Annotated in this window: 49 protein-coding genes; 31 read left to right on the forward strand and 18 right to left on the reverse strand. The window is 72.8% G+C overall.

Annotation, left to right across the window (positions count from 1 at the left end):
- The 6 genes from DN069_RS12215 to DN069_RS12240 form a co-directional block, all read right to left on the reverse strand.
- Positions 1-1,179 (reverse strand): isochorismate synthase (locus DN069_RS12215; RefSeq protein WP_111500959.1); only part of this gene is annotated, 1,179 nt, incomplete at its 3' end.
- The gene (locus tag DN069_RS12220) at positions 1,172-2,275 is read right to left on the reverse strand and encodes an oxidoreductase (RefSeq protein ID WP_111500960.1); all 1,104 of its coding nucleotides are present in this window, start codon (positions 2,273-2,275) and stop codon (positions 1,172-1,174) included. The genes DN069_RS12220 and DN069_RS12215, both read right to left, overlap by 8 nt.
- A gap of 9 nt (positions 2,276-2,284) precedes the next feature.
- Positions 2,285-3,448 carry an AMP-binding protein gene (locus DN069_RS12225; RefSeq protein WP_111500961.1) on the reverse strand — a complete coding sequence of 388 codons (1,164 nt, stop codon included), beginning with the start codon at positions 3,446-3,448 and terminating at the stop codon, positions 2,285-2,287.
- An 11-nt stretch (positions 3,449-3,459) separates the two neighbouring features.
- A complete protein-coding gene (locus DN069_RS12230; protein WP_111500962.1) occupies positions 3,460-4,443 on the reverse strand; it encodes a 1,4-dihydroxy-2-naphthoyl-CoA synthase in 984 nt (327 codons plus the stop codon).
- 67 nt (positions 4,444-4,510) lie between these two features.
- Positions 4,511-6,259 (reverse strand): 2-succinyl-5-enolpyruvyl-6-hydroxy-3-cyclohexene-1-carboxylic-acid synthase, encoded by a 1,749-nt coding sequence (menD, locus tag DN069_RS12235; protein ID WP_111500963.1) that lies wholly within the window; start codon positions 6,257-6,259, stop codon positions 4,511-4,513.
- Positions 6,249-7,811: an AMP-binding protein gene (locus tag DN069_RS12240; RefSeq protein ID WP_111500964.1), complete on the reverse strand. Its 1,563-nt coding sequence runs from the start codon at positions 7,809-7,811 to the stop codon at positions 6,249-6,251. Before DN069_RS12240 ends, menD begins: the two co-directional genes overlap by 11 nt.
- Positions 7,812-8,477: 666 nt before the next feature.
- Here DN069_RS12240 and DN069_RS12250 point away from each other — a divergent pair.
- Both DN069_RS12250 and DN069_RS12255 read left to right on the forward strand, forming a co-directional pair.
- The gene (locus tag DN069_RS12250; RefSeq protein WP_111500966.1) at positions 8,478-10,460 is read left to right on the forward strand and encodes an FAD/NAD(P)-binding protein; all 1,983 of its coding nucleotides are present in this window, start codon (positions 8,478-8,480) and stop codon (positions 10,458-10,460) included.
- Positions 10,457-11,851 (forward strand): nitrosuccinate lyase, encoded by a 1,395-nt coding sequence (locus DN069_RS12255; RefSeq protein WP_111500967.1) that lies wholly within the window; start codon positions 10,457-10,459, stop codon positions 11,849-11,851. The genes DN069_RS12250 and DN069_RS12255 overlap by 4 nt, the downstream gene beginning before the upstream one ends.
- Positions 11,852-11,904: 53 nt before the next feature.
- On the opposite strand, the gene DN069_RS12260 is transcribed toward DN069_RS12255, so the two are convergent.
- Positions 11,905-12,330, reverse strand: coding sequence for a winged helix-turn-helix transcriptional regulator (locus DN069_RS12260; protein ID WP_111500968.1), 426 nt, complete (start codon positions 12,328-12,330; stop codon positions 11,905-11,907).
- A gap of 371 nt (positions 12,331-12,701) precedes the next feature.
- Between DN069_RS12260 and DN069_RS12265 the strand changes: the two genes are divergently transcribed.
- The 14 genes from DN069_RS12265 (at position 12,702) to DN069_RS12330 (ending at position 28,848) form a co-directional block, all read left to right on the forward strand.
- Positions 12,702-13,199 (forward strand): DUF6879 family protein, encoded by a 498-nt coding sequence (locus tag DN069_RS12265; protein ID WP_111500969.1) that lies wholly within the window; start codon positions 12,702-12,704, stop codon positions 13,197-13,199.
- 204 nt (positions 13,200-13,403) lie between these two features.
- Complete coding sequence (locus tag DN069_RS12270; RefSeq protein WP_111500970.1) at positions 13,404-15,356, forward strand: AfsR/SARP family transcriptional regulator; 1,953 nt, start codon at positions 13,404-13,406, stop codon at positions 15,354-15,356.
- Positions 15,357-15,477: 121 nt separating this feature from the next.
- On the forward strand, positions 15,478-17,115 hold the full coding sequence (locus tag DN069_RS12275) for an acyl-CoA carboxylase subunit beta (RefSeq protein WP_111500971.1): 1,638 nt from the start codon (positions 15,478-15,480) through the stop codon (positions 17,113-17,115).
- Positions 17,112-17,363 (forward strand): acyl-CoA carboxylase subunit epsilon, encoded by a 252-nt coding sequence (locus tag DN069_RS12280; RefSeq protein WP_111500972.1) that lies wholly within the window; start codon positions 17,112-17,114, stop codon positions 17,361-17,363. Before DN069_RS12275 ends, DN069_RS12280 begins: the two co-directional genes overlap by 4 nt.
- On the forward strand, positions 17,360-18,352 hold the full coding sequence (fabD, locus tag DN069_RS12285; RefSeq protein ID WP_207892127.1) for an ACP S-malonyltransferase: 993 nt from the start codon (positions 17,360-17,362) through the stop codon (positions 18,350-18,352). The genes DN069_RS12280 and fabD overlap by 4 nt, the downstream gene beginning before the upstream one ends.
- Positions 18,353-18,444: 92 nt before the next feature.
- The gene (locus tag DN069_RS12290) at positions 18,445-18,861 is read left to right on the forward strand and encodes an acyl carrier protein (protein ID WP_111500973.1); all 417 of its coding nucleotides are present in this window, start codon (positions 18,445-18,447) and stop codon (positions 18,859-18,861) included.
- Positions 18,830-19,354, forward strand: a complete 525-nt coding sequence (gene acpS / locus DN069_RS12295; protein ID WP_111500974.1) for a holo-ACP synthase — start codon at positions 18,830-18,832, stop codon at positions 19,352-19,354. The genes DN069_RS12290 and acpS overlap by 32 nt, the downstream gene beginning before the upstream one ends.
- Before the next feature lie 18 nt (positions 19,355-19,372).
- The gene (locus DN069_RS12300; RefSeq protein ID WP_111500975.1) at positions 19,373-20,644 is read left to right on the forward strand and encodes a beta-ketoacyl-[acyl-carrier-protein] synthase family protein; all 1,272 of its coding nucleotides are present in this window, start codon (positions 19,373-19,375) and stop codon (positions 20,642-20,644) included.
- A 29-nt stretch (positions 20,645-20,673) separates the two neighbouring features.
- Positions 20,674-21,978: a beta-ketoacyl-[acyl-carrier-protein] synthase family protein gene (locus tag DN069_RS12305; RefSeq protein WP_111500976.1), complete on the forward strand. Its 1,305-nt coding sequence runs from the start codon at positions 20,674-20,676 to the stop codon at positions 21,976-21,978.
- A gap of 39 nt (positions 21,979-22,017) precedes the next feature.
- Entirely contained in the window at positions 22,018-24,381 is a 2,364-nt protein-coding gene (locus DN069_RS12310) for a beta-ketoacyl-[acyl-carrier-protein] synthase family protein (protein ID WP_111500977.1), read from the forward strand.
- Positions 24,382-24,386: 5 nt separating this feature from the next.
- Positions 24,387-25,487 carry a 3-oxoacyl-ACP synthase III family protein gene (locus tag DN069_RS12315; protein WP_243639130.1) on the forward strand — a complete coding sequence of 367 codons (1,101 nt, stop codon included), beginning with the start codon at positions 24,387-24,389 and terminating at the stop codon, positions 25,485-25,487.
- A 119-nt stretch (positions 25,488-25,606) separates the two neighbouring features.
- Positions 25,607-26,602, forward strand: coding sequence for an aldo/keto reductase (locus DN069_RS12320; RefSeq protein ID WP_111501002.1), 996 nt, complete (start codon positions 25,607-25,609; stop codon positions 26,600-26,602).
- 50 nt (positions 26,603-26,652) lie between these two features.
- Complete coding sequence (locus tag DN069_RS12325) at positions 26,653-27,897, forward strand: FAD-dependent oxidoreductase (protein ID WP_111500978.1); 1,245 nt, start codon at positions 26,653-26,655, stop codon at positions 27,895-27,897.
- A gap of 39 nt (positions 27,898-27,936) precedes the next feature.
- Positions 27,937-28,848 (forward strand): ester cyclase, encoded by a 912-nt coding sequence (locus tag DN069_RS12330; RefSeq protein WP_243639131.1) that lies wholly within the window; start codon positions 27,937-27,939, stop codon positions 28,846-28,848.
- Positions 28,849-28,957: 109 nt separating this feature from the next.
- On the opposite strand, the gene DN069_RS12335 is transcribed toward DN069_RS12330, so the two are convergent.
- The 9 genes from DN069_RS12335 to DN069_RS12375 all read right to left on the reverse strand — a co-directional run bounded on the left by DN069_RS12335 (position 28,958) and on the right by DN069_RS12375 (position 38,633).
- The gene (locus DN069_RS12335; protein WP_133259898.1) at positions 28,958-29,866 is read right to left on the reverse strand and encodes a glycosyltransferase; all 909 of its coding nucleotides are present in this window, start codon (positions 29,864-29,866) and stop codon (positions 28,958-28,960) included.
- A gap of 16 nt (positions 29,867-29,882) precedes the next feature.
- Positions 29,883-30,695: an AfsR/SARP family transcriptional regulator gene (locus tag DN069_RS12340; protein ID WP_111500980.1), complete on the reverse strand. Its 813-nt coding sequence runs from the start codon at positions 30,693-30,695 to the stop codon at positions 29,883-29,885.
- 267 nt (positions 30,696-30,962) lie between these two features.
- Positions 30,963-31,568, reverse strand: a complete 606-nt coding sequence (locus DN069_RS12345) for a dTDP-4-dehydrorhamnose 3,5-epimerase family protein (protein WP_111500981.1) — start codon at positions 31,566-31,568, stop codon at positions 30,963-30,965.
- Positions 31,569-31,765: 197 nt separating this feature from the next.
- Complete coding sequence (locus DN069_RS12350; RefSeq protein WP_111500982.1) at positions 31,766-32,185, reverse strand: ester cyclase; 420 nt, start codon at positions 32,183-32,185, stop codon at positions 31,766-31,768.
- Between the two features lie 71 nt (positions 32,186-32,256).
- Positions 32,257-33,243 carry an aldo/keto reductase gene (locus tag DN069_RS12355; RefSeq protein ID WP_207892128.1) on the reverse strand — a complete coding sequence of 329 codons (987 nt, stop codon included), beginning with the start codon at positions 33,241-33,243 and terminating at the stop codon, positions 32,257-32,259.
- 43 nt (positions 33,244-33,286) lie between these two features.
- Entirely contained in the window at positions 33,287-34,291 is a 1,005-nt protein-coding gene (locus tag DN069_RS12360; protein WP_111500983.1) for an NAD-dependent epimerase/dehydratase family protein, read from the reverse strand.
- Between the two features lie 29 nt (positions 34,292-34,320).
- On the reverse strand, positions 34,321-35,715 hold the full coding sequence (locus tag DN069_RS12365; RefSeq protein ID WP_111500984.1) for an NDP-hexose 2,3-dehydratase family protein: 1,395 nt from the start codon (positions 35,713-35,715) through the stop codon (positions 34,321-34,323).
- 199 nt (positions 35,716-35,914) lie between these two features.
- Positions 35,915-37,096 carry a glycosyltransferase gene (locus DN069_RS12370; RefSeq protein ID WP_111500985.1) on the reverse strand — a complete coding sequence of 394 codons (1,182 nt, stop codon included), beginning with the start codon at positions 37,094-37,096 and terminating at the stop codon, positions 35,915-35,917.
- 130 nt (positions 37,097-37,226) lie between these two features.
- Positions 37,227-38,633, reverse strand: coding sequence for a DHA2 family efflux MFS transporter permease subunit (locus DN069_RS12375; RefSeq protein WP_111501005.1), 1,407 nt, complete (start codon positions 38,631-38,633; stop codon positions 37,227-37,229).
- A 371-nt stretch (positions 38,634-39,004) separates the two neighbouring features.
- Between DN069_RS12375 and rfbA the strand changes: the two genes are divergently transcribed.
- From rfbA to DN069_RS12405, 6 genes are all read left to right on the forward strand, one after another.
- Entirely contained in the window at positions 39,005-39,901 is an 897-nt protein-coding gene (rfbA, locus tag DN069_RS12380) for a glucose-1-phosphate thymidylyltransferase RfbA (RefSeq protein WP_111500986.1), read from the forward strand.
- Between the two features lie 17 nt (positions 39,902-39,918).
- The gene (rfbB, locus tag DN069_RS12385; RefSeq protein WP_111500987.1) at positions 39,919-40,908 is read left to right on the forward strand and encodes a dTDP-glucose 4,6-dehydratase; all 990 of its coding nucleotides are present in this window, start codon (positions 39,919-39,921) and stop codon (positions 40,906-40,908) included.
- Between the two features lie 151 nt (positions 40,909-41,059).
- Positions 41,060-41,296: a hypothetical protein gene (locus tag DN069_RS12390; protein ID WP_111500988.1), complete on the forward strand. Its 237-nt coding sequence runs from the start codon at positions 41,060-41,062 to the stop codon at positions 41,294-41,296.
- On the forward strand, positions 41,293-43,590 hold the full coding sequence (locus DN069_RS12395; protein ID WP_111500989.1) for a TOMM precursor leader peptide-binding protein: 2,298 nt from the start codon (positions 41,293-41,295) through the stop codon (positions 43,588-43,590). Before DN069_RS12390 ends, DN069_RS12395 begins: the two co-directional genes overlap by 4 nt.
- Positions 43,591-43,899: 309 nt before the next feature.
- Entirely contained in the window at positions 43,900-45,108 is a 1,209-nt protein-coding gene (locus DN069_RS12400) for a sensor histidine kinase (protein ID WP_165845476.1), read from the forward strand.
- A gap of 106 nt (positions 45,109-45,214) precedes the next feature.
- Entirely contained in the window at positions 45,215-45,823 is a 609-nt protein-coding gene (locus tag DN069_RS12405; protein WP_111500991.1) for a response regulator transcription factor, read from the forward strand.
- Between the two features lie 154 nt (positions 45,824-45,977).
- Here DN069_RS12405 and DN069_RS12410 read toward each other — a convergent pair whose 3' ends face one another.
- A complete protein-coding gene (locus DN069_RS12410) occupies positions 45,978-46,610 on the reverse strand; it encodes a hypothetical protein (protein WP_111500992.1) in 633 nt (210 codons plus the stop codon).
- A 139-nt stretch (positions 46,611-46,749) separates the two neighbouring features.
- Positions 46,750-46,872, reverse strand: coding sequence for a hypothetical protein (locus DN069_RS42360; protein ID WP_279387891.1), 123 nt, complete (start codon positions 46,870-46,872; stop codon positions 46,750-46,752).
- Between the two features lie 244 nt (positions 46,873-47,116).
- Between DN069_RS42360 and DN069_RS12415 the strand changes: the two genes are divergently transcribed.
- From DN069_RS12415 to DN069_RS12455, 9 genes are all read left to right on the forward strand, one after another.
- Entirely contained in the window at positions 47,117-47,587 is a 471-nt protein-coding gene (locus tag DN069_RS12415; RefSeq protein WP_111500993.1) for an ester cyclase, read from the forward strand.
- A gap of 94 nt (positions 47,588-47,681) precedes the next feature.
- Positions 47,682-48,623 (forward strand): alpha/beta hydrolase family protein, encoded by a 942-nt coding sequence (locus DN069_RS12420; protein ID WP_111500994.1) that lies wholly within the window; start codon positions 47,682-47,684, stop codon positions 48,621-48,623.
- 424 nt (positions 48,624-49,047) lie between these two features.
- The gene (locus tag DN069_RS12425; RefSeq protein WP_111500995.1) at positions 49,048-50,661 is read left to right on the forward strand and encodes an AMP-binding protein; all 1,614 of its coding nucleotides are present in this window, start codon (positions 49,048-49,050) and stop codon (positions 50,659-50,661) included.
- 9 nt (positions 50,662-50,670) lie between these two features.
- Positions 50,671-52,224, forward strand: coding sequence for a phenylalanine aminomutase (D-beta-phenylalanine forming) (locus DN069_RS12430; RefSeq protein WP_111500996.1), 1,554 nt, complete (start codon positions 50,671-50,673; stop codon positions 52,222-52,224).
- 19 nt (positions 52,225-52,243) lie between these two features.
- On the forward strand, positions 52,244-52,648 hold the full coding sequence (locus tag DN069_RS12435; RefSeq protein WP_133259899.1) for a 3-hydroxyacyl-ACP dehydratase FabZ family protein: 405 nt from the start codon (positions 52,244-52,246) through the stop codon (positions 52,646-52,648).
- The gene (locus DN069_RS12440; RefSeq protein ID WP_111500998.1) at positions 52,641-53,138 is read left to right on the forward strand and encodes a 3-hydroxyacyl-ACP dehydratase FabZ family protein; all 498 of its coding nucleotides are present in this window, start codon (positions 52,641-52,643) and stop codon (positions 53,136-53,138) included. The genes DN069_RS12435 and DN069_RS12440 overlap by 8 nt, the downstream gene beginning before the upstream one ends.
- A gap of 59 nt (positions 53,139-53,197) precedes the next feature.
- A complete protein-coding gene (locus DN069_RS12445) occupies positions 53,198-53,443 on the forward strand; it encodes an acyl carrier protein (protein WP_111500999.1) in 246 nt (81 codons plus the stop codon).
- A gap of 102 nt (positions 53,444-53,545) precedes the next feature.
- Complete coding sequence (aroH, locus tag DN069_RS12450; RefSeq protein ID WP_243639132.1) at positions 53,546-53,986, forward strand: chorismate mutase; 441 nt, start codon at positions 53,546-53,548, stop codon at positions 53,984-53,986.
- A gap of 2 nt (positions 53,987-53,988) precedes the next feature.
- On the forward strand, positions 53,989-54,960 hold a 972-nt coding region (locus tag DN069_RS12455; protein WP_243639133.1), incomplete at its 3' end, for a 3-deoxy-7-phosphoheptulonate synthase.

Below are 54,960 nucleotides of genomic sequence, written 5' to 3' on the forward strand. Positions count from 1 at the left end.
GTGCGCGAGCTGCCTGGGGCGGGGGGCGGGGGCGCCGGCGGGGGGTTCTATCCCGAGGACTTGACGCATGGTGGAGAGCTTCGCGGCGGTCTCGGTGTATTCGGTCTGCGGACGGCTGTCGGCGACGATGCCGCCTCCGGCTCGCAGGGTGAGGTGGCGCTGTCGGGCGTCGAGCTCGAAGCCGCGCAGGGCCATGTAGAACTCGCAGTCGCCGCGGCCGTCCAGCCAGCCGACCAGTCCGCCGTAGTAGCCGCGGGGTGACTCGTGGTCCGCGATCAGTCCGCGTGCCTGCTCCTGCGGCACCCCGCACACGGCCGGGGACGGGTGCAGGGCCGTGACGAGGTCGGCTGTCCGGTAGCGGTGGTCGGCGAGTCGGCCGTGGATCGGCGTGCCCAGGTGCCAGACCCCGGGTGCGCCCACGAGTTGGGGCTGGTCGGGGTGCAGGAGCTCGGAGCAGAACGGGGCCAGGTGCTTGACCATGAAGTCGACCAGGTGGCGGTGCTCGTCGAGGTACTTCGGGGTCAGGAGTGCGGCCTGGGCGCGGGCCCGGTCCTGTCCGGCCGGGAGGTGCGGGTCCCGGGGGAAGGTGCCGGCCAGTGGGGTCAGGGAGATCCTTTCCCCGGTCTTCTTGAGGAAGAGCTCGGGGCTGGCACCCATCGTGTACAGGCCCGGTGTCGTGGCGTGCTCGACGAAGTAGCTGTGCACCTGGGGGTAGGCGGTCGCGATCTGCTCGTAGACCTGCCGGGCGTCCAGGACCCCGGTGTAGGTGAACCGTTCGGCCCGGGCCACGACGATCTTCTCCAGCGCGTGGTGGGGTGAGCGCAGAATCGGGAGGACCCGGTCGAGCTGCTCGATGTAGCCGGCCACCTCGGCGTCGTTGAAGCCGACATCGGGCAGGAAGCGGCCGGGCCGGGCGCCGCCTGCGGTAGCGCTCGAGGGGCGGGCGGTCCCGCGGGTACCGAGGTAGAGCGAGGGCTTGGCGTGCTCGGAGTCGAAGGGGATGGCGCCGGTGACGACGGCGCTGTGCCCGGCGCCGCGGACGGCGCTTTCCGCCGCGGCCAGATCGGTGAACCGGGTGAGGGGGCCGACCGGTTCGACGGAGGTGGCCGGGCCGCGCAGTCGGAAGACGGCGGGGCCCACGCCGGCTCGCTCGCGGCGGTGCAGGACGGGCTCAGACACGAGTCGTCTCCCTGTCTGTCTGGTAGTCCCAGGGGGTGTAGTCGGTGTAGCCGGTGGCGTCGCCGCCGTAGAAGGAGGCGGGGTCCGGCGTGGTCAGCGGGGCGCGGCGCAGCAGGCGGTCCGGGAGGTCGGGGTTGGAGATGAACAGTCGTCCGACCGAGACCGCGGAGGGTCCGGAGCCCAGGTGGGTGGTCAGTTGGTTCAGGACCTGGGTGCTGTTCTGGTCGGGGGCGGTTCCCATGTTGTCGACCCATCCGCCGGGCCAGGACGAGCGGATCCAGTCCAGGACGTCGGGGTGGCTGCCGGCGACCGTGTGCACGTAGGCGGCGCGCTGGACGCCGGGGTGTGCCAGCAGTGCCAGGTGGGTCTGGGCGGTGTCGTCCTCGTGGATGCGGTTGGCCGACTGTCCGGGCGAGATTCTCAGTGCGGTGCGCTGGTGGCCGACTTCGCCGGCGACGGCCTCGAAGACCTGTGCGGGGAACCGGGCGCGGTTGGGTGCCGATCCGCCGTAGGTGTCGTCGCGGGTGTTGGTGCCCGACGCGAGGAACTGGTGGAGGAGGTAGCCGTTGCCGGCGTGGATCTCCACGCCGTCGAAGCCCGCGTCGACGGCCATGCGGGCGGCGTGCGCGAACTGCTCGACGGTGAGATCGATCTCGGTGGGGGTCATCGCCCGGGGCATCGGATGGTCGACCAGGCGGCCGTCGAGCAGGGTCTGCGGGCGTGGGACGACCGCGGACGGGGCCAGGGGTTGCCGGCCTCCGTTCACGGCGGGATGGGCGGCGCTGCCGGAGTGCATGAGCTGCATCACGATGGTGCCGCCGCGGGTGTGTACGGCGTCGACGATGCGGGCCCACTCGGTGCGGTCGCGGGAGTCGGTCAGGTGGGGGCTGTTGGGCTGTCCTTTCCCGATCAGCGCGGGGTGGGTGCTCTCGGTGATGATGAGGCCCGCGCCGGCCCGTTGTCGGTAGTACTCGTGCATCAGGGCGCTGGGTGTTCCGTCGAGGTGGGCTCGGCGGCGTGTCATCGGGCTCATGACGATGCGGCTGCTCGCGGTGATGTCGCCGAGGGTCACCGGCGTGAAGGGGTCGACGGACATGCGTTCTCCTCAGGGCCGGGCCGAGACGGCGGCGTCCATCAGCCGTGCCCGGACCGCGAGTCGATCGATCTTGGAATTGGGGAGCAGCGGCACGCTGTCGGCGAACACGAACCGCTTCGGTACGGCCGCTCGTCCCATCTGCCGGCGCACCCGGTCCTTGAGGTCGTCGAGGGTGGGGGCGGAGGCACCGGGCTTGAGGTGCAGGTAGGCGCTGACGAGTTCGCCCCATTCGGGATCGGGGAGGCCCATGACGACGGCGGTGTCGATCTCCGGCACGCCGGCGAGGGCGCGCTCGACGGCGGTGGCGGGGATCTTGACCCCGCCGGTGTTGATGAGATCGTCGGTGCGGCCGAGCACGCGCAGGCGCCCGAACTCCCAGCGGCCGCGGTCCGCGGTGCGGAACCAGCGCGTGTTACCGCGGGTGTAGAAGCGGCCCGTCTCGGTTTCGTCCGCGCCGAGGTAGCCGTCGGACAGGACCGGTCCGCCGATGTGGATCTGATCGTCGACCAGGCGCACCTGGACGCCGTCGAGCGGGATGCCGTCGTAGACGCATCCGCCGCCGGTCTCGGTCATGCCGTAGGTCTCGACGGTGTCGACGACGGTCTCCAGCCGTGCCCTGGTGTCGGGGTCCAGTGGGGCGCCGCCGACGAGCACCGTGTCGAAGCCGGCCAGGGCGGCGCGTGCTCCGGTGTCGTCGAGCAGTCGCCGGACCTGGGTGGGGACCAGTGCGGTGTAGCGCCTGCCCGCCGGCATCGTGCGGGCGGAGGCGGTGAACGCGGCCGGGTCGAACCGGTGGCTGTCGAGGGTGTGGACGACGGTGCCGGCGGCGAAGGCGCGGTGGACGACCTGGAAGCCGGCGACGAAGGAGGCGGGCAGGCACAGGAGCCAGTCGCCCGGGCCGCCGAGTCGGGCTGAGGTCGCCGCGGCCGAGGCGCGCAGGGCGGTGTGGGTCAAGGCGGTCCGTTTGGGGGTTCCTGTCGAGCCGGAGGTGGACAGCACGACCGCGGTCCGGCCCTCGACGTGCCGCGGGAGTGCGGCGGCCTGGGCCTGGTCGGTGACCGGTGCGATCGCGTGGCCGGTGTTGTTGGCGGTGCGCAGTTCGTGCAGGAGGAGGTCGACGGCACGGCCGGGCTCGGCGGGCAGGAGGAGCGGGCGGAGCGGTATCGGGGGCATCGTCGCTCCGCTCAGAAGTAGTAGGGATAGGCGGACCAGTCGGGCGACCGCTTCTCCAGGAAGGCGTTGCGCCCTTCCACCGCCTCGTCGGTCATGTAGGCCAGGCGCGTCGACTCGCCGGCGAAGACCTGCTGTCCGAGCAGTCCGTCGTCGGGGAGGTTGAAGGCGAACTTCAGCATCCGGATCGCCTGGGGCGACTGCTGGGTGATGTCCCGGCAGTAGGCGATGGCGGTGGTTTCCAGGTCCTTGTGCGGGACGACCTCGTTGACGGCGCCGAGCGCCTGCATCCGGTCGGCGTCGATCTCGCGGGCCAGGAAGAAGATCTCGCGGGCGAACTTCTGGCCCACCTGGCGGGCGAGCAGCGCCGAGCCGTAGCCGGCGTCGAACGATCCGACGGTGGCGTCGGTCTGCTTGAACTTGCCGTGCTCGCGCGAGGCGATGGTGAGGTCGCAGACCACGTGCAGCGAGTGGCCGCCGCCGGCGGCCCATCCGGAGACGGCCGCGATGACGACCTTGGGCATGGTGCGGATCAGCCGTTGGACCTCGAGGATGTGCAGGCGGCCGGCGCGGGCCGGGTCGATGGTCTCCGCGGTCTCGCCCTCGGCGTAGTGGTAGCCGTCACGGCCGCGGATGCGCTGGTCGCCGCCCGAGCAGAAGGCCCATCCGCCGTCCTTGGGTGAGGGACCGTTGCCGGTGATGATCACCGCGCCGACGTCGGCGGACATCCTGGCGTGGTCCAGGGTGCGGTAGAGCTCGTCGACCGTGCGCGGCCGGAAGGCGTTGCGCACCTGGGGACGGTCGAAGGCGATGCGGACCCACGGGAGGTCGCGGACGACCTGGCCGTCGGCGTCACGCTCCACACCTCGGTGGTAGGTCAGGTCCGTGAGGTCGGTGAAGCCGTCGACGTTCCGCCAGGCTGACGGGTCGAACGGGTTGGCCGAAGGGGCCGGCGTGCTGGGCGCGGAGAGGGTGTCGTGCACCGTCGCAGTCGTCATGATCTTCCTTGTGTCTGCTCGCTTCGGGGGCCGCCGCGGGTGGGCTGGGCGGTGCGCTGGTGGTGGTTCAGGCGCGGGAGGGTTCCAGTGACCGGGCCGCGGCCGGAGCGGCGTCCCAGGTCGCGTCGATGCTGTGGCGTACGGCCGTGTGGACGTCGCGGAGCGTGGTCCGGGCGACCGGGACCTCGACGACGGCGATGCGGTTCTCCGCGCGGGCCTTGTCGAGGCTGTCGGGGAGCGCTTCGAGGTGGGCTTTTCGATGTGAGACCCCGTAGGCCTGGCACAGCGGCGCGATGTCGATGTGCTGGGGCGTGCCGTAGATCCGTTCGAAGGTGTCGCCGAACTCGTGGTGCCGGTACGCGGGATGCCCTTGTTCGAGCAGTTCGAAGATGCCGCCGCCCGCGTCGTTGGAGACGACGACGACCAGGTTGTCGGGCACTTGTTCCAGGTGACCGGACATCAGGCCCGAGGCGTCGTGGGCGAAGGTCAGGTCGCCGATCAGGGCGATCACCGTGGCGCTCGGTGAGGCCAGGGCGGCTCCGACGGCGGAGCTGATGTTCCCGTCGATGCCGGCGACTCCGCGGCTGGAGAGCACCTGGACCCCGTGCGGGACCGTGCCGGTCAAGGAGACGTCCCTGATCGGGTTGGATGCTCCCAGCCACAGGATGTCGCCGGGGCGCAGGGCGGAGAGCAGCGTGGCCGCGACGTCGGCGCCGGTGAGCGGACGGGCCCGGTGGTGCAGGGCGCGGGACCAGTGGTCGCGTATCACCTCGTCGAGGTGGGTGAGTTCCCCGGTCCACGAGCGCGGAGTCTCGCCGGTGAACACCGGCTGCGCGGTCACGGTGTCGATGCTGGGGGCGGCGTAGACCCAGTCGTCGTCGCCGTCGCTGACCAGGACCGTGGTCGTGTCCGGGCGGGCGAGTGCCCGCGAGACGTTGCGGTGGAGGGTGGGGCGGCCCAGGACCACGAGCTGCTCGGGGCGCGCGTAGTCCAGTACCCAGGGGTGCAGGACGGTCCGGCCGCCGGTCGGCACGGTGGGCTCGGCGATGCAGGGGACCTGCTCGGGGATGCGGGTGAGGTCGGCGCCGTCTCCGGCGACGACCAGGGTGCGGCGCGTCAGGTCGATCCGGTGCGCGGTGGTGCGTCGCGGTGTGCGGGCCGGGATGCGGGTCCACGGCCCGCCTTGGGGGCGGCCCTTGGGGAAGCGGATCCGGCGGGCCGAGGGCGGGAGCCCGGAGGGCAGCGGTACGTCGATCTGGACCGGGCCGGGCGCGCCCATGAGGCGCCCGGCCGCGATGGCCAGGGCGCGGCAGACCTGGGAGCGGAGCGTGGCGTTGGCCTGCTCGGGCGGTTCGCCGCCGCCGCCCAGGACCTGGACGTGGCGTACCTGGCCGAGGAGGTACCGGGTCTGGTCGACGGTCTGCGACGCGCCGGTGCCAAGGACCTGCGGCGGGCGGTTCGCGGTGACCAGGACCAGGGGGATGCGGGCGTAGTCGGCTTCGGCGGCGGCGGGTGCGAGGTTGGCGACCGCGCTGCCCGAGGTGGTGACCACGGCCACCGGGGCGCCGGTGGACTTGGCCATGCCGAGGGCCACGAACGCGGCCGAGCGCTCGTCCAGGCGGACGTGCAGGCGCAGTTCGCCGGCTTCGGCGCGGCGGGACAGTTCGAAGCCGAGGGGCCCGTTGCGCGATCCGGGGCAGTACAGGAAGGTACGGACGCCGCCGCGGACGAGCTCGTCGACGACGACGGCCGCCACGAGGGCCGCCTGGTCGGTGGTCGGGCCGGCTTCGGGCCGGATGCCGCCTTCAGGCCGCATCGCTGATCCCGTCGCGCAGCAGGTGCTCCAGGCGATTGCGCTGGACCTTCATGGTGGCCGTGCGGGGGAACCGGTCGTAGGGCAGGATGACGGGGCGCTCCAGGCGGGGCATTTCCGCCACGCAGGCCCACCAGGCGTCCCAGTCCATGGTGCGGCGGTCGGTGAGGGAGATGACCGGCTGGGGGTCCCCGGCCGGGGTCCGCACCATGATGACCTCGTTGAGGAACGGCAGCTTGTCCAGCAGGGCGTCTTCGAGGGCGAGTGTGCTCTTGACCTCGTCGATCAGGTCGACCTGACGGTCGTGCAGGGCGAGCTGCCCGAAGTGGCCGATCTCGCCCTGGTCCCCGCTGTTCCACCACGGTCCGCGCAGGTTCTGCTCGAAGCGGTCCTGCTCGCCGTAGTAGGTGACGGCGCGTCCCCGGGAGAACATCTCGATGGCGCCCTGCTGTCCCCGGGCCACCGGGTTGCCGGACTCGTCGACCACCCGGGCGCGGGTCAGCTTCGGCATGCCGACGCCCATCCAGCGGGCGTTGCTGAACCGCAGGGACAGACGGGTGTGTGCCCGCAGCACCATGGGGCCGCACTCGCTTTGGCCGTAGACCTGGAGGTAGACCGGCATGCGGTGCTTCGACGCGCGCAGGTACTTGAGCATGGTGCCCTTGTTGACGGCGTCGAAGGTCGAGTGCAGGTAGCGGACGCTTGCGAAGACCGAGGGGTCCCGGTCCAGGATCGAGGCCCAGCGGACCAGGTGGTTGGGGTGCGACTCGATCGCGAGGGGACGGTGGCGTCGCATCATCTGTTCGACGTTGTCCTCCCCCGGGTCCCCGATGTTGAGCAGGGGGAAGCCGTAGGACATCAGGGAGGCGATGCCGATGTTGAAGCGGCTGTGCACCGGCGAGATGTGGAAGGCCACCAGGCCGGAGGTGTCCAGGAACGAGAGCACGCGCCGCTGCCAGGTGACGCGCCAGCCCATGGAGGTCGGTGAGTGGGCGATCAGCTTCGGGATGCCGGTCGTCCCGGAGGTGTGGGTCATGTAGACGATGTCGTGCACGTCCGGCCGGCGGGCCGGGCCGGTGGCAGCGTGCACCTGGTGCGCCCGCACGGTGTCGGTGTGGGCCTTGCGGGAGGCGTCGACCGAGGCGATGGCGTCGGCCTTGGCGGCGGTCGCGTCGTCGAACAGCAGCCAGGGGTTCTTGAGCCGGGCGGCCATGACGGTGACGGTCTCGGCGTCCAGGTGCGGCGAGATCATGACGGGAACGCCGCCCGCGTAGGAGACGGCGACGGCGAGCAGGTAGCTGTCGAACAGCGCCGACTTGTAGATCACGACGTGGTCGCCGGGCTTGATGCCGAGAAGGATCGCCTGCTCGCCGAGGTGGCCGACGGCGGCGGCCGCGGCGGCGTAGGTGGTCTGCGTGCCGAGCTCGGGGAACACGCGCAGCGGGATGTCGAGGTGGATCTTGGAGTTCGGGAAGGTGTCGGCCGCAGTGCGGAAGTTGTCGTAGAGGTGCAGCGGTGCGGACACCGGGCGGAAAAGATCTTTGAGCGGAAACATCGGCTTTCCCTTCAGGCCACGGCGACGGGCCGGTCCACGAGGTAGCGCATGGCTGCCCGGTTCTCCTCCGGGCGGTGGACTCGAATGTGGGCATGAACGTGTTTGTCCGCGGCGGCCGGGTCCTGAAGGGCCGACGCGTGGACGAGGGCGGTCCCAGCGCGGACCTGGGATGCGAATTCCTGGGAAATGCCACTTTCTTCACCGCCCGCGGAGTACGTCATTTCCGGCGTACTCCTGGGGCCGTATCGGATCTCCCGGCCAACAGGATCACCTGATCTCCAAATGGCCGACAAGTAGGCACTTCAAGGTGCCTAGGACACGGTGTTCCTTGGGAACTTGAGAGTTCCTACTTGTTTTCCGCTCCATCCGCGGCGACTGTTGTCGGAGCAAATCCCGAGGAAACCGGATCCGGTGCTCAGCATTCGGCAACGATGCCGGGAATTGTCGACGGCAACCCGGTCAGACGGAGCGGCCCGAGGCGCGAGGCGCGCGGGCGCCGGCTCAAGCGCTTGAACTCGCCTTCCACACAGCCGAGCTGGTCGCCGGTCACGTGCCGGCGCACGGACGCCCGTCAGCGTCCGCCGTCGGCGTCCCGTCCCTCGACCTTCCCTTTCCCGCCTGCGGCTGCAGCGCAGCACGGCCGGCGATCCTCCCGGGAGATCTCTCATGCCCAAGTTCCGCATCGAAGTGTGCATCATCGGGGCCGGTCCGCGCGGCCTGTCGGTTCTGGAACGTCTGTGTGCCAATGAGCGCGCGGCGCCTTCGTGCGACCTGCTGACCGTGCACCTGGTGGACCCACATCCCGCCGGGGCCGGGTCCGTGTGGCGGACCGACCAGCCGGAGCAGCTGCTGACCAACACGGTCGCCTCGCAGATCACGGTGTTCACCGACGACAGCGTGCGGATCGCGGGGCCGGTGGAGCCCGGACCGAGCCTGTACGAGTGGGCGCAGAGTCTGGCGTTGCTCGGCGAGCCGGGCGACTACGGCGCCCAGACGCTGGCCGAGGCCCGCCGGCTGGGACCCGACTCCTACCCCAGCCGCGGGTTCTACGGGCACTATCTGCGCGACTGCTACCGCACCATCGTCGCCAAGGCCCCGGCCCACCTCACCGTGCGCGAGCACCGCTCGCGGGCCGTCGCGGTCGCCGACACCCTCGGGACGCCGGGCGGCCCGCAGACGGTGAACCTGGAGGACGGCACCCGGCTGGGCGGACTGTCCGCCCTGGTCCTGGCCCAGGGCCACGTGGGCGCGCATCTGACCGCCCGCCAGGTGCGCACCGCCGACCTCGCCCGCATCCACGGCCTGGTGTACCTGCCCCCGGCCAACCCGGCCGATGTGCCGCTCACCTCGATCGGAGCCGAGGAGAACGTGCTGCTGCGCGGCCTCGGGCTGAACTTCTTCGACTACATGGCCCTGTTCACCAGCGGCCGCGGCGGCTCGTTCGTGCAGGGGGAGGCGGGGCTCACCTACCACAGGTCCGGAGGTGAGCCGCGGCTGTTCGCGTTCTCCCGACGCGGCATCCCGTACCACGCCCGCGGCGAGAACGAGAAGGGGCCGTTCGGCCGGTACCGGCCGCGCCTGCTCACCCCGGAGTACGTCGCCGGGCTGCGCCACCGCGCAGCGCACGGGGAGCGCATCGGCTTCCGCACCCACCTGTGGCCTCTGATCGCCCGTGAGGTGGAGAGTGTCTTCTACGCCACCACGTTGAGTGCGCGGGGAGCCGCCGCCTCCTCGGTCGAGGAGTTCATCGACCGCTACCTGGCGCTGCCGCTGGACGCGGACGGCTCCCAGCTGCTCTCCTCCCGCGAGATAGCGCCGGCGGACCGGTTCGGCTGGGAGCGGCTCGTCGATCCCGTCGCCTCGCGCCGCTTCGCCGGCCGCAAGGACTACCAGGACTGGCTGGTCCGCTATCTGCGAGGCGACGTCGCCGCCGCACGAGCCGGCAACATCAGCGGTCCGCTCAAGGCGGCCCTCGACATCCTGCGGGACCTGCGCAACGAGATCCGGCTCGCGGTCGACCACGGCGGACTGGACGGGGACTCCCACCGCGACGAGCTGGAGGGCTGGTACACACCGCTCAACGCGTTCTTGTCGATCGGCCCCCCGGTGCGACGCGTCGAGGAGATGATCGCCCTGATCGAGGCGGGTGTACTGACCGTGACCGGACCGGGCACCGAGGTGCGGCTGGACACCTCGGTCCCCGCCTTCACCGCCGTCAGCCCGCGGGTGCCCGGTCCGCCCGTCGTCGCCCGGGCGCTGATCGAGGCGCGGCTGCCGGAGCCGGACATCCGGCGCACGCGCGATCCGCTGATCGGGCACATGCTCGCCACCGACCAGGCCCGGCCCTACACCATCACCACGCAGGGTGCCGGCGACTACGAGACCGGCGGCCTGGCGGTGACCGAACGGCCCTACCGCGTCGTGGACCGGGCCGGCCGGCCGCATCCGCGGCGCTTCGCCTACGGCGTGCCGACCGAGTCCGTGCACTGGGTGACCGCCGCCGGTGTCCGGCCGGGCGTGGACTCGGTCACCCTCGGGGACTCGGACGCCATCGCCCGCGAGGTGCTGGCCCTGCCGGCGCTGTCGCCGTCCGCGACACCGACCACCGGCGTCGAGGCGACGCCGATCGCGGTCGAGGTGATCGTATGAGCGACACCGCGTCGCTTGCGGACTCGGGGTTGCTCTCCCCCGTGCGCGCCGGCACCGCGGTGGAGGCCGCGGTCGGGGACGAGGCGTGGCTGCAGGCCATGCTGGACGCGGAGGCCGCGCTGGTCCGCGCCCAGGCGCGGCTGGGCAGCGTCCCGGCCGCCGCCGCGACGCGGATCTCCCGCCTGGCCAGGGCCGAGTCGATGGACCTTCGGCAACTGGCCCTGGCGGCCCGGGAGACCGCGAACCCCGTGGTCGGGCTGGTGCAGGCCCTGACCGAGGTGGTGGCCCGCCAGGACGAGGGGGCCGCGCAGTACGTGCACCGCGGCTCGACCAGCCAGGACGTCTTCGACACCGCCGCCATGCTGGTGGCCCGCCGCGCGCTGGACCTCACCCTGGCGGACCTGGACCGCACCGCCGGGGCGCTGACCGCGCTGGCGGCGCGCCATCGGGACACCGCCATGGCCGGACGCACCCTGGCCCTCCAGGCGGTCCCGATCACGTTCGGCCTGAAGGCGGCGGGATGGCGGCAGTTGGTACTGGATGCCGAGGACCGGCTGCGGGCCGTGCGCGACCACGGACTTCCGGTCTCCCTGGGTGGGGCCGCCGGCACGCTGGCGGGCTACCTGGAGTACGCGCGGCTGGACGCGCCGGACGCCGAGCGGACCGGTTTCCACTCCCGGCTGCTCGCCGCGTTCGCCAAGGAGACGGGGCTGTCCGTTCCGCGCCTGCCGTGGCACGCGCTGCGCACCCCGATCGCGGACCTCGCGGCCGCACTGGCCTTCACCGCCGGCGCACTGGGAAAGCTCGCCGTGGACGTGCTGACGCTGTCGCGCACGGAGATCGGCGAGGTCGCCGAGCCGGCCGCCCCGGGCCGGGGCGCTTCCTCGGCCATGCCGCACAAGCACAACCCGGTGCTGGCCACGTTGGTGCGCAGCGCGGCGCTCCAGGTCCCGGCGCTGTGCACGGGGCTGGTCCAGTGTCTTGCGGCCGAGGACGAACGCTCCGCGGGCGGATGGCACGCCGAGTGGCTGCTGCTGCGTGAGTGCCTGCGGCTGACCGGTGGCGCCGCGTCCACGGCGGCCAGGCTCGCCGAGGGACTGCGGGTCGACGGCCCGCGGATGGCTCGCAACCTGGAACTGACCGGCAGCCAGGTCGTCTCGGAGCGGCTGGCGGCACGACTGGCCCCGGTCCTTGGCAAGGCCGAGGCGAAACGCGTGCTCACCGTCGCCTGTGAGACCGCGGCCGCACAGCGGCAGCCGCTGCACGTGGTCCTGGAGAAGATGCCGCAGGCGCGGGTCCTGGCCGAACAGGGTCTGCTCGAAGAGCTCTGCGACCCGGCCGGGTACACCGGGGCGAGCGGCGAGCTGGTCGACCGGGCCCTACGTCCCTGACGGGTGGTCACGGGATCTGGCGGGGAGCGCCGGGCCCTGGCCGGGCACTCGCGTTACGCCGTCAGGGCCCCGCGATGCCGGTGCCCCGCGGAGAGCTTCTCCTGCGGGGCTCCGACGGCGTCCGAGTCCGAGCGGTGAGCCTGGACATCGGACGCGTGGTCGGCCGCCCACAACTGCAGCAGGGAGAAGATCGCCGCGAGGCTGGTGCCGAGTCCACTGAGGCGGTACTCCACCTTGGGCGGGACCTCGGGGTACACCGTGCGTTCGATGATCCCGTCCCGTTCCAGCGTGCGCAGCGTCGCCGTCAGCATCTTCTGGCTCACTCCGTCAAGTTGTCTGCGCAGTTCACCGTGCCGCATCGGGGACGTCTCGTGCAGGGCGCACAGCACCGGCAGCGTCCACTTGTTGGTCAGCGTCTCCAGCAGCTCCCGGGTGGGCAGTTCCACGCCCTGCACGATCCCCAGCTCCGTGACCGACATCGAACCTCCTCATGTCGAATCCGTGGCCGAGGACCCGTGCCTCTCCAGGAGGACACCGGGTCCCGACCAGGCCTACCGGGAAGGGTTCCGCACGGATCGCAAGTTTTTCTGGATACGAAATGCCGGCCTGCGAAGACGTGGTGTCGAGCGCGAGGTTCGCGCCGAACCCCGGGCGACTCCAGCCTGGCGGCCGGCGCCGCGCTCGTCGGCCGCTCCCCCGCCCGAGCTGGGCGCGCCTTCGCCCGGAGCGGGCCTCGAGCCCGGTTCGAGGGCGGGCCGCTCCACTTGAGGGGCAAGGCCTGGAAGTCGGCTCCACGAGGTCGCCCGACCGCTTGGCCGCGGCCTGCTCTGTTCCCGGACCGGAGATACGCATGTCGAGCAACTTCCCCGCCTTCGCCGAACTGATCGCCCAGACCGAGCACTGCGCCTGGCACCTGCAGCTGCGCGACGACCGCACCCTGGTCCACGCCCCGGAAGGACACGGCGACTTCGCCGCCCTGGTGCGCGACGCGGTCGGGCGCGGCATCGACTGGCGGCGCGCGCGGATCGTGCCCGAGCCGGCCGGCGCGGTCGTCCAGGACGCGTGGGAGACCACGACCCAGGTCAACGTGCCCGCCGGCGAGAAGGTGCGCTGGCTGCCGCGGCAGCGCGCCGCGGACCTGCTGCTGCCGGGCAACGACTTCTGGGTGTTCGACGACCGGCTGCTGCGCTGGACGCACCTGCAGCGCGACGGCTCCTGGGGCCGGCACGAGTTCTCGCGGGACCCCGAGCTGATCCGCCGCTGCCGGCAGGCCTTCGAGGCCGTGTGGGAACGCGCGGTGGACCACGCCGAGTTCACCCCCTCGCGCAGGCAGCCCACCGCGGCCTGACCCGCACCCCCGCCCGGCGACCCCCGGCAGCACGGCATCCCTCACCCGCCCCGCGCGCCGCGCGGGGCGGGTGACGCGCGTCTGCGCCCCGCGACCTGGGCCCGAGGCGGGGCGTGAAGGAATCAGGAGCAGAGCGGGAATCAAGGGGCGCTGCACCGGCCGGAGTTAGCTTTCCGGACAGTGAAGGGATACGGGTGATCTTCGATGGAGCTCCGGATACTGGGATCGATAGAACTGTGGACGGGCACCGCCCTGGCCGATCTCGGCCCCGCACGGCAACGCAGCATCCTCGGAGTCCTGCTGGTCGACCCGGAGCGGCCGGTGCCGCTGGAGTCCCTCGTCGACCGGGTGTGGGGCGAACAGCCGCCCGCCGGGGTCCGCAACGTGGTGCACACCTACGTCACCCGGCTGCGCCGGGCGCTGGCGCGCGCCTCGGCCGAACTGCCCGAGCCGATCGGCGTGGTGCGCACCCCGACCGGCTACCAGGTCTCGGCCGACCCCGGCACCGTGGACCTGGTGCGGTTCCGCCGGCTGCTGAAGAGCGCCCAGCGCGAGGGGCTGGCCCTGCCCGAGCGCAGCGCGCTGCTGCAGCAGGCACTGCACCTGTGGCGCGGTGACGCGCTGGGGGGCATGGAGAGCGACTGGGCCGCGCGGCTGCGCGAGACGCTGCGGCAGCTGCACCACGAGGCGCTCAGCCAGTGGGCGGACGCCGAGATACGTCTGGAACGGCCGGGCGCGGTGCTGGCGGAGCTGCGGGCGGCGCTGCTGACCGACCCGCTGTCCGAGCAGCTGTGCGAGCGGCTGATGCTGGCGCTGTATCTGGAGGGGCGCAGCGTCGACGCGCTGGAGTACTACCAGTCGATCCGGCGCCTGATCGCGAAGGAGCTCGGCACCGATCCCTCGCGGCGGCTGCAGCGGCTGTACGAGACGATCCTGCGCGGCGAGGCGGCCGACCCCGCACCGGCGGGCGCGGCCGAGCGCGGCGGTGAGCCGCAGGGCGCGGTCACCCACGGCACCGGCACGCACGGCGTGGGCGTGTTCGCCGCGCCGGAGCCCAGAGCCGCGCCGCCGGCCGTGCCGGTGCCGGCGATGCTGCCGCTGGACCTGCCCGACTTCACCGGGCGCGAGCGTGAACTCGACCAGATCGCACGCACGTTGACCGGTCCGGCCGGCGCGCAGCCGCACGCGGTGGTGCTGGTCGGCGGCGGCGGGGCCGGCAAGACCGCGCTGGCGGTGCACCTGGGCCACCGGCTGCGGCCCGCGTTCCCCGACGGGCAGCTGTACGCGGCGCTGCGCGGCAGCGGCGCGCGGGCGGCGGACCCGCACGCGGTGCTGGGCCGGCTGCTGCGGGCGCTGGGCACCGACCCGGACCGGCTGCCGGCCGACCCCGACGAGCGCGCCGAGATCTACCGGCTGGCGCTTTCCGGGCGCAGGCTGCTGCTGATCCTGGACGACGCGGTCGACGACGCGCAGGTGCAGCCGCTGCTGCCGGGCAGCGCGGACACCGGGGTGCTGATCACCAGCCGGGGCCGGCTGGCCGCGCCGCTGGGCGCCCGGGTGCTGCAGCTGCCGGACCTGCCGCACGGCCACAGCCTGCGGCTGCTGGCGCGGATGCTGGGCGCGGAGCGGGTCAACCGGGAGCCGGCCGCGGCGGCCGCGATCGCCCGCTACTGCGGCGGCCTGCCGCTGGCGCTCAGGGCCGCGGCGGTGCGGCTCAACACCCGCCCGCACTGGCCGCTGGCGCGCTACGCGGAGCGGCTGGGCAACGAGGCGCGGCGCCTGGACGAGCTGGCGCACAGCTCGCTGAGCGTGCGGGCCAGCTTCGCCGCGTCCTACGACGCGCTGCCCGAGGACGCCCGCGAGGCGTTGCGGTGCCTGGCCCACCTGGACGTGCCCGAGTTCGACGCCCACATGGCCTGCCCGGTCCTGGGCAAGGACTTCGCCGCGGTGGAGGACGCCTGCGAGCAGCTGGTGGAGGCGCACTTCCTGTCGGTGGCCGAGCCGGCGGTGGCCGACCTGCCCACCCGCTACCGGCTCGACGGCCTGCAGCGCAGCTTCGCCCAGGAACTGAGCGCCGGCCGGGAACCGGGCGCCGCCCAAGGTCTGGTCAAAGGCGCGGCGGGCGCTGTTCGAGCCGCCGTCCAAGCGTCCTTCTAGCGGGGCCCACATGGGAATACACCCGCGGTCAAGACGCACTCCAGCCCAGCGCCCAACGCGGTGGCGGACAGTCATCTCCGAAGCCACCTACGCGATTGGGCAGGAAGGAGTGGGACCGCCAATGACGCCTCCGGACACTCCCCAGGCGGTGCTGCCAGACCTCGGGCGGACCGACACGGATCCGCAACCACCGATACCGGCACGCGCGCCCACCATGGCCGAACTGGCCGACGAACTGACCACCCGTCGGGCGCAGGCCCACTACGGGCACGACCCGGACGCCGACGCCCGGCACCTGGGCAAGGGCAAGCTGCTGGCCCGCCAGCGCATCGAGGAACTCCTTGACCCGGGCACCTTCACCGAGCTGGGGCTGTTCGCCGAGCACCGGGCCGTCGGGTTCGGCATGGAGGACTCCCACCCCGAGGGCGACGGCGTGATCACGGGCTGGGGCGAGATCGACGGCCGTACGGTCTTCGTGTTCGCCCACGACGCCCGGGTCCGCGGCGGCGCGCTCGGGGCCACGTTCGCCGCGAAGATCCACCAGCTGCTCGACTTCGCCGACTCCGTCGGCGCCCCCGTCATCGGCCTCAACGACGGCGGCGGCGCCCGGATCCAGGAGGGCATCGACGCGCTGGCCGGATTCGGCAAGCTGTTCGCCCGCAACGTCCGCGCCTCCGGCGTGGTGCCGCAGATCTCCGTGGTGCTCGGCTCCTGTGCCGGCGGCGCGGTCTACTCGCCGGCGCTGACCGACTTCACGTTCATGGTCGAGGGCATGGCCAACATGTTCATCACCGGCCCCGACGTGGTGCAGGCCGTCACCGGCGAGAAGGTCACCCACGAGGAGCTCGGCGGCGCCTACACCCACGGCACCCGCACCGGCGTGGCGAGCTTCGTCGCCGCCGACGAGGAGCTGTGCTTCGAGGGCGTGCGCGAGCTGCTGTCCTACCTGCCGTCGAACAACGCCGAGTCGGCGCCGTACACGCGGCCCACCGACAGCGCGGACCGGCGCTGCGAGGAGCTGCTGCGGCTGGTGCCGGTCGACGACCGGACCCCGTACGACATCCGGACGGTGATCGGGCACATCGTCGACGACGGCGACTACCTGGAGATCCAGGAGAGCTGGGCGCCGAACATCGTGTGCGCGCTGGCCCGCCTGGACGGCCACACCGTCGGGATCGTCGGCAACCAGCCCGCGGTGATGGCCGGGGTGCTGGACATCGACTCCTCCGAGAAGGCCGCCCGGTTCGTGCGCACCTGCGACGCGTTCAACATCCCGCTGGTGACCCTGGTGGACGTGCCCGGCTTCATGCCCGGCACCGACCAGGAGCACAACGCGATCATCCGGCGCGGCGCGAAGCTGCTGTACGCGTACTGCGAGGCGACGGTGCCGCGGGTGCAGGTGATCTTGCGCAAGGCGTTCGGCGGCGCGTACATCGTCATGGACTCCAAGTCGATCGGCTCGGACCTGTCGTTCGCGTGGCCGTCCAACCAGACCGCGGTGATGGGCGCCGACGGCGCCGCGAACATCATCTTCCGCCGGCAGCTGCGTGCGGCCGCCGAGCCGGAGAAGCTCCGCAAGGAGCTGGTCGCGGAGTACACCGAGCAGCTGATGAACCCGTTCGTCGCCGCCCAGCGCGGGCACGTCGACGACGTCATCGACCCCGCCGACACCCGGCGGGTGCTGATCAAGTCGCTGGACATGCTGCGCAGCAAGCGGGCCCGGCAGCCGGTGCGCAAGCACGGGAACGAGCCGCTGTGAGCGCCCCGGGCACCGCCGCGCTCACGGTCCTGCGGGGCAACCCCACCCCCGAGGAACTGGCCTCGCTGCTGGTCGTGTTCGCCGCCCTGCGCGGCGGCGCGCCCGACCCGGCCGGCCAGGCCCTGGGCGGCGCGCGGCGCCGCTGGGGCCGGCCGGCCGGCTGGAAGCACACGCACACCGCCGCCGAGGCGGACCCCGCGATCTGGCAGCGCAACCCTGCCCCGACCCACGAAAGGACTGGCAGATGACCGGCTGGACCGGCCCCAGCGACAGATCGACCGGCTGCCTGGCCATGTTCCCCGGACAGGGCTCGCAGCGGCCCGGCATGGCCGGGCACCTGCTGGACGCCTACCCCTCCGCGCGGGCGCTGTTCGCCCGCGCCGAGGAGATCCTCGACCTGCCGCTGGCGCAGCTGTGCGTGACCGGCGGCGCCGCCGAGCTGGCCCGCACCGAGATCACCCAGCCCGCGATCGCCACCACCAGCCTGGCGGTGTGGGAGCTGCTGCGCGCGGCCGGCTACCAGCCGGCCGCGACGGCCGGCCACAGCCTGGGCGAGTACCCCGCGCTGGTCGCCGCCGGTGTGCTGACACTGGAGTCGGCGCTGCAGCTGGTGCGGCTGCGCGGGCAGCTGATGGGCGAGGCGGCCGGCGAGGTGCCCGGCGCGATGGCCGCGGTGCTGGGTCTGCCCGCCCACCAGGTGCAGGCCGCCTGCACCGATGCGGGCGCGGCGGGCCTGGTCCAGGTCGCGAACTACAACGAGCCGCTGCAGACCGTCATCTCCGGGCACGCCGCGGCCGTCGAGATCGCCGGCAAGGCCGCACTCGACGCCGGCGCGGAGAAGGTCGTCACCCTCGATGTGGGCGCCCCGTTCCACTGCGAGCTGATGTCGGTGGTCGAGGAGGAGTTCACCGCCGCGCTGGCCGCCCACCCGTTCGCCGACCCGGTCCTGCCGGTGATCAGTTCCGTCACCGGCACCTGGATCACCTCCGGGGAGGAGGCCAGGGACCTGCTGCGCCGTCAGCTGACCGGCCCCGTGCGCTGGGTCGAGGTCCTGACCACCGCCGCCGCCTACCCCGTGGGCGCCTACACCGAGATCGGGCCCGGCCGGGTCCTGTCCGGGCTGGCCCGCCGCACCCTGGCCGAGGCCCGCACCCGCTCCACCGGCGACCCGCGCAGGCTCACCGCCCTGCACGGCGAACTGGCCCCCGACACCTGGCAACAGCCCCTGGCGTCCTGACGCCCCACCAGCCCCGCCAACCCACCGCCGGGCGCGCCGACCGAGATGGGGCGCCCGCACCCCAGCCGAACTCCACGAAGGGTCAAGGACACATGTCGTACAACGGTAAAGACTTCGCCGCCATCGTCGCGGAGGCCGTCGCCGACGCGCTCGGCATCGATATCGAGGAGGCCGTGCCGGAGGCCACCCTGCTGGGCGACCTGGACGCCGAGTCCATCGACCTGCTCGACGTCCTGTTCCGCATCGAGAAGGCCGCGGACGTGAAGATCAAGGTCTCCGACATCGCCGAACTGCTCCAGGGCGGCATCCCCGACGAGGAGTTCGCCGACGAGAACGACATCATCAACGAGGTCGGCCTGGCGCAGCTGAAGAGGTCCCTGCCCCAGATCGACGTCGACGCGCTCGCCGGCAAGCTCACCGCCGACGAGGTGCTGTCCCTGTTCACCGTCAAGAACCTGACCGACCTGGTGACCGAGCGTGCTGCCGCCCTCGCTGCGGCCGCTGCGTGAGCGCGGCGCGGGGCGGTCATCACCGGACGGACCCGCCCCGCCGCCCCTGTGGGTGCGCACCGGCATGGACCTGGCCGAGGTGTCCCGCGTCGAGGAGCTGATGACCTCGCAGCCGGAGCTGAGGGAACGGGTGTTCACCGCCCGCGAACTGGCCTACTGCTACCGGCGCAAGCACATCGGTGAGCACCTCGCCGGCCGCTGGGCCGCCAAGGAGGCCGTCCTCAAGACGCTCGGCACCGGCATGGGCCCCCACATGGAGTGGACGGACATCGAGGTCGTCAACGACCGCGCCGGACGTCCCCGGGTCCGGCTGTACGGCGAGGTCGAAGCGGTCGCCAAGGCGCTCGGCATGCACTACATCGACCTCTCCCTCAGCCACAGCGGAGGCCTGGCCGTCGCACACGCCGTCATGGTGTGCCTGCCCACCGCGCCCCACCCCCAAGCAGCCCCCACCACGCCTACGACAGAAGGAGAACAAGGGCATGAGGCCTGACCAGACGGAGGCCCGGCGATGAGCCGCAGGGTGGTCATCACCGGCGTGGGCGCCGTCACGCCGCTGGGCAACGACGCCCCCACCACCTGGCAGGGACTGGTCGACGGGCGCAGCGGAGTCGGCCGGCTCACCACCATCGACACCGCCGGCTTCGACGTGACCATCGCCGGCGAGGTCAAGGACTTCGACCTCGCCGGCGCCGTCCCCGCGAGCGTGGGACTGCGGCACCTGCTGCGGCCGGGCACCTTCGGGGTCGCCGCGGCCTGGGAGGCGCTGCGCGACGCCGGCGTCGATCAGCACACCTACGACAGCGCGGAGATGGGCGTCGCGATGGGCGCCTGCATCGACCGGCCGCCGCTGCAGTGGCTGGTCGACGTCGGGGCGCTGCGCGACGCCACCGGCCGCGCGGACGCGTTCACCACCTTCGCGCCGTCGAAGTCGCTGGAGTACAGCCAGAACATCGCCTCCGCGGCGATGGCCCGGATGCTGGACGCGACCGGCCCCATGCTCGGGGTGTCCACCGCCTGCTCCGCCTCGGGGCACGCGGTCGGGGAGGCGTTCCGCTCCCTGCAGGAGGGCGACGCGCAGCTGATGCTCGCCGGCGGCTACGACTCGCTGACGACCTGGCTGGACGTGTTGTGCTTCGGCCTGCTGGGCGCGCTGACCAAGGACTTCAACGACCAGCCCGAGCGCGCCAGCCGGCCCTTCGACGCCGAGCGCACCGGATTCGTCCTCGGTGAGGGCGGCATCGCCCTGGTCCTGGAGGAACTGGAAGCCGCCAAGGAGCGGGGCGCGAACATCCTGGCCGAGGTCATGGGCTACGGCACCAGCCTGAACGCCTGGCGGATGACCGACTCCCCGCCCGACGGCAGCGGCGCGATCGAGTCCATCGAGGCCTGCATCGCGGACGCCGGCCTGGAACCGGCCGACATCGACTACATCGTCGCGCACGGCACCAGCACCCCCGGCAACGACCTGTCCGAGACCACCGCGATCAAGAAGGTGTTCGGCGACGCCGCCGAGAAGGTCCTGATCAGCTCCCCGAAGTCGATGACCGGCCACCTCACCGCCGCGTCCGCGGCCTTGAGCGTGCTGACCGCGATCGGCGCCATCAACCACGGCGTCGTGCCGCCCACCCTCAACCAGGAGACCCCCGACCGGCGCCTCGGCCTGGACTTCGTCCCCAACACCGCCCGCCGCCACCAGGTGCGGCACGCCCTGATCAACGCGTTCGCGTTCGGCGGCACCAACGTCGGGCTCGTCGTGGGGCGTTACGAGGAGAACCGATGACGACCCGACACGGACACCAAGGAGCGCCAGTGAGCGGCGGCGGACGGCAGGTCGTCATCACCGGCATCGGGCTGCTGACCGCGCTCGGGGAGGGACCCGAGGACACCTTCAAGGCCCTGGTCGCCGGCGAGAGCGGCATCGGCCCGATCAAGGCCTACGACCCCGCGCCGCTGCAGACCCGCCTCGGCGCGGAGATGCCCGAGTTCGACGCCACCCGCTACGCCACCAAGCGTCAGCTGCGCACCGTCAACCGCGGCGACAGCCTGGCGCTGGCCGCGGCGAGGATCGCCCTGGACGACGCCGGGCTCGCCCACAAGCAGGCCGGCGGCGACGAGCTGGGCTACCGCACCGGCCTGTACCTGGGCGGCAACAAGTCGCTCGGGCGCATGGAGCAGCTGATCGAGGAACTGAAGGTGATCCGCCGCCCCGACGGCACCGCGGACCTGGAGCACCTGGCCCGGCACGGCGACGTCATCATGCCGCCGCTGTTCTTCGTCGAGGGACTGCCCGCCGGCGCGGTGTTCAACATCTCGCAGGCCTACGGCATCCGCGGCTCCAGCACCTTCTTCGCCGGCTACGCCGACGCCGGCGCCAACGCGATCGGCCGGGCCATGCGCGCGGTGCGCCGCGGGGACGCGGACGTGGCCATCGCGGGCGGCTACGACGACGCCACCAGCTGGTGGTCGATGACGCTGCTGGACCGGCTCGGGATCCTGACCACCCGCAACGAGCTGGGCCGGCAGGCCTACCGGCCCTACGACCGCGAGCGCAGCGGCGGACTGCCCGGCGAGGGCGCCGCACTGCTGGTGCTGGAGGACAAGCAGGCGGCGCTGGCGCGCGGCGCCCGGATCTACGCCGAACTGACCGGCTACGGCGCCGGCCACGACGCCCGCACCCCGCCGGCCGCCGACCCGCAGGGGCGCGGCCTGGCCCGCGCCGTGCGGCGGTCCTTGGAGGACGCCCGCCTCAACCCGGGCGAGGTGGGCTACATCGCCGCCGACGGCTCCGGGACCGTGCAGGGCGACGCGAGCGAGGCCCTCGCGCTGCGCACCGCGCTCGGGGATGCCGCCGGCCGGGTGCCGGTCAGCACCCCCAAGCCGCAGACCGGGCACCTGGTCGGCGGCGGCGGCGCCCTGAACGCGGCGGTGGCCGCGCTGGCCCTGCACCACGGGGTGCTGCCCGCCACGTTGAACCTCGACCACCTCGACCCGGTGTGCGCGCCCCTGGACCACATCCGCGGCTCCGCCCGGGAGGCCGCGCCGACGCACGCGATGGCGCTGGCCCGGGGCATCGAGGGACAGGCCGTGGCGCTGACCTTGTCCAAGCCCGCCTGAGCCCCGGCGGCCACATCCACACCGGAAGGAGCAGCAGGCATGACCGAGGTCGGGGACCGAGACGTCGGCGTCGTGATCGCCGCCGTGGGGGCGATCACCGCGCACGGCCGGGGCGCCGAGGCCCTGTGGGAGCAGGTCCGCGCCGGGCAGGTCGCGATCGCGCCCGTGCGCCGCCTGCCCATGGACCACTACCAGACCACCCTGGGCGGCGAGGTCACCGATCCGGGCACCCCCGGATACGACTACGCCCCCGGGGTGGACCGGCGCGACCTGACCATCGACTACGCGCTGACCGCCGCCGAGGAGGCCATGGCCGCCGCCGGTCTGACGGTCGGCGCCGACATCGCGGCGGAACGGTTCGGTGTCTCCTACGGCACCTGCCACGGCGGCTGGCGCAGCGCCGAACTCGCCCTGCGCGACCGGATGCTGGGCGAGCCCGTGGACTGGCGCCGCTACACCTTCGTGCCGCCGCACGCCGGCGCCGAGGCCCTGTCGGCCGCGTTCGGCCTGAAGGGTCCGGTGCTCAGCGTCAACACCGCCTGCGCCGCCAGCGCCCACGCGCTCGCCCACGCCCTGGAGGCGATCCGCACCGGCGCCGCCGACGCGATGCTGGTCGGCGGCAGCGACGCGTTCACCGAGTCCGCGTTCGCCGGGTTCTCCAGCCTGTGGTCGCTGTCCCCCACCCCCGCCGCCCCCTACTCCAAGGACCGCGCCGGGCTCACCCTCGGCGAGGGCAGCGGCATGCTGGTGCTGCTGTCCCGCCAGGCGGCCGAGCGCACCGGCGCCCCGGTGCTGGCCGAGGTGCTCGGCTACGGCCTGTCCGCCGACGGCTACCACCCCACCGCCCCGCACCCCCAGGGCGAGGGCGCCGCCCGCGCGATCCGCGCCGCCCTTGACACCTCCGGCCTGACCGGCGACGACATCCGCTACGTCAACGGCCACGGCACCGGCACGGAGAAGAACGACTCCGCGGAGAGCAACGCCGTGCGCACCGCGCTGGGCGAGGCCGCCGCCAAGACCGCGCTGTCCAGCACCAAGTCGATGATCGGGCACCTGCTCGGCGCCGCCGGCGCCGTCGAGGGCATCGTCACCGTCCTGGCCCTGCGCGACCAGATCGCCCCGCCCACCGCGTCGTTCACCGAGACCGACCCCGGTTGCGGCCTGGACCCGATCCCGGGCACCGGCCGCCCGATGGTGCTCGATGTCGCGCTGTCCAACAACTTCGGGTTCGCCGGCGCCAACGCCTCCCTCGCGTTCGCCCGCCCCGGCGGCCAGGGCGCCCCCGCCGGTGCCCCCCACGGGCCGGGCGACGACATCGTCGTCACCGGATTCGGCGTCATCACCCCCGCCGGCGAAGGCGCCCAGGTGTTGTGGGACGCCTACGCGGCCGGCGAGGCGAGCGGGCAGGTCGAGGACGGACTGCGCATCGCCCGCGCCGAGTTCGACCGCACCGCCGCCGGCACCGCGCGCGAGCGCCGCCGCATGGACAAGGTCTCCCAGCTCGCCGTCGCGTCCTGCCGCGCCGCCCTGGCCCACGCCGGCGCCGACGGCGACCTTGGGGCCGTGGCCGCGACCGGCGTGGTGCTGGGCACCGCGATCGGCCCGATGGAGAGCAGCGAACGGTTCACCGTCCCGGTGCTGGCCGAGGGCGCGTCCGAGGCCAACCCGGCCGTGTTCACCAACACCGTGTACAACGGCGCGGCCGGCCACGTCGCCATGGCGCTCGGCACCCGCGGACCGACCTCCACGCTGACCTCCGGTCACGCGGCCGGCGCCGCCGCCCTGGGCGTCGCCTACGACCTGCTGCGCGCCGGCCGCGCCGAGCGGCTGCTGGTGCCGGCCGTGGAGGCGTTCTCGCCGGCCACCTTGGCCGCCTACCGCAGCATCGCCTTGTTCGGGTCCGCGGCCGGACGCCGCTACACCCTCGCCGAGGCCGGCATCACGCTGGTGCTGGAACGCCGCAGCAGCGCCGAGCGGCGCGGCGCGCACATCCACGCCGTGCTGCACGGGCACGCCACCGCCAGTGATGCGCTCGGTATCGGCCGCTGGGACCCGGCGGGCGGCGGTGTGGAGCGGGCGATGCGCGGCGCGCTGACGACCGCCGGCCTCACCGCCGACCAGATCGGGACCGTGTGGGCGAACGCGGCCGGCCTGGCCGCCGCCGACCGCCCCGAACAAGCCGCCCTCGAGCGGGTGTTCGGCGCCGCACCGGTGCGGGTCGAGGCGCCCAAGCGGCTGCTCGGCGAACCGGTGGGCGCCGGCGCGCACCTCGCGGCCGTGCTGGCCGTCGGCGCCTGGCAGGCCGGCGGCGACCGTCGGCCGGCCCTGTTCAACAGCTCCTCCCTCGGCGGCACCCACACCTGCCTCGTGCTGTCCCCCGCCACCCTTCCCGATACGGAGTAACGCTGATGACGACCGCGTACGACGTGAAGATCGTTTCCACCGGGGCGTTCGTGCCCGGCGAGCCACTGGACAACGCCACCTTGGAGAAGTTCGTCGGACCGCTGCCCGACGACGTCCTGGAAGGCATCCAGGTCAAGACCCGCTACTGGATGATCGACCCCGACACCGGCGAGCACCTGATCAACAACACCCGGATGGCCGAGAAGGCCACCCGCCAGGCCCTGCGGCGCGCCGGCATGGAACCCGAGGACCTGGACCTGATCGTGGTGTGCACCGCGACGCCGGAGTACACCCTGCCGAACGTCGCCACCACCTTGCAGCACTACCTGGGGCTGGAGTCGGTGGCCGCGATCGAGATCCGCGGCGCCTGCGCGGGCTGGGTGCAGGCCATGGACCTGGCCCGCCGTCAGCTGGCCGACGGAACCGCCCGCACCGCCCTGGTGGTGGGCAGCGAGGCCGGATCGCCGGTGCTGGCACCGCACTTCCTCGGCATGGACCCGGACCGGGTGCGGATGCGCGACCGGCTGATGCTCTACACCTTCGGTGACGGCGCCGGCGCGGTGATCATGCGCGCCGAACCCGCCGGGGAGAACGGGCCGGCCGACGAGTTCGCGTTCGTCAACGCCTGCGTGGGCGGCCTGCGCAAGCCCGGCATGCAGATCATCGGCGGCGGCACCGACGTGCCGCAGGAGGAGCAGCTGCAGCGGCGCCAGCTGATCCAGATGAAGATCGACGTGCCCGGCACCTCCACCTTCGGGCCGCAGGTGTTCGTCCGCGCCATCAAGGAGATGGCCGCCAAGGACGGCCGCAGCCTCGGCGAGTTCGACGCGATCGTGCTGCCGGAGGGCAACGCCGACTACTTCGCCGACGAGTTCGAGCACGCCGGACTGTCCCCGGACGAGATCGCCGCCCTGGACGGGCGGGTCGTGGAGAACCTCGCCGAGGTCGGGGCCACCGGATCGGCCGCCGTGCCGCTGTCTTTGGACGCGGGCTGGACCTCGGGCCGGATCAAGCCCGGCGACCGGATCGTGCTGCTCGGCATCGAGGCCAGCCGCTACGTCTACACCGGCCTCGCGCTGACCTGGCACGCCCCCACACCCACCTGACCCGCGCACCCGTCCGACACCCGCGCCGTCCTGGCCCCGCACCGCCAGGCGGCGCACCTGCCCGTCCCACCACCCCCCGCCTCACCGCGAGGCGCGACACCAGGAGACATCACGTGGCCATCACGCACCGCACCCTCGGCACGCCCGGACTCGTCGTCCCAGCCCAGGGCCTGGGCTGCATGGGCATGACGTTCGGCTACGGCGACGCCGACGCCGCCGAGGCCCGCGCCACCATCGACCGGGCCCTCGAACTGGGCGTCAACCTGCTGGACACCGCCGACATGTACGGCCCGCACACCAACGAGGAACTGATCGGCCAGGCCGTCGCCGGCCGACGCGACCAGGTGGTCCTGGCCTCCAAGGTCGGCAACGAGATCGGCCCCGACGGCCAGCTGACCTGGCGCATCAACGGCCGCCCCGACTACATCCGCGCCTCCGTCGAGGGCAGCCTGCGCCGCCTTGGCACCGACCACCTCGACCTGTACTACCTGCACCGCGTCGACCCCGACGTCCCGGTCGAGGAGAGCTTCGGGGCGCTGGCCGAACTCGTCGACAAGGGCCTGGTGCGCCACCTGGGCATCTCCGAGGCCGGCCCCGCCACCATCCGCCGCGCCCACGCCGTGCACCCGCTGACCGCCGTCCAGACCGAGTACTCGCTGTTCACCCGCGACGTCGAGGTCAACGGCGTGCTGGAGACCTGCCGCGAGCTCGGCATCGGCTTCGTCGCCTACAGCCCGCTCGGCCGCGGCTTCCTGACGGGCACCATCCGCGGCACCTCCGACATCCCCACCGGCCTCGACTTCCGCCGCATCGCGCCCCGCTTCAAGGACGAGAACATCGCCGCGAACCTGCCGGTCGTCGACCAGCTCAGCGAGCTGGCCGCCGCCGCCGACACCACCGTGGTGCGGCTCGCCCTGGCCTGGGTCCTCTCGCGCGGCCAGGACATCGTCGCGATCCCGGGCACCAAGCGCCGCACCTACCTCGAGGAGAACGTCTCCGCCGCCGACCTCGAGCTGTCCGCGGACGTCCTGGCGGCGATCGACAAGATCGCCCCCTACGGCGTCACCGCCGGCAACCGCTACCCCGACGCCGAGATGGACGCCCTCACCCGCTGACCCCCTCCTTTTTTGACGAAGCATCCGCCCCGACCCCCGGGAGATCCGACATGTCCGCCCCAACGCCCAGCCCAATCCGCCGTGTCCTGATCGCCGGCGGCGGGATCGGCGGCATCGCCACCGCCCTGGCCCTGCAGCAGCAGGGCATCGACTCCGTCGTGTTCGAGCGCGCCCCCCAGCTGCGCGACGGCGGCGCCGGACTGCACATCTGGACCAACGGCATGCTGGCGCTGGCCCACCTCGGCGTCGCCGACCAGGTCGCCGCCATCGCCCCGGCCCAGTCCGAGTGCCACTTCGCGACCTCCACCGGCAAGCCCATCGGCATGTACCCGGTCGGCCAGTTCGTCGAGCGCTACGGCCAGCCCACCGTCGCCATCGGCCGCTCCGACCTGCACGGCATCCTGCGCGCCGCGGTGACCGTCCCGGTGGTCACCGGCGCCGAGGTCACCGGCTACACCGAGCACGAGGACGGGGTGACGCTCCACTTCGCCGACGGCACCAGCGAGACCGGGGACCTGCTGATCGGCGCCGACGGGGTGCGCTCCGCGGTGCGCTCCCAGCTGCTGGGCCCGGCCGGCCCCGACTACACCGGCTACATCGCCTGGCGCGGCCACGCGGACATGAGCCCCGACCAGTTCCCGCCCGGCACCTTCCGTGCCCTGTTCGGCCCGGGCACCCGCTTCACCTACTACGACATCGCCCCCGGGGTCGTGCACTGGATGAGCGTCGCCGACGGCCCCGCCGGCGGCCGCGACCAGGGCACGCCCGAGCAGACCCTGCAGATGCTGCGCGAGCGTCACGCCGGCTGGACCGACCCGGTGGAGGCGATCCTGGCCGCCACCGACCCGGCCAGCATCCTGCGCGGCGACGTCTTCGACCGCAAGCCCGACCCGGTGTGGGGGCGCGGCCGCGTCACCCTGCTCGGGGATGCCGCCCACGCGATGAGCTTCAACATCGGCCAGGGCGCCTGCCAGGCCATCGAGGACGCCCTCGTCCTGGCCGAACACCTGGCCGGGGCCGGCGATGTGGAGGCGGCGCTGCGCGCGTACGAGGCCGTGCGGCGCGAGCGCACCGCCCCGATGCAGCTGCTGGCCCACCGCATCGGCGTGATGGGCTCCCTGCAGAACCGGGCCGCGGTCTGGCTGCGCGACAAGATCCTGCGGCTGGTGTGGAACAAGACGTTCCAGTCCACCGAGCGCGACCACGTCGCCTACGCCAAGAGGTGGACCCCCCGCACCACCGCCGGTGCCGCCGAGACGGCAAAGAAGCAGGGCGCCGCCGCCGCGGCGGTGTGACCCCCCGTCCCCACCCGCCCACAGACAAGGACTGCTGTTGTGACTGCGACCACTGTGACCACCACCGCCAGCACCACTGCGGCGCCCACGCTGTGGGAGAACGCCCAGGAACGCAACAAGGCCACCATCAAGCGCGTCTTCGCGAAGTTCATCAACCAGGGCGACTTCTCCGTCGCCGACGAGTCCTACCGGACCGACATCGTCGACCACGCCGGCCTGCCCGGCGCGCCCGAGGGCCTCGAGGGCGTCAAGTACACCATCGGGTCGCTGCGTGAGGCCGTCCCGGACTTCCACGTCACCATCGAGGACATCAGCGCCCACGACAACATGGTCGTCATCCACAACACCTGGCGCGGCACCCACCTGGGCGAACTGCTCGGCATGCCGCCCACGGGCCGCTCGTTCCTGTCCGTCGGCATCGTCATCTGGCGCTTCGACGACGACGGCAAGATCGCCGAGCGGTGGGAGCACGGCGTCTCCTCCAACATGTTCGCCGCGCTCGGGATGCGCCTGCTCGCCCCGCGCAAGGGCCGGCGCACCACCGCGGAGGGCACGCAGTCGGTGACCCGGACGGTGCCGCTCAAGCCCGGCAAGCCGATGGCCTGGCACCAGCTCACCGCCGAGCTGCAGGGGCCGCGCCGGCGCGAGTACGAGGCCTCCCGGCGGCGCCTGGGCATCACCAGCGAGGTGCTGCGCATCGACCCACGCCCCGACCTGGACCACGTGATCGTGCACTTCGAGTCCACCGATCCCGAGCGCACCCGGCAGCGCTGGGCGGCCTCGACCCACCCGTTCGACCAGTGGCTGCGCGAGCAGATCCTCGACATCCACGGCGAGGACCCCTGGGTCGGCCCCGCCACCACCTGCGAGTCGGCCGGCCTGGCCTGGACCGCGCCGCCCAAGGCCACGGCCACGGCCACCGCCGAGCGGAGCGAGGGCACGACCCGCTGACACCCCCGCCCCCGGGGGCCCGAAGACGACGGGCCCGCGCCGCCATCCCCCAGCGGCGCGGGCCCGTCCTTGTCACCTGCCGGCAGCCCACCCTCGGCCGCCGCCCGGGTCAGTGCAGCAGCGCCTCGATCCCGGGGACCAGTTGGGCCGGCGCCGGCATCCGGGCCACGCTGCGGCCCAGCTCCTCGGCCGCCGGCAGTACCCGGCCGCCGTTGACCAGCTCGGCGATGTGGAAACGCAGCCGCAGCATGCTGGGGCCGCCCGCCATCTCCTCCTTCGTCAGACACCGGCCGATGCCCACCTGCTCCAGGCGCTCACCGGCCCGCCGCTCCTGCTCGCCGGCCGGCAGCACCAGCTGGGAGACCCCGAACCGGGCCGCCGCGTACACGATCCCCTCGTCCCCGCCGTGCACGACCACGACACTGCCGCGCAGCACCACGCTCCACGGATGGTCGTCGCCGGTCAGCACCAGCAGCTGCAGGCCCAGGCTCTCCACGCCCTCGGCGACCCGGTGGAACAGTTCCTGACGGCGCCGGTCCTCTGGCCGGGTGCCGGTCGGCACCCCGGTGATGCACACCCGCGGCACCATCGACAGCTCGGTCAGCCACGGCGCCGGCGCCCCGGGCAGCTCGTAGGCGTCGCAGCGCACCTGCCAGGCGTCCGGCTCGGGCCGTTCGCGCAGCTGCGGGGGGCACGGGTCGATCCACACCGTCGGCACCGGCGTCAACGGCCGGTGGGCGTAGGGCAGGTAGCCGACGGTGGGCACCGCGGACTCGGCCGCCATGGCCACCGCCTCCGGGCACAGCGGATCGTGGACCACCAGGTCGGGCCGCCAGGCCCGGGCGAACTGCTGCGGTGAGGCCATGACCGGGACCAGCCCGGCCCTCACCACGCGGTGGCGGGCCCGGGCCGGGGCGGAGAAGCGGACCTCGTGCCCGGCCGCCTGCAGTTCCCTTGCGAGCAGCACCAGTCGCAGCGCCGCCGCCATGCCCCCTCCCGCCGAGAAGAGCACACGCACGGTTCCTCCTCGGACCTCACCTGGCGAAGCGGTCGAGCACCCGCCCGGTCCCGTTGTCCACGTCCAGGGCGGGGTCGCTGCCCAGCACGGCGCGCTGCAGCAGCTGCAGCCGCTGGGACGGCTCGATGCCGAGCTCCTCCACCAGGCGCGCCCGCAGGTTCTGGAAGACATCGAGTGCCGCGGACGGGCGTCCGGCCCGGTAGAACGCCACCATGGACTGGGCGTGCAGGCCCTCGTGCAGCGGGTGGCGGGCCGTCAGCGTGGTCAGGTCGGTGAGCAGTTCGGCGTGCCGGCCCAGCCGCAGCTCGACGTCGATGCGCCGTTCCAGCACCCCCAGGCGGCTCTCCTCCAGGCGCATGGCCTCGATCTCGAGCAGCGGGCCGGTGCGCACGTCCACCAGCGCCGGGCCCCGCCACAGCCCCAGCGCCTCACGGAACAGGTCCGCGGCCATCTGGTGCTCACCGCGGTCGAAGGCCCGCTGCCCGAGCGATGCGAGCCGGTCGTGCTCGTGTGCGTCGATGCTGCCGGGCTCGGTGTGCAGGAGGTATCCCCCGTGCCGGGTCAGCAGCAGTTCCTTGGAGCCGCCGGGCTCCCCGTCCAGTGCCTTCTCCATGCAGCGCCGCAGCTGGAGGATGTAGGTCTGCAGCGTGGTGAGCGCGCTGCGCGGCGGGGCGTCGCCCCAGATCTCCTCCATCAGCGCGGAAACCGGCAGGACCTGGTTCGCGTAGATGGCCAAGAGCGCCAGGATCTGACGCGGCTTCGCCGCGGTGGGCAGGATCGAGACACCCTCCAGCTCGGCATCCAACGACCCCAGCACGAGAATTCGCATGCGGGCCCCCTTTGTCTGTTTCTCATCGGACCTCGAAAGTCCCATGAGGCGCCCTGGTGCGGACAGTGCGTACCTCCCGCTCTCGCGGGTGTCTTCCTCCTGGTGGGGACGTGACGGATTCATAAGTCACCGGTTTCTGGGCACCCGCTTTGCGGGGGCTTGAGGGCAAAGGTTTAAGGCCCCGCGCGCCCAGAGGGGCACGCGGGGCCTTGGGTCCGGCCCGGAAGGGGGGAGGGGCCGGACGCGCGGGGGTGGCGGTGGGCCGGTTCAGCCGGCCACGAGCGCCACGCAGTCCTCGTAGGCCGGCAGCAGGCCCTTGGCCAGGGCCTCGGCCGCGGTGGGCGCGGCCAGGTCCGCGTCCGACATCACCGGCGCCTCGGTCAGCCCCCAGGGCAGGCCCAGGGCGGGATCGAGCGCGCTGACGGTGTAGCCGGCGCCGGGCGTGTAGGGCCGGGTGCTGTGGCAGGCCACGACGGTGTTGTCCTCGAGCGCGAGCCAGGCGTGACCCAGGCCCTCGGAGATGAACACCCCCGAGGCGTTGCGGTGGTCCAGCCAGACCATCTCGTGCCGGCCGTATTCGGGGGACCCGACCCGCAGGTCCACCACCACATGGACGGTGGAGCCGCGCACGCAGTCGAACAGGCGGGCGCGGCCGCTCTCGCCGGCCGTGCCGTGGATGCCGCGCAGGGTCAGGCGTTGTGCGGCCGACAGGCTGCTGTACCGGATCGCGAAGGGCCGTCCGATCGCGTCCTCGACATCGTCCTGGCGGAACGTCTCATAGCGGACCACGACCCCGTCCCCAACGGCCCGGGGCGTAAGCAGGAACGCGCCCGGCAGGGCGAGTTCGCTGATTTCCAGGCTGCTGAGTTCCATGTCCTCCACGGTAGTCGCCGCCGCTCAAGACCGGCTGGAGCAGGACCGATACCCCATTTCGCGCCTGGCGCCGTGGTGTTGCGCGCGTGGTGTTGCGCGCGTGGCAGCGGGGACGCGGAAGCGCGAGGCCGTCGTGGCGACGTCCTCGCGCTGTCATCGCGCCGTCGTTGCGCTGGGCCCGGCCGGCTCCGGCCCGTTCAGGCCTGCGCGAGCGCGGCCGGGTCGACGCCGAGCTGGCGGAACAGGTCGTCCATGTTGAGCTGGTCCCAGTGCTCGGCCAGCAGCCCGTCCTGGATGCGCCAGATGTCGATGGACTGGAAGTTCACCGGGCGGCCGCTGGCCGGTATGCCCAGGAAGGTGCCCTGGTGGGTCGCGGTGTACTCCAGGCGGGCGGCCACCTTGTCGCCTTCGGCGACGACGTCGTGCAAGGTGGCCGTAAGGTCGGGGAACGCGGTGAACACCTGGGCCCAGAACGCCCGGTTGGGCTCGATGCCGTCGGCCACCGCGGGGTTGTGGTCGATGTGACCGGCCGCGGTGTGCTCCTCCATGGTGCTGACGTCATGGCTGTTGATCATGTCCACGAAGCTGTGGATCAGGGCGTGGTGACGGTTGGACATGGTGGTCTCTCCCGGCGGGGTGTCAAAGGGGGGAAGGTGGTGGGTCAAAGCAACGGTGGTGTGCCGCGGGGTCACGACAGCCAGCAGTCGGGGGCGGGGCCGCCCTTGCCGATCGGCGGGAACAGCCGGTCGAGCTCGGCCAGCAGCTGCGGCGCGAGCTCGCAGTCCAGGGCCGCGAGGGCGCCCTCGATGTGCTGCTCGGTGCGCGGCCCGATCACCGCCGCGGTCACCCCGGGGCGCGCCAGCGTCCAGGCCATGCCGACGACCGCCGGGTCAAGGCCCGCCTCGGCGCAGAGCTTCTCGTAGGCCTCGATGGTGGCGCGGCTCGCGTCCAGGGCCTCCACCGCGCGGCCCTGGCCGGACTTGACGGCGGAGCCGGTCGCCAGCTTGCCGAGCACGCCCGAGAGCAGGCCGCCGTGCAGCGGCGACCAGATCAGCAGGCCCAGTCCGTGGGCCCGGGCGGCGGGCATGACCTCGAGCTCGGTGTGGCGGGTGACCAGGTTGTAGCAGCACTGCTCGGTGACCAGGCCGAGGGAGTTGCGGCGCTGGGCGGCCGCCTGGGCGGAGGCGATGTCCCAGCCGGCGAAGTTGGACGAGCCGACGTAGCGCACCTTGCCCTGGGCGACCAGCAGGTCCATGGCCTGCCAGACCTCGTCCCAGCCCACGGTCCGGTCGATGTGGTGCATCTGGTACAGGTCGATCCAGTCGGTGTTGAGCCGCTTGAGTGAGGCGTCGCAGGCGGCGACGATGTGGCGGGCCGACAGGCCCTGGTCGTTGAGGGCCTCGCTCATCGCGTCGCCGACCTTGGTGGCCACCACGACCTGGTCGCGGCGGCCCGGGCTCTTGGCGAGCCAGCGGCCGATCATCTCCTCGGTCCAGCCCTTGTGGACCCGCCAGCCGTAGATGTCGGCGGTGTCGACCAGGTTGATGCCCCGTTCCAGGGCGTGGTCCATGAGGCGGTGCGCCTCCGGCTCCTCCACCCGGCCGCCGAAGTTGACGGTGCCGAGCGCCAGCCTGCTGACCCGCAGGCCGGTCCGGCCCAGCTGTGTGTAGATCACGTGACCTTCTCCTGCTTCTTCGAGAGTGACGGCGCGGAAGGGCTCAGCGGACCTGCGTCTCGCGGCCGCTGGAGCAGAAGGCGGTGGTCAGCCGCAGGCCCTGGTCGAGGGAGACCTGCGGCCGCCAGCCGGTCGCGGCCCGGAACGCGGAGGAGTCGATGGTCACGCTGCGGAAGTCGCTGGCCTCGGCGTACTCGGGGGGCGCCACGGACACCACCGGCACCGGGTCCTTGCCGGTCTGCTCGGCGACCAGCGCGGCCACCTTGGTGAAGACCTCGCCCAGCGGGGCGCCCTCGCCGGTGCCGAGCAGCCAGCGCTTCCCGGCCAGGTGGTCGACGGCCGGGATCGCGGCCCAGAACGCGCGGGCGACGTCGTCGACGTGGAGCAGGTCCCGGCGCACCGTGCCGTCGTGCCACATCGTCAGCGGCTCGCCGGCCACCGCGCGGCGCGTCATGGTGGACACGATGCCCTTGTCGCGGGCGGTGGAGGCGGCGCTGTAGCCGTACACGGTGGTCAGGCGCAGTGACGCGGCGCGTACCTGGCCGGCCCGGTCGGCCTCCAGCAGCAGCTGCTCGGCCTGGAGCTTGAGGCGTTCGTAGAGGTTCTTGGGCCGGTCGGGTTCGCTGCCGTCGAGCACCTCCCCGTCGGTGGGGCCGGCCTGGGTGACCGAGCCGGTGTACAGCACGGTCGCGGGCGGCCGGCCGTCGGTGCGGTCGGCGAGGGCGTCCAGCAGGTCGCGCATCAGGCCCACGTGGACGCGGGTCGCGCCCTCGTCGCCGTCGGTGATGCGCCAGGTGGACGCGCCGGCGATGTAGGCCAGGCAGTGGATGACGACGTCGGCGCCGGCGACGGCGGCGGCCATCTGGCCGGGCTCGGTCAGGTCCGCGGAGCGGATCTCGATGTCGGCGCGGGCGCCTTCGGGGACCGGGCAGGCGCGTCGGGAGACGGCCCGCAGCCGGACCGGGTGGGTGGCCAGTTCGCGGTAGATCGCGGATCCGACGAAGCCGGCGGCGCCCAGCACCACGATGAGCGGGGGGTTGACGGTCACAGCGCTGCCTCCAGCGGCGGGTCTTGGGCTTAAAGCAGACATGCGGCCAGGCTCCGGGCCTCGACGTTGACGTGGTAGCCGACGTGGATGAGGTCGCCCAGCAGGCCCAGGCTCATCCACCGGTAGTTCTCCGGTGCCTCGACCTGGTGGTCCTCGGGGACCTCGACGACCAGGTGGCGGGTGTCGGCCGCGGCGAAGCGGCCGCCGTCCTCGGACTGGATCGCGTCCAGCCGCACCCACTCGGCGGGGGCGTCGAGGTACTGGGTCAGCGGCGGGAAGTCGTTGGGTCCGCGGTGGTAGCCGGGTGAGAACTGCACGGTGGGGGCGAGTTCGAGACGGTCGGTCAGGCCGGGCTGGATCTGGGCCTGGATGAGGAACTTCAAGATCCCGTCGCGCCGCTGGCAGATCAGGGCGACGGTGTTGCCGGGGGTCGGCTGCAGCATGGGCTGGAACCAGGTGCCGACCTCACGGCTGGTGGCCTGCACCGACATGCCGATGATCTCGAAGATGCGGCCGTCGCGGTGGCGGATGCTGTCGTCGTCGCAGATCCACTGTTCACCCATGGCGTGCAGGCTGGTCCGCTTCGCGTCCAGGGTGTAGGTGGCCTTCTGGTCGAACAGCCACGTCAGCGCCCGGTTCATCTCGCCGGCCGGGCGCGGGGTGCGGTGCGAGGCCAGCAGCTGCGCGTGGAAGGGGTCCAGCGCCTCGCCGGCCGGCAGCGGGTCCTCGCCGGTGGCGGTGCCGTAGGAGATCCCGGACAAGACGGTGCGGGCGTTCATGTTGACGCCGTTGCCCTGGGTCAGCTGCCGGCGTATCTGGCCCAGGGTGAGCCAGGTGAAGTCCTCGTGGACGGGGACGTCCTCGTCCTCGGGCACCTCGACGATCATGTTGCGGTTGCGCTTGAACAGGTACCAGAAGCCGTGCTCGGACAGGAGCTGGTCGAACAGGATCCGCGCCCGTGTCCCTTCCAGGAAGTACTCCAGGTAGGGGGTGGCCCGGCCGCCGTGGACGCGCTTGTAGTTGCTCTGGGTGGCCTGGACGGTCGCCGCGTACTGGACGAAGGTGGTGTTGCCCGGCTCCATCTTGGCCTGCATCAGGAAGTGCAGCACGCCGTCGAAGCGCTTGGCGAGGATCCCCAGGATCCCGATCTCGGACTGGACGATGATCGGCTGGGTCCACTGCGGCACGGGGCCGAAGTCGGTGGTGAGGGAGAGTCCCTCGACGGTGAAGAACTTGCCGTCCGCGCGGGCGAGGCGCTCCCCCAGGTGCCAGTTCGGCAGGGAGGCCAGCGGCACGCGTTCGACGTCGTAGGAGGCGGACTGCTCGCGTTCCTTGAGGAAGGCGTCCGCGTCGGGGGTCAGCGCGGTCTTGTGCACCAGCGCCGACGCCAGGAAGTCGTCGGCGCCGTTCACCTCGGGCTGCATCGTGCTGCTTCCTTTCCACGGGACGGGCCATGACGGGCGAGCCTGGCTGCGGTTCGGAAACCGACGCTAGGGCGCACCCCTCGCCTGGCCCTCGCGCTGCACTGGAGCCCACCCCCTCCCCGCCCGGGCCAAGGGCCGGGACGGCGCGTGCCCCGCGCCCGAGGTGGGCGCGGGGCACGCGAGCGGGCCGGGTGCGGGGTCAGGCGACGAACTCGGCGAACCGGGCGACCGTCTCGGACGGCGAGGGCATGGCCTCGATCTCGCGGGCGATCCGGGCGGCCGCCTCGCGGTGGGCGCCGTCGGTCAGCAGGGTGCGGACCTCGGTCTCGATCGCCTTCGCGGTCAGGTCCTGGCCGATCAGCATGCGGCCGGCGCCGGCCGCGGTCACCGCGGGGGCGTTGGCGTAGCCGTCGCCCTCGGCCGGCACGATCAGCTGCGGCAGCCCGGCCACCAGCGCGGCCAGCGTGATGCCGTGGCCGCCGTGGTGCACGATCGCGCTCGCGTGCGGCAGGGCCTCGGCCTGCGGCACCCAGGGCAGGGCGATGATGCGCTCGGGCAGCTCGCCCAGCTCGGCCGGGTCCACCACGGAGCTGGTGGCGACCAGGACTCGCACGCCCAGCGGCAGCAGGCCCTCGACGGCGGTGCGCAGCAGCTTGGCGGAGGAGACCACGGTGCCGAAGCTGAGGTAGACCAGCGGGCCCTCGCCGGCGGTGATCCGCTCGGGCAGCTCGGCGGGTTCGGCGAAGGTGACGGGCCGTTGCGGGATCACCGTCACACCGGAGTCGAGGAACTCCTGGCTCTGCACCGAGGGCGGGCAGATGTCGATGTAGGGGTTGCCCAGGGTCCGGCCGTGGCCGAGCTTGTCGGCCACGCCCAGGTCGTTCGCGGCCGCGAACAGCTCCTGCTGGATCAGCGGGTCCATGGTGGGGTCGGCCGAGACGCGGCCGGTGCCGTGGCACACGGCGCGGATGCCCGCGGCGGCGGCCGCGAACGCGGCGCCGGGGTTCTGCGACTCGTACACGACCAGGTCGGGCCGCACCTGGTCAAGGGCGGGGGCCAGGTCGGCGAAGACGCTGCGCGGCAGCACCGAGCCGAACGCCTTGACGGCCAGGGCCGCCAGCACCTCGGGCGAGAGGTCGCTGGCCTGTACCGCGCCGCCGTTGGCCTCCAGGAACGCCTGGCCGCCGGCGGCCTCGATGAACGCCTCGGGGACGGTCAGACCGCAGGCGAGGGGCGTGAGTTCCGCCTTCTCCAGGATCGGGTGGAACTGCCCGCTGGTGGCGAACCAGACCTCGTGGCCGGCGGCGCGGGCCGCCTGGGCGAGCGGCACCAGGGGGAATATGTGTCCGTAGTTTCCCAGGCTTGCGAAGAGAACCTTCATGTCGCGTACGGCCTTTCTGCCGCCGGGGGCGTGAGGTGGAGTCAGATGGAGCTGGGGTGGTGCGGGGTGGCACGTCCCGCGGCCCGACGCGAGGTCGTCGTGTCGGGCCGCGGGCGGGCGTTTGTCGCTGTCAGGCCGAGCCGGTCGCGGCGAGCGCGTCCCGGGCCGGTTCGGCGCTGGGCTGCTCCTGGACGCCGGCGCGCCGCTGGGCGAAGAGCATCACGACCGCGGCGAGGGCCATGCCGGCGGTGGCGACCCACAGGGCGGGCACGAAGCCGTCGATGAAGTTCTTGCCCGAGGCGTAGCCGCCGTTGTTGGTGAACACCGACGTCAGGACGGCGATGCCCAGGGCCGCGCCCAGCTCGCGCATGGCGGAGGTGGAGCCCGACGCGATGCCCTGCGCGGAGACGTCGACGGAGTTCATCGTCAGCGTCATCAGCGGGGCGAAGAAGCAGGCCACGCCCACGCCGCCGAGGAGGTAGCCGGGCAGCTGGTCGACGTAGGACGAGGTGGGGGTGATCACCAGCGCCCAGTAGGCGAAGCCGGCGGCGAGCAGCGCGAGGCCGAAGACCGCGACGGGACGCCCGCCGATCTTGTCGGACATGATGCCCGCCACCGGCGCGACCAGGAGCGGCATGGCGGTCCACGGCAGCATCCGCACGCCCGCCTCGGTGGGCGACATGTGCTGGATCATCTGCATGAACTGGGTGATCAGGAAGACCACGCCGTACATGCCGAAGGCCTGTAGCAGGCCGCCGAAGTTGACGGCGGAGAAGGCCCGGTTGCGGAACATGCGCATCGGCAGCATGGGTGCGCTGCTGCGCTGCTCCCACAGCACGAACGCGGCGACCAGCACCAGGCCGCCGGCCAGCGAGGCGAGGACCTGCGCGGAGCCCCAGCCGGCCGAGCCGCCGGCCTTGATCAGGCCGTAGACCAGGCCGAGGATGCCGAGGGAGACCAGGAGCGTGCCGGGCACGTCCAGGCGGTTGTTGGGGCCGCGGCTCTCGTCCAGGCCGCGCCAGGCGGCCGGGGCGAGGAGCAGGCCGACCGGCACGTTGATCCAGAAGATCCAGTGCCAGGACAGGTGCTGGGTGACCAGGCCGCCGACCAGCGGGCCGCCGGCGATGGCCAGGCCGCCGACCGCGCTGTAGATGCCGAGGGCGGCGCCGCGCTTGGCGGCGGGCACGGCGGCGGTCAGCAGGGTCAGCGAGAGCGGCATGATGACGGCGGCGCCGGCGCCTTGGACCACGCGGGCGGCGATCAGCTCGCCGATGCCGGACGCGGAGGCGGCCGCGGCCGACGCGGCGGTGAACACCAGCAGGCCGACGACGAACACGCGGCGGCGCCCGAACCGGTCACCGAGGGCGGCGCCGAACATCATCAGCACGGCGAACGACAGCGTGTAGGCGTTCACCGTCCATTCCAGCTGCTCCAGGCTGCCACCGAGCGCGCTCTTGATGGTGGGGAGCGCGACCAGGACCACCAGGTTGTCGAGGCCGGCCATGAAGGCGACCAGGGAGGTGATCAGCGTGGCCATGCCCGGGGATTTCCCCGTTCCGGCCGTGTCGCCGCCGGCGGCGGCCATGTCAGTACTCATCTGAGGGGTTTCCTTCCGACTCCACCATGGAGGGACAACTCGTTGCCGTCGCGCGGCCGGTGACGAGGCGGCCGGTGACGAAAGCGGCGGGGCCCGCGTGCCGACGGCACAGGGCATCAGGTGGAGGCTAGGGATCCGCGCTCGAGCGCCGGTCGAGCCCCAAGGGCCCGGGTGCGGGTGCGGGTTTCGGCCTCCAGTGCGTTTCCGTCCGCACTCGATCGGGCCGCAGCACCATCGGGCAGCGGGACTGGGGGCGGCCGTGCCCGCCCCACTGGCCGGAAGCAACTCGGACGACGTAAGGAAGACCTGAGATGAAGGGCATCATCCTCGCCGGCGGGAGCGGCACCCGGCTGCGCCCGCTGACCGGCGCCGTGTCGAAACAGATCCTGCCGGTCTACGACAAGCCCATGATCTACTACCCGCTGTCGGTGCTGATGCTGGCCGGGATCCGGGACATCCTGGTGATCTCGTCCAAGGACCACTCCGACAGCTTCCGCACCCTGCTCGGGGACGGCTCCCGGCTCGGGCTGAACATCTGCTACGCCGAGCAGGACGCCCCGCGCGGCATCGCCGAGGCCCTGGTGATCGGCGCGGACTTCATCGACGGCGACCAGGTCGCGCTGGTGCTGGGCGACAACATCTTCCACGGGCCCCGCTTCTCGCTGCTCCTGGACGACGCGCTGCGCCGCCTGGACGGCGCCTGGCTGTTCGGCTACCGGGTGCGCGACCCGCAGCGTTTCGGCATCGGCGAGATCGACGCCGAGGGCCGGCTGCTGTCGCTGCAGGAGAAGCCCGCCCAGCCGCGCTCCGACATCGCGGTGACCGGGCTGTACCTGTACGACGCCGACGTGGTCGGGATCGCGAAGAACCTCTCCCCCTCGGCGCGCGGCGAGCTGGAGATCACCGACGTCAACCTCGCCTACCTGCGCCAGGGCCGGGCCCATCTGACCGAGCTCGGGCGCGGCTTCGCCTGGCTGGACATGGGCACCCACGACTCGCTGCTGCAGGCGGCGCAGTACGTCCAGCTCGTTCAGGAGCGGCAGGGCGTGTGGATCGCCTGCGTCGAGGAGGTGGCGCTCAACCGCGGCTTCATCACCCCCGAGCAGTGCCGGCGTCTGGGCGAGGAGATGGCGGGCACCGCCTATGGTTCCTACCTCGCCGACGTCGCCGACCGCCACCGCCCGCTGCTGACCGCCCGCGCTGTGTGAGAAGGAGAACCTGCCCCATGACCACCCGTGTTCTGGTGACCGGCGGTGCCGGTTTCATCGGCTCGCACTACGTGCGCACCGTGCTCGGCCCAAACGGCCCCGGCGACGTCGCGGTCACCGTCTTGGACAAGCTGACGTACGCGGGCAACCGGGCCAACCTCGACGAGGTCGCCGCCCACCCGGGTTTCGCGTTCGTGCAGGGCGACATCTGCGACGCCGAGCTGGTGGGCAAGCTGATGGCCGAGCACGACCAGGTGGTGCACTTCGCCGCGGAGTCGCACGTGGACCGCTCCATCGACGGCGGCGCGGAGTTCGTGCGCACCAACGTGGTCGGCACGCACACGCTCGTCGACGCGGCGCACCGCGCCGGCGTGGCGGTGTTCGTGCACGTGTCCACCGACGAGGTGTACGGCTCGATCGATTCCGGTTCGTGGCCCGAGAGTCACCCGCTGGCGCCCAACTCGCCCTACTCCGCCTCGAAGGCCGCAAGTGACCTGGTGGCGCTGTCGTACCACCGCACGCACGGCCTGGACGTGCGGGTGACCCGGTGTTCGAACAACTACGGTCACCACCACTTCCCTGAGAAGGTCATCCCGCTGTTCGTGACCAACCTGCTGGACGGCAAGAAGGTCCCGCTGTACGGCGACGGCGGCAACGTGCGCGACTGGCTGCACATCGACGACCACGTGCAGGGCATCGAACTGGTCCGCACCGGGGGCCGCGCCGGCGAGGTCTACAACATCGGCGGCGGCACCGAGCTGTCCAACACCGAGCTCACCGCCCTGCTGCTCGAGGCGCTGGAGGTGCGCTGGGAGGACAGCGTCGAGCCGGTGTCGGACCGCAAGGGGCACGACCGGCGCTACTCGGTGGACTGCACCAAGATCCGGCAGGAGCTGGGGTACGCGCCGCGCAAGAGCTTCACGCAGGGGCTGGCCGAGACCGTGGCCTGGTACCGCGACAACCGTGCCTGGTGGGAGCCGCTGAAGGCGGCGGCCGACGCCCGATGACCGAGGGGGAGGCCAGGGCTCCGTTTGGGTGAGATCTTCACAGTGAGATCTTCACCCGGCGCCGGTGAAGCCGACACTGTCGGTGACATCACCGGCTCACGAAGAATCCTTGAGTGTTGGAGCACAAGCCGACCACACGTGAGGACCTCCGATGAGCCACGCCTGCGCCCCCCTCCTCGCCCGCCCGGCCCGCCTGACCAACACCGTCACGGCTCCGGCCCGCCCGCTCCTGGTGGTCGAGCGCCTGGACCACAGCGTCGACGCCGCCGTGCTGCTCTCCTTCTGCGTGGGCCCGGGCTCCGCGGCCCCCGCTCCCGCGCTCGGCCTGGCACCGGCCGGCGACCGGTCGGCCGCCTGGGGCGGCGTGGACGCGGGGGCCTGGGTATGACCGGGCCGTCCTCGCTGTCGGGCAGAACCGCAGCCGCCGCCCCCCGGCACGACGACGCGGCCCTGGTGGGTTTCCGTCACCACCTGCGCCCGGCGACCGTCCCCGGCGAGGCGACCTACCTGGTCTCCCGTCAGGGCGTCACCGCCGTGCACGGCCCGCTGGCCGAGGTGCTGGTCCCGCTGCTGGACGGCACCCGTTCCCTGACGCAGATCCGAAGCGCCACCGCCGGCGCCCTGACCGCGGAACAGACCGAGGAAGGGCTGCGGCTGCTGGGCGAGGCCGGGCTGCTGCGCTACACCGATCCCGCCACCACCGTGGCCGGGGCGGACCCGGTCGCCGAGGCCTACTTCGACCTGGCCGGCCTGGACGGCGCCCGAGCGGCCGCCGGCCTGGAGGGCTCCCGCCTGGCCATCTTGCCGCTGGCCGGCGTGGACGCCGCCCCGGTACTGGCCGCCGGCGCGGAGTCGGGCCTGAGCGTCACCGACACCGGCGCCGACCTCACCCTGGTCCTGTGCGACGACTACCTCTCCCCGGAGCTGGCGTGGATCGACGCCGAGCACCGGGCCGCGGGCCGGCCGTGGCTGCTGACGAAGCTGTGCGGCTACGAACCCTGGATCGGCCCGTTCTTCGGCCCCGGCGAGGGACCGTGCTGGTCGTGCCTGGCCTACCGGCTCGAGCAGCACCGCGGCTACGAGGCGCCGCTGCAGCAGGCGCTCGGCCTTGACCGGCCGCTGGCGCGGCCGACCGCGTCGCTGTCGGCCGGGCGGGTCCTGGCCGCGCACAGCGCGGTGCTGGAGGCCGCCAAGTGGCTGGCCGGGCTGCGCTACGCCGACCAGGGCGCGGTGCGCACCGTCGACACCCTGACCCTGCGCACCCGCGTCCACACCGTGACCCGGATCCCCCAGTGCCCCTCGTGCGGCGAGCCGGGCCTGGCCGGCCGGCGCGCAGGGCGACCGTTCGTGGCGGTCTCGCGGCCCAAGGCCGCCGGCGCCGGCGGCAACGGCCACCGGGCACTTACCCCCGACCAGCTCCTGCGGCGCCACGCGCACCTGGTCAGCCCGATCACCGGCATCGTGCCGCACCTCGAACCCTCCCCCGGCGCACCGGAGTTCGCCACCACCTACGTGTCCGGGCACAACCTGGCGATGCGCGGCCGGGGCGGGGCGGGGCTGCGCGCGCAGAGCGGCGGCAAGGGCCTGACCGACACCGAGGCCAAGACCAGCGCCCTGTGCGAGGCGGTCGAGCGCTACTGCGGCACCCGGCACGGCGACGAACCCGTCGTGGTCGACACCCTGCGCGCGCTCGGCGACCAGGCGATCCACCCCAACGCCTGCCAGCTGTTCGCCCAGGCGCAGTTCGCCGACCGCGCGCGCTGGAACCGCTCCGGCTCCCCCTTCCACCACGTGCCCGAACCCTTCGAGGCGGACCGGCCGGTGGAGTGGACGCCGGTGTGGTCGATGACCGCGCAGCGCCCGCGCCTGCTGCCCACCTCCATGCTCTACTACTCCCCCACCGGCGCGGGCGGCCCGTACGCCGACTCCAACGGCAACGCCGCCGGCTCCAGCCTGGAGGACGCCCTGCTGCAGGGCTTCTTGGAACTGGTCGAACGCGACGCGGTGGCCCTTTGGTGGTACAACCGCACCCGGCAGCCCGCCGTCGACCTGGAGGGTTTCGGCGAGCCCTACATCGCGCGGCTGCGCGAGGGACACCACCGGCTGGGCCGGGAGCTGTGGGCACTCGACCTCACCGCCGACCTCGGCATCCCCACCATGGTGGCGCTGTCGCGGCGCACCGACGGCCCGGCCGAGGACATCGTGTTCGGGTTCGGCGCCCACTTCGACCCCGCGATCGCGCTGCGCCGCGCACTGACCGAGGCCGGCCAGCTCCTGCCGGCGGTCAACCGGGACCGGCCCGGCGGCGGATACGGCGTCAGCGACCCGCTCCCGGTGCGCTGGTGGCAGCAGGCCACCCTCGCCAACCAGCCCTACCTGGCCCCCGACCCGGCCGCCGCGCCGCGCACGCCCGCCAGCTGGTCCTACGTGCCGCGCGGTGACCTGCTCGACGACGTCACCGCCGTGACCGACCTGGTCGCCTCGATGGGCCTGGAACTGCTCGTACTGGACCAGACCCGCCCCGACGTCGAACTGCCGGTGGTCAAGGTGATCGTGCCCGGGCTGCGGCACTTCTGGGCCCGCTACGCGCCGGGCCGCCTGTTCGACACCCCCGTGGCGCTGGGACGCCTGGCCGCACCCACCGCCTACGAGCAGCTCAACCCGATCCCGCTGTTCGTGTGACCCCCCCCGGCCGCGCCCGGGCACGGATCAGTGCTTGCCTGATCCGTCGTCAACGAACCTGTGCGCCCCGGCCGTTCTGGCCGTCCACCCCGGTGCCCACCAGCGTCGACACCGTTCGCCCGGGCGAGGCCGAAGCCCCGCTCCCGGTTCGGGCCGAGGACCGCCGAACGTCAACCGGCCTGCTTAGAATGTGGCCCGGTTGTTCGAATCGGCATCGAGGTGCCAGGGGAACTGGGGGACGCAATGGAGATGAGCACCGGTGCGACGAGATCCCCCTCGCGCGCCGAGGGGCCGCAAGGCCGAAAGTGCGTGGCCACCCGGACCGCCCGCGGCATCCTGGTCGCCGCGCTGCTGTGCTACCTGGGCGTCACCTTCTTGAACCTGCTGTCGGTCAAACTCGGCCCGTACGTCCTTGCCTGCGCCGTGGTCTGCCTGCTGGCGGTGTTCGCGCTGCAACTGGTGCACTCCTCCCCCGGCATGACCGACGCGCGGATGCGCACCAAGGTCGCCACCTTGACCGCGCAGGGCCTGCTGACGTTCCTGCCGCTGATCTGGTTCGGGGTGTTCTGGGGTTCCATGGCCGGGTTCTTCGCCGGCTCCCTGCTGCTGCTGCTGCCCACCAAGACGGGCTGGACGCTGTACGGCACGGCGGTGCTGGCCATGGTCGTCCCCTCGACCCTGCTGGACCCCAGCGTCGTCGACCTGGTCTACATCGTGGAGTCGACCGCGCTGACGGGCCTGGTCGTGTACGGGCTCAGCCGGCTGGCCACCTTGGTGCAGGAACTGCACAAGGCCCGCGCCGACCTGGCCCGGCTGGCCGTCAGCAACGAGCAGTTGCGGTTCTCCCGCGATCTGCACGACCTGCTGGGCTACAGCCTGTCGGCGGTGTCGCTCAAGAACGAGTTGGTGCGGCGCCTGATCCCGACCAATCCGCTGCGGGCCTGCGAGGAGGTCGACGAGGTCCTGGTCATCTCCCGCCAGGCGTTGGCCGATGTGCGCCGGGTCGCCAGCGGCTACCGGCAGATGTCGCTGGTCTCCGAACTGGCCTCGGCCGAATCGGTGCTGGCCGCCGCCGACGTCGAGGTCAGCGTCGAGGCCCACGACGGCATCGAGCACCTTGGTCAGGCCACCTCCACCGTGCTGGCCACGGTGCTGCGCGAGGGCGTCACCAACCTGCTGCGCCACTCCAAGGCCGCGAACTGCTGGATCACCGCGGCGATCGACGGCGAGGTGGTGCGGCTGACGATCGTCAACGACGGCCTGGTGGGCGGCCCCCACCTGCCCTCCCCGCACGGCGGCAGCGGCCTTGGCAACCTGCAGCAGCGCGTGAGCGCCATCGGTGGCCGCCTGACCCGGCAGCGTCTGACCGAGGCCGACGCGCTGGGTGAGGGCGACGGCGCGACGGGCGTCTTCCAGCTGATCGCCGAGGCGCCGGTGACCGAGGCCCGCGCGAACACCGACCCCGCTCAGCTGCTCGGCGAGGGCGCGAGCGAGGGCCAAACCGACAAAGTCGCATGAGCGGCCTTGGCACCGCGCCGGTGGGTTGGCGACACTTTGGCGGCATAGGCACGAAGCGGGATCGTTTACGGATCCTGGTAGGTCATGACAACGGTGGGCGGCGACGATGATCCAGATCCTCCTGGCCGAGGACATGCACATGGTCCGCGGCGCACTGGTGGCCCTGCTCAACCTCGAGGACGACCTGAAGGTCGTCGCCGAGCTGGAACGCGGGGACCAGATCCTGAACGCCGCGCGCGAACACCGCCCCGACGTCGCGATCATCGACATCGACCTGCCGGGCCTGGACGGACTGAGCGCGGCCCAGCTCCTGCACGAACGCCTCCCCGAGTGCCGGACGTTGATCCTGACCAGCCTGGGCCGCCCGGGCACGCTGCGCCGGGCCATGTCCGCGCACGTGTCCGGGTTCCTCCTCAAGGACGCGCCGCCCAGCGACCTGGCCCAGGCCGTGCGCCGGGTCGTCGCCGGCCACCGGGTGGTCGACCCGCAACTGGCGCTGGCCGCCTGGGGCGGCAGCGAGAGCCCGCTGACGATCCGCGAGACCGAGGTGCTGCAGATGGCCGCGCAGGGCTCCGAACCGCAGGAGATGGCCGCGCAACTCCAGCTGTCGGTGGGCACCGTGCGCAACTACCTCACCTCGGTCGTGATCAAGCTCAACGCCCGCAACCGCGTCGACGCCATCCGCATCGCCCGCGAATCGGGCTGGCTCCTGTAACCCGCTGCCCCGGCAACCCCGTTGACCCGGTGACCGGGGCGGCCGCGTGGCCGGGGTGGCCCGGCGACGCGTGGCGCGGTGACCGCGTTGACCCGGTGACGGCGTGGCGCGGTGACCGCGTGACCGCGGTGGCCGGGTGGCCCGGGGTGGGGGGTCAGGGGGCCGTGACGGTCATGCCGGCGCCCGCCAGGTGGTCCAGCACCGACAAGGTCAGCTCCGCCGGCAGCGGGGCCACCTCGACCAGCGCGTCCGGGGTCGTCGGCCACGCCAGCGCGGAGACCACCCACATCGCCTCGGGGCGGTGGATGTGCACCTGGTGCTCCAGCGCACGGCACTCCAGCACGAACGCGTTGCCCTGCACCGTGATCGTCACCCCCGCGCGCAGCCGCACCCGGCGCTGCGAGGGCACCCGGGCCAGGGCGAAGCGGGCCGTGCGGCCCGCCGGCACCACCGAGAGCACCGGCCCCTTGAGGTCCTCCAGCGACAGCGTCCTGATGACCAGGTGGGAGATGTCGCGCAGCACCGACAGCACCGCCGTGTACCCGTCCGCCCCGGCTGCGGCGGTGTCGTCCCTGGGCTGCTGCAGGGGGTTGGCCAGCCGGATGGGCCCCAGTTCCATCCGGTGCAGCGCCTCGGCCACCACCGTCGGCGGGGCCTCGATCCGTTCGGTGCCCTGCGGGCCGCGCAGCACCAGCGCCCGGCCCTCCTCGTCCCAGCCGACCGCGGTGTCCTCGCGCAGGGACCACAGGTGGTGCAGGCGCAGGGGTGCGTCCTTCGTCGGTGGCATCACGGACCGCTGACCTCCTCGGGCTCCGGGTGCCGCCCGAAAGGCCGGCCCCTCCCCGCGGACACGCTCGCAGCCAACAGTATGGATCCGCGCCGGCGGTGGGAAACAGCGATCGGTTCATCGGCCGCGTGTGAGGAATTCACACCTCCGGCCGGCCGCGGCGCGGACCGGGGTGCCGGGCGGGCTGGGGGGCGTCGGTCAGCCGCAGCAGCGCGAACACGGCGCGCTTCCACAGCCTCGCCGACGGATGCAGGCGTTCCACCAGACCTCGCTTTCCTTGTCTGCGTTCGGTGTGCCCTCGCCCCCGGTGGTGTCCGGGCGGTGTGCGGGCGGTGTCCGGGGCCACGGTGGACGGGCCGTCCGGTCGCGGAACTTGAGCGCGGCTTGAAAACCGGTGCAGCGCCCGCGCGCCGGCCGCGGGTGGCGCTCCAGCGCGAGCCGAGGGGCAGGCGAGGCGGGGCCCCTAGCGTCGCTGGCATCGAACCAGCCTGTCTGAAGGAGCCCGGATGTCCACCGAGGAGCACGAGTTCAAGCTGCCTGGCGCGGATCTCGCGCAGCCCGACGCCGAGCTGCGCAAGAAGCGCGAAGCGGTCGTCGCGGAGCACACCATCGCCGAGGGCGCCTGGGACATCGACGGGGTCCTGGCCACGTTCCCGCGCGGCGGCGTGTACCGGGTCATGGCGTACCCGGAGAGCCCGTTCCTGGGTGAGAAGGCCATCAAGGAGAACTACTTCGCCGAGCTGCAGGCGGCCTTCCCGAACCCCGAGCACGACCTGCTCCACGTTCACCACACCCCGACCGCGGTGATCCTGGAGGCGCAGTTCCGCGGCAAGCAGGAGGCCGACTTCCGCGGCATCCCCAACCTGGGCAAGTCCGTGGACGCCCCGGTCGCGGTGTTCTTCCACTTCGACGGCGACGTGCTGGTCGACGAGACGATCTACTTCGACCTGGCCACCTTCGCCCGCCAGCTCGGCTGACCCCTCGGGCGGCTGCCCGGGGCGCGCGGATCCGGGCGCCCCGGGCAGCCGGTCCCCCCCTTTTCCCACCGCCGACCGTGAAGGACCACCTGCCATGAGCGTGTCCAGGACGGACCGCAAGCGGGTCACCGCGACCCACTCGGCCGGGGTGCGCCCGCTGCTGCTGGAGGTCGCGGGCCTGACCTTGTCCGGGCTGCTGGCCGAACCGCCGCAGGGCGAGCCGCGGGCGACCGTGGTGGCCGTGCACGGCGGCGGCATGCGCGCGGGCTACTTCGACGGGCAGGCCGACGCGGACCTGTCCCTGCTCACCCTCGGCGCCCGTCTCGGCTTCACGGTGCTGGCGCTCGACCGGCCCGGCTACGGCGCCTCCGGCGCGCAACTGCCCGCCGGTCTGACCCTGGCCGAGCAGTCCGACGTGCTGGCCGGCGCGCTTGAGGTGTTCGCCGACCGGCACCGGGTCGGGCGCGGTTTCCTGCTGCTGGGCCACTCCTTCGGCGGCAAGCTCGCGCTGACCACCGTCGCCCGCCATCGCGGGGTGCTGGCGGTGGACGCCTCCGGGGTGGGGCACCGCTACCAGGTGGAGCCTTTGGGGCGCCGGCGGCTGCATCGCCGCCTGGAGTGGGAGCGCAACTGGGGGCCGCTGGGCCTGTACCCGCCGGGCACGTTCCGGGCGGCCGAGGCCATGGTCGCGCCCATCCCCGAGCGTGAGGCCGCCGAGATCCCGCTGTGGCCGGCCATGTTCGACGCGCTCGCCGCGCGGATCACCCTCCCGCTGCGGCTGACGTTCGCCGAGCACGAGGGCTGGTGGCTGCACCAGGAGTCCGACCTGGCCGAGATGGCGTCCCGTCTGACCGCGGCGCCGCTGGTGCGCGTCGAACGCCAGCTGGGCGCGGGCCACAACATCAGCCTGGGCCGGGCCGCCCGCTCCTACCACCTGCGGGCGCTGGCGTTCTTCACCGAGTGCCTGCAGGCCGACCAGGACACCGGCGCCCCGGCCCGCGACGCGGCCATGACCGGCGCGGCCGCGGCGAGCTGACCCCACCTCACGTCAGGGACCGCCGGCGCACAGGCCGTCCACCCCCCGGGCACCCCCGGGCGCGGTGGGCGGCCTGCACCCTTTCCCGCCGGCGCCACGACCGCACCGAACACCACCACCCCGGCCACCACCCGGGCCACCACCCAGGTCGCCTCGCCGCCGCCGCCCCGCCTCGGCTTCCCGACGCCGGCCCGGCCGCTGCCGGGCCGGCCGCCGCCCTGGTGCCGGCCGCCTCCCTGGTGCCCGGCACCGGGTGCCGCGCCGGCCAGGCGGCGTTGACCTGCGCATACACCCGGGGTCAAGACACGCTCCAGTCGGGCGCCCATGGCGGTGTCCCACGGTTGGTCCCAAGGCCCCGAAGCGACACGGCAGCACCGGCGGCTCGGCTCGCCGCCCTGACCGAACCGACCCAAGAGGAGACGCTATGCCACGCCCGCATCCTTCGGCGGACAACCTCTACCAGCTGCTCATGGCGCCCGCGGACGCGGGCCCGGACCGGCCCGCGGTGGTGGAGGCGGACGAGAACGGGGTGCTGCACGAGATCTCCTACCGCCGCCTGGACGCGCTGGTGAAGCAGTACGCGGCCGTGCTGGACGGCCTCGGCCTGGACGTGGGCGACCCGGTCGTGGTCGAGGCGGACACCTGCGCGGCCGCGGTGGCCATGCTGCTGGCCTGCTCCCTGCTGGGCCTGCCGTTCGTGACGGTCAGTCCGCACACCCCCGACACCCGCCTGGCCACGATCATCGACCAGGTCACCCCCGCGCTGCACGCCCGCGCGAACGACCTGCCGGCCAGGGAGCTGGACCGGCACGCCGAGGGCAGCGCGGTCTTCGACCTAGGCGGCCTGGTGATCGAGCGCGCCCCCGCGCCGCGGGTGCGGCGCCGCCGCGAGGTGCTGTCCACCGACACCGCCTACATCGTGTTCACCTCCGGATCGACCGGGCGCCCCAAGGGCGTGGTGATGAGCCACCGCGCGATCGTGACGTTCCTGCGCGCCATGCTGGCCGACCAGCTGGCCGGGCCGGCCGACCGGGTGGCGTCGACCTCGCCGCTGCAGTTCGACTTCGCGCTGTTCGGGATCGGCGTGGCGCTGTCCGCCGGTGCGGCGCTGGTGCCGGTGCGGCGCGAGGACCTCGGCTCGCCGCGCCGCATGACCGCGTTCCTGCGCGACGCCAAGGCCACCCAGGTGCACGGCGTCCCCTCGCTGTGGCGGCCGGTGCTGCGCCACGACCCGGACCTGCTGCTGGAGCTGACGCACCTGAGGTCGGTGGTGTTCGCCGGTGAGGAGTTCCCGCTGCCCGAGCTGCGCCGGCTGCAGGAGATGCTGCCCGCGGTGCGGCTGGTCAACGGCTACGGCGCCACCGAGTCGATGGCGGCGTCCTTCACCGACGTCCCCAACCCGCTGCCCGCTGATCAGGAGCGGCTCTCGATCGGCCGCGCCCACGCGGGCGCCGAGATGACCCTGGTCGATGCGGACGGGCGGATCGTGACCGAGCCGGGCGGCAGCGGGGAGATCTACCTGCGCAGCCCGGCGCTGTTCACCGGCTACTGGAACGACCCCGAGGCCACCGCCAAGGTGCTGGTGCCCGACCCGGTCGAGCCGCGGCACGGCACCAAGGTGCTGCGCACCGGCGACCTGGCCCGCCTGGACGAGACGGGCGAGCTGTGCTTCATCGGCCGCGCCGACTTCCAGGTGCAGATCCGCGGCAACCGGGTGGAGCTGGGCGAGATCGAGGGCACGCTGACCCGGCTGCCCGGCGTCACCGCGGCCGCGGCCACCGTGGTGCCGCGCGGCGGGGACCAGATCCTGATGGCCGCCGTCACCTTGACGGCCGCGGCCGCGGCCGCGGACTTCGACGCGAGCGCCGCGCTGGCCTTCGTCGGCAAGCAGCTGCCCTCCTACATGGTGCCCCGCTCCGTGCGCGTCCTGCCCGAGCTCCCTTTGACCCAGAACGGCAAGGTCGACCGCGAGGCGCTCACGCGCCGGCTGACCGCCCCCCGCCGGACCTTTGATGTTCGACACGCTACGAACGCCTAGGAGCGACAAGTGACTTACACCCTGTCCATCAACCAGCGCGTCCCGCTGGGCGACGTCGCCGCGACCGCCACCGCGGCCGACCCGGTGGCCATCGACGACACCGTGCGCGCCCGCGTGCAGGCCTCGCGCGAGACGCTGGAGAAGTTCGTCGCCGAGGAACGGGTCATCTACGGCGTCAACACCTCCATGGGCGGCTTCGTCAACTATCTGGTGCCGGTCTCCATGGCCCGCCAGCTCCAGGAGAACCTCCTCAACGCGGTCGCGACCAACGTGGGCGAGCGCCTGGACGACACCACGGTGCGCGCCATCATGACGGCCCGTATCGTGTCGCTGTCGCGCGGCAACTCCGCGATCTCGCTGAAGAACCTGGACAAGCTGATCGCGATCCGCAACTCCGGTGTCGTGCCGCAGGTGCCGCAGAAGGGGTCGCTGGGCACCAGCGGCGACCTCGGGCCGCTGGCCGCGATCGCGCTGGTGTGCATCGGCCAGTGGAAGGCGCGCCTTGACGGCGAGGAGCTCTCGGGCGCCGAGGCGCTGGCCCGGGTCGGCATCGCCCCGATGGAGCTCAGCTTCAAGGAGGGCCTGGCGCTGATCAACGGCACCTCCGGCATGGTGGGCCTGGGCAGCCTCAACATCGCCCGCGCCAAGCGCCTGCTCAACACCTACCTGCTGATCTCCGCGCTGTCGGTGGAGGGCCTGGCCGGCAAGACCAAGCCGTTCGACCCACGCGTGCACGCCCTCAAGCCCCACAAGGGCCAGCAGGAGGTCGCGAAGTTCTTGTGGGAGACGCTTGCGGAGTCCACCTTGGCGGTCGACGAGCTCGACACCGAGCTGCTGCTGTCCGGGGAGATGGGCGACACCGCCAAGGCCGGGTCGAAGTCCATCGAGGACGCCTACTCGGTGCGCTGCACCCCGCAGATCCTGGGCCCCGTCGTGGACAGCCTCGCCGCGATCGAGAAGACGGTCGAGGACGAGCTGAACTCCTCCAACGACAACCCGCTGGTCGTGCCCGACGAGATCGAGGTCTTCCACAACGGGCACTTCCACGGCCAGTACGTGTCGATGGCGATGGACCACCTCGCGATCGCGCTGACCACGCTGATGAACCTGTCCAACCGCCGGATCGACCGCTACCTGGACAAGAGCAACAGCGAGGGCCTGCCGGCGTTCTTGTGCCAGGAGAACCCCGGGCTGCGCCTGGGCCTGATGGGCGGCCAGTTCATGACCGCCTCGCTGACCGCGGAGACCCGTGCGAAGGCCATGCCGATGTCCATCCAGTCCCTCAGCTCCACCGGCGACTTCCAGGACATCGTCTCCTTCGGGTTCGTCGCCGCCCGCCGCGCCGCCGAGGTCCTGGACAACGTCGCCCACGTGGTCGCGTTCGAGCTGCTGTGCGCCTGCCAGGCCGTCGACATCCGCGGCACCGAGGGCCTGTCGCCCGCGACGCGGCGCCTGTACGAGGCCACCCGCGAGCTGGTCCCCTACCTCGACCACGACGTCACGATCACCGACTACGTGGAAACCCTCGCGCAGCACCTGCTGTCCGAGCCGGGCCTGGGCTGAAAGGGAAAGGGGAGCGCCGGTGCCTACCGCCACCCGAACAGCGAAGGTGTTCGACGCGCTGGAGCGCGCGCCGCACAGCGAACCGGTTGCCGGCGGCACCCGCGTCACGGTGCGGCTGCCCGTGACGCGGGCCGCCGCGCAGATGGTCGGCCACTACCCGGGCTTCCCGATCATGCCCGGGGTGCTGCTGCTGGACACCGTGCGCCAGGCGGCCGCGGCGGCGGTGGGCACCGACCTCGCCCTGGCCGGCATCGGCCGCGCCCGCTTCACCCGCCCGCTGCTGCCCGGCGACGAACTGCACCTGTCCCTGCTGATCTCCCCCGCCAAGGACGGGCGGGTCGCGGTGCGGGCCGCCGCCACCCGCGCGGACGGCCTGGCGGCGGCCCAACTGTCCGTCACACTCCAGGAGGTGGCCGATGCCTGACCACCTCGACCACCCCGACCGCCTTGACCACAGTCAGGTGCGCGCCCGGCTGCGCCAGCGCCCGCCCATGCTCCTGCTCGACACCGTCCGCTCCCACCAGGGCGGCACCCTGGTCGCCACCAAGGCGATCACCGGCGGCGAGGACTGCTACCGCGACCTGGCCGACCCGGCCGGCATCGACGCCTTCGCCTACCCCCAGGCGCTGCTGCTGGAGTCGTTCGGGCAGGCCGTCTCCCTGCTGTGGTCCCTCGCGCAGCTCGGCCCCGCGGACGAGGTCCCGCTCATGGTCGGCCTGCGCGACCTGGCCTACGGCGCGCCGGCCCTGCCCGGCGACGTCCTGGAACACCACGTGACGCTGCGCCACCACTCCGGCCAGGTCGGCGAGTTCACCGGCCACACCGAAACCGGCGATGGCCGCACCGTGCTCACCGTGGAATCGATCATGGTCGTCTCGCGGCCCGCCGCGAGCCTGCTCAGCCCCGCGCCCTGACCTTGCCGCCCCCACCGCGCACCCCGTTCCCCTATCCGACTTCACGACAAGGACAGCAGATGAACGACACCGACACCGCGATCTCGAGGGTCCGCGCGATCGTCGCGGAGATCCTGGCGCTGGGCGAGGACGAGATCGACGACCACGCGGACCTGTTCGAGGACTACCAGGCCGACTCGCTCAACCTCATCGAGATCGTCGCGCAGGTGGAGAAGCAGTTCAAGGTGGTGCTGCCGCTGGACGAACTGCCCGGCGCGCGCACCATCGCCGCCCTGGACGCCCTGCTCGCCGCCCAGACCACCTGACTGACCAGAGCATCTGACAAAGCGACGCAACCGGCCCGGCCGCCGGCCGGGCCGCGCCGGCCCCCGATCTCCCTGCCTTTTCGCACACACAGGAGCCAGCCCGTGACGACCGAGACCAGCTTGGCCAACCCGCCCGGCACCGTCGCCGTGCGTGCCGTGCGCGGCGCCACCCAGGTCGCCGGCGACGACCCCGCCCTGATCGAGGCCGCCACCACCGAACTGCTCGGCGAGATCCTGCGCCAAAACCAGCTCGAGGACGCCGACCTGATCTCCATCGTGTTCACCACCACCCACGACCTGCGCTCCGCGTTCCCGGCGGCCGCGGCCAGGAAGCTGGGCCTGGTGGACGTACCGATGCTGTGCACCTCCGAGATCGCCGTCCCCGGCTCGCTGGACCGCGCCATCCGGATCCTGGCGCACGTGCACAGCCCGCGGCCCCGCGACGCCATGCACCACGTCTATCTCGGAGCCGCGGCGGTCCTGCGCCCCGACCTTTGCGCCCCGCCCCCGGGAACGCAGTCCCCTTTGCCCCAAGGAGCCTGAACATGTCCGCGATGCCCCTCGCATCCCCCGTACGTGACCGCGAGCTGCGGCCGCCGGCGGCCGTCGGCACAGCTTTGGGCCCACTGGTCGCTCCCGAACAGCAGCCCGTGTGGGCCGACGCCGCCCACGCGAGCGCCGTGCGCGCCGAACTCGCCGCCCGGCCCGGCCTGGTGGGCTGGGAGGAGGTGCAGATGCTGCGCCTGCTCATGGCCGAAGCCGCCGGCGGCACCTACCAGGTCATCCAGGCCGGGGACTGCGCCGAGGACCCCGCCGAGTGCGCCCCCCAGGCCGTGAACCGCAAGATCGGCCTGATCGACGCCCTCGCCGGCGTCATGAAGATCAACACCGGTCGGCCCGTCATCCGGATCGGCCGCATCGCCGGACAGTTCGCCAAGCCCCGCAGCTCCCCCACCGAGACCGTCGACGGCGTCGAACTGCCCGTCTACCGCGGCCACCTGGTCAACGGACCCGCCCCCACCCCCGAGGAACGCCGCGCCGACCCCGGCCGGATGCTCGACTGCTACAGCGCCGCCGACCGCGCCACCACCTTGCTGCGCCAGCGCACCGGCGCCTGGATGCCGCCGACCGGGGCCCCGGTGTGGACCAGCCACGAGGCCCTCGTCCTGGACTACGAACGGCCCCTGCTGCGCCGCACCACCGGCGGATCCAGCTACCTGGCCTCCACCCACCTGCCCTGGATCGGGGAACGCACCCGCGACCCGGACGGCTCCCACGTCCGCCTGCTGGCCCAGGTCGCCAACCCCGTCGCCTGCAAGGTCGGCCCCACCATGCGGCCGGCCGAACTGGTCGACCTGGCAAGCCGCCTGGACCCGGGCCGCGAACCCGGCCGCCTCACCCTGATCGCCCGCATGGGCGTCGACCAGGTCGCAGCGAAGCTGCCCCACCTGGTCGCGGCCGTCCGCGAGGCCGGACACCCGGTCTCCTGGCTGTGCGACCCCATGCACGGCAACACC

The organism is Streptacidiphilus pinicola (assembly GCF_003258295.1).
GTDB classification, from domain to species: Bacteria; Actinomycetota; Actinomycetes; order Streptomycetales; family Streptomycetaceae; genus Streptacidiphilus; species Streptacidiphilus pinicola.

Excerpts from the sequence above, each read along its gene's own strand:
- DN069_RS12220 (WP_111500960.1), bottom strand. The coding sequence starts at position 2,275 with ATGTCCGTCGACCCCTTCACGCCGGTGACCCTCGGCGACATCACCGCG.
- DN069_RS12225 (WP_111500961.1), bottom strand. The coding sequence starts at position 3,448 with ATGCCCCCGATACCGCTCCGCCCGCTCCTCCTGCCCGCCGAGCCCGGC.
- DN069_RS12230 (WP_111500962.1), bottom strand. The coding sequence starts at position 4,443 with ATGACGACTGCGACGGTGCACGACACCCTCTCCGCGCCCAGCACGCCG.
- menD (WP_111500963.1), bottom strand. The coding sequence starts at position 6,259 with ATGCGGCCTGAAGGCGGCATCCGGCCCGAAGCCGGCCCGACCACCGAC.
- DN069_RS12240 (WP_111500964.1), bottom strand. The coding sequence starts at position 7,811 with ATGTTTCCGCTCAAAGATCTTTTCCGCCCGGTGTCCGCACCGCTGCAC.
- DN069_RS12250 (WP_111500966.1), top strand. The coding sequence starts at position 8,478 with ATGCCCAAGTTCCGCATCGAAGTGTGCATCATCGGGGCCGGTCCGCGC.
- DN069_RS12255 (WP_111500967.1), top strand. The coding sequence starts at position 10,457 with ATGAGCGACACCGCGTCGCTTGCGGACTCGGGGTTGCTCTCCCCCGTG.
- DN069_RS12260 (WP_111500968.1), bottom strand. The coding sequence starts at position 12,330 with ATGTCGGTCACGGAGCTGGGGATCGTGCAGGGCGTGGAACTGCCCACC.
- DN069_RS12265 (WP_111500969.1), top strand. The coding sequence starts at position 12,702 with ATGTCGAGCAACTTCCCCGCCTTCGCCGAACTGATCGCCCAGACCGAG.
- DN069_RS12270 (WP_111500970.1), top strand. The coding sequence starts at position 13,404 with ATGGAGCTCCGGATACTGGGATCGATAGAACTGTGGACGGGCACCGCC.
- DN069_RS12275 (WP_111500971.1), top strand. The coding sequence starts at position 15,478 with ATGACGCCTCCGGACACTCCCCAGGCGGTGCTGCCAGACCTCGGGCGG.
- fabD (WP_207892127.1), top strand. The coding sequence starts at position 17,360 with ATGACCGGCTGGACCGGCCCCAGCGACAGATCGACCGGCTGCCTGGCC.
- DN069_RS12290 (WP_111500973.1), top strand. The coding sequence starts at position 18,445 with ATGTCGTACAACGGTAAAGACTTCGCCGCCATCGTCGCGGAGGCCGTC.
- DN069_RS12300 (WP_111500975.1), top strand. The coding sequence starts at position 19,373 with ATGAGCCGCAGGGTGGTCATCACCGGCGTGGGCGCCGTCACGCCGCTG.
- DN069_RS12310 (WP_111500977.1), top strand. The coding sequence starts at position 22,018 with ATGACCGAGGTCGGGGACCGAGACGTCGGCGTCGTGATCGCCGCCGTG.
- DN069_RS12315 (WP_243639130.1), top strand. The coding sequence starts at position 24,387 with ATGACGACCGCGTACGACGTGAAGATCGTTTCCACCGGGGCGTTCGTG.
- DN069_RS12325 (WP_111500978.1), top strand. The coding sequence starts at position 26,653 with ATGTCCGCCCCAACGCCCAGCCCAATCCGCCGTGTCCTGATCGCCGGC.
- DN069_RS12340 (WP_111500980.1), bottom strand. The coding sequence starts at position 30,695 with ATGCGAATTCTCGTGCTGGGGTCGTTGGATGCCGAGCTGGAGGGTGTC.
- DN069_RS12345 (WP_111500981.1), bottom strand. The coding sequence starts at position 31,568 with ATGGAACTCAGCAGCCTGGAAATCAGCGAACTCGCCCTGCCGGGCGCG.
- DN069_RS12350 (WP_111500982.1), bottom strand. The coding sequence starts at position 32,185 with ATGTCCAACCGTCACCACGCCCTGATCCACAGCTTCGTGGACATGATC.
- DN069_RS12365 (WP_111500984.1), bottom strand. The coding sequence starts at position 35,715 with ATGCAGCCCGAGGTGAACGGCGCCGACGACTTCCTGGCGTCGGCGCTG.
- DN069_RS12370 (WP_111500985.1), bottom strand. The coding sequence starts at position 37,096 with ATGAAGGTTCTCTTCGCAAGCCTGGGAAACTACGGACACATATTCCCC.
- DN069_RS12375 (WP_111501005.1), bottom strand. The coding sequence starts at position 38,633 with ATGGCCACGCTGATCACCTCCCTGGTCGCCTTCATGGCCGGCCTCGAC.
- rfbA (WP_111500986.1), top strand. The coding sequence starts at position 39,005 with ATGAAGGGCATCATCCTCGCCGGCGGGAGCGGCACCCGGCTGCGCCCG.
- rfbB (WP_111500987.1), top strand. The coding sequence starts at position 39,919 with ATGACCACCCGTGTTCTGGTGACCGGCGGTGCCGGTTTCATCGGCTCG.
- DN069_RS12390 (WP_111500988.1), top strand. The coding sequence starts at position 41,060 with ATGAGCCACGCCTGCGCCCCCCTCCTCGCCCGCCCGGCCCGCCTGACC.
- DN069_RS12395 (WP_111500989.1), top strand. The coding sequence starts at position 41,293 with ATGACCGGGCCGTCCTCGCTGTCGGGCAGAACCGCAGCCGCCGCCCCC.
- DN069_RS12405 (WP_111500991.1), top strand. The coding sequence starts at position 45,215 with ATGATCCAGATCCTCCTGGCCGAGGACATGCACATGGTCCGCGGCGCA.
- DN069_RS12410 (WP_111500992.1), bottom strand. The coding sequence starts at position 46,610 with ATGCCACCGACGAAGGACGCACCCCTGCGCCTGCACCACCTGTGGTCC.
- DN069_RS12415 (WP_111500993.1), top strand. The coding sequence starts at position 47,117 with ATGTCCACCGAGGAGCACGAGTTCAAGCTGCCTGGCGCGGATCTCGCG.
- DN069_RS12420 (WP_111500994.1), top strand. The coding sequence starts at position 47,682 with ATGAGCGTGTCCAGGACGGACCGCAAGCGGGTCACCGCGACCCACTCG.
- DN069_RS12425 (WP_111500995.1), top strand. The coding sequence starts at position 49,048 with ATGCCACGCCCGCATCCTTCGGCGGACAACCTCTACCAGCTGCTCATG.
- DN069_RS12440 (WP_111500998.1), top strand. The coding sequence starts at position 52,641 with ATGCCTGACCACCTCGACCACCCCGACCGCCTTGACCACAGTCAGGTG.
- DN069_RS12445 (WP_111500999.1), top strand. The coding sequence starts at position 53,198 with ATGAACGACACCGACACCGCGATCTCGAGGGTCCGCGCGATCGTCGCG.